Origin of the sequence: Pseudomonas parafulva (assembly GCF_002021815.1) — a bacterium.
GTDB lineage: Bacteria > Pseudomonadota > Gammaproteobacteria > Pseudomonadales > Pseudomonadaceae > Aquipseudomonas > Aquipseudomonas parafulva_B.
This window is the reverse complement of sequence record NZ_CP019952.1, coordinates 3,826,850-3,882,876: the sequence shown is the minus strand read 5'-3', so window position 1 is coordinate 3,882,876 and position 56,027 is coordinate 3,826,850. Positions and strand designations below refer to the sequence as shown.

Sequence of the window (56,027 nt, the reverse complement as noted above, 5' to 3'; positions counted from 1 at the left end):
CTCGGTACCAAACTGCAGAACGCCGCCTTTTTTCGGGTCTTTCTTGATGATCTGCACACGCTGGCCAGCCACTTCCAGACGCCAGTCTTCGGCCTTGGCTTCGGGGTAGAAGCGACGTAGCGATTCCAGGCGCTGCTCCATCGACTGCATCACCTCACTGACCAGGTACTTGGTCAGGTCCATGTTGTCACGGGCCACCGCCAGCATCGGGCCCAGGTTGCCCAGGCGTACCGACAGGGGCAGGTCCAGCAGCGAACCGTGCTTGAGGAACTTGGTGGTGAAGCCGGCGTACGGCCCGAACAGCAAGGATTTCTTGCCGTCGACCACGCGCGTATCAAGGTGCGGCACGGACATGGGCGGCGCGCCGACGGCGGCCTGGCTGTAGACCTTGGCCTGATGCTGGCTGACGATTTCCGGATTGTCGCAACGCAGCCACTGGCCACTGACCGGGAAGCCACCGAAGCCCTTGCTTTCGGGGATGCCGGAGGCCTGCAACAGCGGCAGGGCAGCGCCACCGGCGCCGAGGAACACGAAACGGGCGTCCACTTCGCGGCTGCCGCCGCTGTTGACGTCCTTGATGCTGACCGTCCAGCCGGCGCCGTTGCGACGCAGGCCCACGACCTTCTTGCAATACTTGACCTGCGCGTCGGGCGCCTCGCCCAGTAGCTTGAGCAGCTTGTTGGTCAGGGCCCCGAAATTGACGTCGGTACCCTTGAGCACGCGAGTGGCGGCAATGTGCTGATCAGCCGGGCGGCCCGGCATCATCAGCGGCATCCACTCGTTCATCACGGCCTTGTCTTCGGTGTACTCCATCTCGGCAAAGGCGTGATGCTGCTTGAGCAGTTCATAGCGCTTCTTGAGGAAGGCAATACCCTTGTCACCCTCGACGTAGCTCAGGTGCGGTACCGGGTTGATGAACGCCCGCGCCGGGCCGAAGTTGCCTTTCTTGCTCAGGTAGGCCCAGAACTGGCGAGACACCTCGAACTGGGTATTGATGTGCACGGCCTTCTTGATGTCGATGCTGCCATCAGCGGCCTGGGGCGTGTAGTTCAGCTCGCACAAGCCGGCGTGGCCGGTGCCTGCGTTGTTCCAGGGGTTGGAACTCTCTGCGGCCCCGGAGTCCATCGCCTCGACCACTTCGAGTTTCAGGGTCGGGTCGAGCTCCTTGAGCAGTACGGCCAGGGTGGCACTCATGATGCCTGCGCCTACCAGTACTACATCAACCGATTCGTTCTGCGCCATTTAACGCGTCTCCACAATCTACAGCTACCTAATTGACAGCACAGGATCACCGGGTTCTCCAGGATCGCCATGTCCGACTTTTCGCAGTTCATGCAACGTCCGCGGACACCGCCAACCAGTCTTTGGGTTTGCCTATTGAACCCTGTTTGCCCCAGGTGCGGCAATTCGACTTATGGTCAACGACCGTCGGATACGCTATGCAAGCCGCTCAGACACGCATCCAGGTTGGGGCCATTTGCTGCCTGTTCAGGGCTGAAGGGGACACACCTGCCGCTTTTGCACATGCCAGATTGTTCATTTGCTCGCCACACTCTTGTGAAGTAGTGAAAACCGTTTTTTCACGCTCTTTTGGAGACGTGAACCTCAAAAGGGGACTGCGCGATGGCAACCCGCAGGTTCTATGCAGTGTGACGGCCATGGAAGCAGGCACGACAGCCGATGCAAGACCTGAGTGGAAGGCTCTCTGTGGGCGAGGCGGGTAGATTTGCCGTGTTCAGACGGCGGATGCGGGGCCCGATCAGGAGACGTCCTTATAATCGGGGGGAGATTATAGCGAGGTCGCAGCCAGAAATGTCGCCATTTCGCGGTTTTATTGCAGGGTTTTTCAGGCAGCCAGGTTGCGTTGATGCCAGCGGCGACTTGTCGGCTTGCAAACCCGGGCACCGTCCGGCAGTGCATGACCCAGCCAGGCAAGCTGCACCTCGTGCATCTGCACCCAGCCATCGCCCTCAGGTACTTGCGAGCAGTGCTTGAAGGCCAGGCACGTGCCATTCATGTCGAGCAGGGCGTAGGCGGTGTGGCGAGGAGCAGGCAACAGCAGGTGCAAAAGCGAGACCATGGCAGATGTCCTGTGCAGGTGAGCGTGCAGCCACATTAAGCGTTGCCGGTTAAGCGTTTGTGACAACCTCGGACGTACCGGGTGCAAGCGGTGCACGCCGCTTGTAGCCAGGCCCTTGCCGCTAGGTATACTGTGCGCCATCGCCGCATTTTCTGGAGAATCGCGCATGTTGCAACGACTGTTGTTCGGTTTGATCACCGTAGCCAGCCTCAGCCTGGTCGGTTGTGCCCACAGCCCGCAACAACTCAATCCGCAGCCCAAGCTCACGGCGCAACTCACCCCGGTGGGGCAGGGGCAGCCGGTGGTGGTGCGAGTGGTAGACGGCAGGCCTTCACCGTCGCTGGGCACTCGCGGTGGCATGTACCCGGAAACCAGTACCATCAGTGTCAGCGGCAACCAGGTGGTGCCCAAGCTGCAGGCCCAGGCCGAGGCTGCCGTGCGCTTGCTGGGCTTTACGCCCACCACTGCAGGCAACGCGCCCCAATTGACCGTTACCCTGGCCGAGCTCAAGTACCAGTCGCCCAAGGACAAACTGTACGTGACCGAAGCCACCATCGGCGCCACCTTCCGTGCTGACGTCGCCAACAATGGTCGCCGCTACACCGGTCGCTATGGCGCTTCGCTGGACCAGCGCTTTGGCATGGCGCCGAACCAGGACACCAACACCCAGTTGGTCAGCGATGTGCTGAGCGACGCGCTGACCCGATTGTTCAAGGACCCGAGCATCGGTCAGGTGCTGGCGCAGTAACGCTCAAGGGTTCACCCGAACCGCTGCCCGGTGACGGCCAGCGGTTTTTTTATGCCGCGTACCGGCATCAGGCCGTGGCTATACGCAGGTCCAGCAGGCTGATCCCGGTCTGGACATCCACCTCGGGCCAGTGCTCATGGGCATGCCCGCCCAGGGCGCAGTAGACCAGCCATTGACGGTCTTGCACATTAATGGCCAGGCCATCGACGAGCGCCTGTTGCTCATCACTCTGGGCAACGAGGTAGAGGCGGTCCTGGTTTTCGGCATGCAGCATGACAAGCTCCGGTTCGAGAAAGGACGACAGGGTGGCCTGTTCTGATGACGAACCGATGACAGATGAAATTAAATGACACGCGGTCGCTGCCGTGCAGGCAGCGCCAGGTGGGTTGGGTAGAATGCTGGCTTTTGTTCTGGTCTACGCCGAGGTGACGCGATGTCCATGCACATGCTCTGGGGGCTGATTGCCGCCCATCCCACCAAGCTCATCAATGTGCTGGCCTTGCTGCTGACGTGTCCGGGCGGGCTGCTGTTGCACAGTGCCAGGCGTAGCGCGGCCGATGCACAGCCAGGGCCGGGAGAGCTGCAAAGGCCGTATGCGCGATTCGCAGGGTGGGTGCCCAGGCAGCGCTACGGCCTGGGCTTCGCCTGCCTGGCCAGTGCGCTGGTGCTGTCGTGGGTCAGCACCTGGGCCTGAGCACAATCGGGGCTCATGCTGATCGGGACGCTCGCGTTCAACAGCACCCCCTCACTGCTCAAGCAAGCGGTGCCTGCTGCCTGACCTGATACTGATTGCGCACCGGCGTCGCGTACTGCAACACCAAGTAAGGCCGTTGCTCTTCGGGGCAGGCATCCAGCCGGCGCTGCCATTCTTCCTTGGCCTTGGCCAGTTCGTCGGCAGGGAACACCTGCTCGGCGCTTGGCACCTGCAGCGTGTCATCCTGCTCGGCCCACATGGCGTAGGCCAGGTAATGCACCGGGAACAGTCGATAACCGCCGAGTATCTGCCGGTCGATTTCCGCGGCCAGCTGCTTGGTGTCCTCGTAATACTGGGTCACTGGCGGTGCAAAGTTGATGTGCACGCGACCTTTGTAGCCGGTGATGCCCTTGGCGATGCTGTGGTCGTCCTCGCCAGGTGCCTTCTGGTAGGTACCCGTGGTGGCGCGGATGTACAACTCACGGGCCTTGGCCTGGTCGCAGGGGTCGTATTCGTAGCTGATCGATACCGGCGTCAGGTTCAGGCTCTGGATGACCGCGCCGAACGCCTCGTCCTTTCGACTCATGTGGAACATCTTGAGGATGGCCGAATCGGTCCGGTCGTCGCCATCCTTGGCGCGGCCTTCGGCCTGGGCGATCCAGATGGAGGTCGCGTCGTTGACGATGGAGTGATTGATATAGGCCGACAGCAGCTGGTAGGCGGCCAGCTTCTCGCGGCGGCCGGCGATCGAGCGGTGCACGATGAAGCTCTTGTTGAGCCGCATGAGGTCGCTGACAAACGGTTTTTGCAGCAGGTTGTCGCCAATGGCGATGCGCGGGGTGGGCAGGCCGGCGTGGTACACCGCGTAGTTGACGAATGCCGGGTCCATGACGATGTCACGGTGGTTGGCCAGGAACAGATAAGCCGTGCCGGCCTTGAGCTGTTCCACGCCCGAATAGGTCACGCCATCGGTGGCGCGGTCGATGGTGCGATCAACGTAGTGCTCGACCTTGTCCTGCAGGGTCGATACACAGGTCACACCAGCGAACTCCTTGCGCAGGCGCCGGGCGATCAGCGGTTTAAGCAGCCAGCCAAGGGCACCGGCCGCACGCGGGAAGCGAAAATGAGTCAGGATATCGAGGAATGCCGGGTCGCTGAGCAGGCGTGCCAGAACTCCAGGGACCTCAGCGTCGTCGTATGGTCGGATGGCATCGAATTCGCCCATCATGCTCTCTTGTTGGAAACGGCTAGGGTAATAATGAAGTACGGGCAGGCTCCGAAAAACGGCTCGGACGCACGTGGCCCTGTAAACAGAGCGGCAATTATACGCATAACTCGTCGTGGAGGCCCTGATGCTGGAAACAGAGTTCTACGATTGCCCTTATTGTGGCGAGCGGGTGGAAACCTCCGTCGATCTGTCTGGCGGCGACCAGGTGTACACCGAAGACTGTCAGGTGTGCTGTCAGCCGATCGTGTTCGTGCTGCAGGTGCATGACGACGAATGGATGCTCGATGTCAGACGTGAGGACGATGCGTGATGAGGCGTATCTACGAACCCGAAAGCCTGCTCGAAGCAGAAATGCTGGCCGGTATGCTCGCCAGCGAAGGGGTGCAGGCGCACCTGGTGGGCCGCGACCTGGTCGGGGCGACCGGCGAATTGCCCCTGCACGGGCTGCTGGGCTTGTCGGTGGCCGATGAACAGGCCGAATACGCACGGCAGTTGATCGATGCGTACAATGGCGCCCAGCCGCTGATTGGCGACGAGCCGGAGAGCTTCCCCGGTACCTTGATCTGCTAGGTTTAGAATTACCTCATGTGTGGACGTTACGCCCTGTTCCGCTGGCCCCAAGCATTGGCCAGCCTGCCTGGCTTTCCCGCCGGGCAGCCCGCCCAGTGGAATATTTCGCCCGGCAATACCGTCCTCATCCAGCGCCAGCTGGACGGGCAGCTGCAAGTGGCCAAGGCGCGCTGGGGCCTGACGCCGCCGTGGCTCACCGACCTTTCCCGCACCCCCGCCCATGCCCGCGCCGAAACGCTGGCCGAGCAGCCGATGTTCCGCGAAGCCTTTGGCCAACGACGCTGCCTGATACCGGCCAATGGTTTCTATGAGTGGCGAGGCAGCGTGCGCAAACGGCCCTTTTGGCTGACACCGGGCGAGGGGGCGTCGCTGTATTTCGCCGCTGTGTGGGAGGCTTATGCCGTACAGGAACAAGTCTGGCTCAGCTGCGCCGTGGTCACCCAGGCGGCGATGAATCAACGTAGGCCCCTGATTCTGGACGAAGCAGGGCAGGCTGCCTGGCTGGACCCGCAGACGCCGCTGATCCGTTTGCAGGAATTGCTGGCAAGCCCCTCGGTGCCCTTGCGCGAGCGGGCCCTGGCACCTTTCGTCAACGACCCGAAACTGGACGCGCCCGAGTGCCTCACCCCGGCCTGAGTGCCAGTGCATGCTCGGTTGCTCGCCGCGCACAGCGGGAGGGTGTGCAAAATCTTCCCTGCGGCTATGGCGGCCCACCCATGAGTCATCCTAGGATACGGCGCATGTAAAAAGGAGTGTTTCCATGCGTAAGTCTTTTGTCATCAGCCTAATGAGCGCTGGCATCCTGCTCGCTGGCTGCCAAGGGGTGAACACCACCAGCGGCGGTGCGGTGGGCGTTGAGCGCAAGCAGTACATGTTCAGCATGCTCTCGCCCGACGAGGTCAACACCATGTACGCCCAGTCGTACCAGCAGACCCTGGGCGAAGCGTCCAGCAAGGGCTTACTCGACAAATCCAGTGCAGATGCCAGGCGCGTACAGGCCATCGCCAACCGTTTGATCGCCCAGGCGCCCCAGTTCCGGCCGGACGCTGCGCAGTGGAAATGGGAAGTCAACGTGATCAAGAGCGATGAGCTCAATGCCAACTGCGGGCCAGGCGGCAAGATCATCGTCTACACCGGCCTGATCGATCAGCTCAAGCTCAACGACGCCGAGATCGCGGCCGTCGTCGGTCACGAAATCGCTCACGCCTTGCGCGAGCACAGCCGTGAAGCGATGTCCAAAGCCTACGGCGTGGAAATGGCGCGCCAGGGTGCAGGCGCCATCTTCGGCCTGGGTCAGGACAGCATGGCGCTGGCCGACACCGTGGTGAACTACGCCATGACCTTGCCCAACAGCCGGGCCAACGAGAACGAAGCAGACCTGATCGGTCTTGAGCTCTCGGCGCGTGCAGGCTACGACCCGAACGCGGCCATCACGCTGTGGAACAAGATGAGCAAGGCTTCGGAAGGGGCACCACCGGAGTTCATGAGCACGCACCCGGCCTCGGCCAGCCGTATTGCCGCCTTGCAGGCAGCCATCCCCAAAGTCATGCCGCTGTATCAGGCAGCGGCCAAGCCCTAAGGCCCGCTGCAGGCGGGCAAGCAAGTGCCATGAAGGCTCCGCTCTGCCCGCCCGTGCCTCAACCCACCCAGCCGCTGGCCTTCATGGCCGTGTAGACCGCAACGATCGCGAGCACGAAGAACGCGGCGGCCGCCAGGCGGCGAATCAGCGTCAGCGGCAGTTTGTCCGCGGCGAAATTACCCGCCAGCACCACGGGCACGTTGGCGATCAGCATGCCCAGCGTGGTCCCGACGATGACCATGATCAGGTGAGGGTACTGCGCAGCCAGCATGACCGTGGCGACCTGAGTCTTGTCTCCGATCTCGGCCAGGAAGAAGGCGATCAGCGTGGTCAGGAACGGTCCGAAGCGGCGCGCAGGGTTTTCGTCGTCGTCCATCTTGTCCGGCACCAGCGTCCACAGGGCCGTGGCGGTGAAGCTGGCGGCCAGGATCCAATGCAGCGCAGCGTCGCTGAAGAAACTGCCGAACCAGGCGCCCACGGCACCTGCTGCGGCATGGTTGGCCAGCGTGGCGGCGACGATACCGGCAATGATGGGCCAGGGCTTGCGAAAGCGGGCAGCGAGGATGAGCGCGAGCAGCTGCGTCTTGTCGCCGATTTCGGCCAGGGCAACGATTGCGGTGGGTACCAGCAGAGATTCCAGCATCAGGATTCCTACGGGGGCGGGTCGACACGGCTATGACACGTACGACCTCCCCGCCCCGGGTAAGGTGTGCGTGTCATAGGTCTTGTCAAACCCCGGGCCTGTCTGCGCAGGCCTGGCCATGCACGTTTGCATGGTGGGTCGCACGCGCCATGGTCTGTGGACCAAGTATGTTGACGCGTACCGGGCGAGCGTGGCGCTCGCGGGAGACTACTCCCCTAGGACGGTGCGGATTCTGCCTAGGCGAAACGGTTTCGGCAAGCGCTGTTTTTATCAGCGTGTTGCCTGGTAGATCCTGAACCCGTCGGCTTCCTCCAGAACCTGGCAGTTGCCCAACGCCGCTTCGATGATCGGTTTGTAGTGCAGGAAAGTATTGGCTACCAAGCGTATTTGGCCGCCTTTTCGCAGGTGAATGGCCGATTTTTGCAGAAGATTCTCCGATGCCTGGTAATCGGTATGGACCCCGGTGTGAAATGGCGGGTTGCTCAGTATCACCTCCAGGTCCAAAGGGGCCGCATCGATACCGTCACCTTGCACGACCTCGGCCTCCAGGCCGTTGGCCGCCAGGGTGAGGCGGCTGGCGGCCACGGCGAAGGCATCCACATCCAGCATCGTCACGTGGCTGCCAGGGTAGCGCCGTTTCACTGCCGCCCCCAGCACACCAGCGCCGCAGCCGAAGTCCAGCACGTGGCCCTCTGGCAGCGCCTCCAGGTGGCGCAGCAGCACCGCCGTGCCTCGGTCAAGGCGGCCGTGGCTGAAGACTCCAGGCAAGCTCACCACCTGCAAGGGGCCGTCTGGCAGTGACAGCTCGAACTGCTTGGCCAGTGTGTGCAGCGCGGCTGCCTGCGGCGCCTGTTCAACGCTGACCTGCCACAGTTGGCAGTGCCGGGCGCTGTCGAGTTTGCGCGGCTTGCCAAAAGCCTGAAGGTGCCGCGCGACGCTTTCGATCCCTCCGCGTTTTTCACCCACCACGTACAACGTGCCGCCTTGCAGGCGTGCGGCCAGGGTAGTGAGCAGGTAAGCCGCCAGCTCGCGCGACTTGGGAAGAAACAGCACGGCAGTGGGCACGTCCACCGCCGGGGGCTCCACCGCGCAGTGGCAGCGGCCGACAAAGCGGCTTTCGAGCAGGGCGTGATCGCCTGCGTGCCAGGTCCAGGCATGGGCCTGGGGCAGTTGGGCCAACAGGCCATCGGGCGGGGCCCCGGCAATCAGGAGCGGGCCCTGGAACAGCTCTGCCTGGCGGAGCAACACTTCACTGCGCGGGTCCATGGACGACGCCTCCGAAAAATCGCGCAGTGTAGCAGAGCCGCGACTGTGCCTCAGCCGACCACGCGGCGTGCCTGCCCGGCAAAATACGCCTGGGCGTTTTCCGCCAGTTGGCCCACGATCCGCTGGCGCGCCTCGACAGCCCCCCAAGCGCTGTGAGGGGTAATGATCAGGCGCTCGATGCCAGGTTCGAGCAGGGGGTTGCCGTCTGCCGGAGGCTCGACGCTCAACACGTCGGTTGCAGCCCCGCCCAAATGACCACTGCGCAATGCATCGGCCAGCGCCTGCTCGTCGATCAACCCGCCACGTGCGGTATTGACCACCAGTGCACCGGGCTTGAGCAGGGCCAGTTCGCGCTCGCCGATCATGTGCCGAGTGTGCTCATTCAGGGGGCAATGCAGGGTGAGGGCGTCGACCTGTGGCAGCAGTTCATCCAGTGGCAGGCGGTCGGCACGGCTCGGCCGGCCTGGAATCTGCCCGCTCAGCACGCGCATGCCGAAGGCTTCGGCCAAGCGTGCCACCGCACCGCCCAGTTCACCATGGCCGAGCAGGCCGAGGGTCTTGCCCTCCAGCTCGACGATCGGATAGTCCAGCAGGCAGAACTGGCTGGCCTTGGCCCATCGTCCCTCGGCCACCGCCTTGTTGTAATCACACAGGCGCGTGGCCAGTGCCAGCAGCAGGCCCAAGGTGTGCTGGGCAACCGAAGGTGTGCCGTAGCCCTGACAGTTGCAGACCGTGATGCCTTGCGCCCGGGCGGCGGCCAGGTCGACGTTGTTGGTGCCGGTAGCAGCCACCAGAATCAGCTTGAGCTGTGGGTTGGCTTGGAGGCAGGCGGCGTCGAGCACCACCTTGTTGCTGATCACCGCAACAGCGCCTTGAAGACGTTCGGCCACCTGCTCGGGCGTCGTGGCGGCGAACAGCGCCAGTGAATCGAACGACCGGTGCAGCGGCGTCAGGTCCAGGTCGCCCAGGTCCAGGGAGTCGTGGTCGAGAAAAACGGCATGGCGCGAGCTGGGCATAGGTGGGCTCCGGTTCAACAAAAGGGGATGAAGGTCTGGTTGACGCCTGTGGATCAGTGTCCAGCCCCTGCTTGCCGCCCGTCAACGCCTGAAGCCGCAGGCTGCACCGGCTAAATCATTCCTTCGGCTGATTTGACCGGCGCAGTCGCGCACTACAGTGACGCCACGCCTTGCAAGCCCGCGCCTCAATAAAAGGGATATTTATGCTGCAGACCCGTCTCCTCAAGCCCGCCGACGACGCCTACGCCTACCCCCTGCTGATCAAGCGCCTGCTGATGTCGGCCAGCCGCTACGAAAAGACCCGTGAGATCGTCTACCGGGACCAGGTGCGACTGACCTATGCACAGTTGAGCCAGCGCATCGCGCAGTTGGCCAACGTGCTGAGCGAAGCCGGCGTGAAGGCCGGCGACACCGTGGCAGTGATGGACTGGGACAGCCACCGCTATCTTGAGTGCATGTTCGCCATCCCGATGATCGGTGCAGTGGTGCATACCATCAACGTGCGCCTCTCGCCCGACCAGATTCTCTACACCATGAATCACGCCGAAGACCGCCTGGTGCTGGTCAACAGTGACTTCATCGAGCTGTACCAGTCCATTGCCGGCCAGTTGACCACGGTCGAGCGCACTGTGCTGTTGACCGACGGGGTGGATACCCATGCGGCCTTGCCCAACCTGGTCGGCGAGTATGAGCAGCTGCTGGCTGGGGCGAGCACGCAGTACGATTTCCCCGACTTCGACGAACATTCGGTCGCCACCACCTTCTACACCACAGGCACCACGGGCAACCCCAAGGGGGTGTATTTCACCCATCGGCAACTGGTCCTGCATACCCTGGCCGAAGCCTCGGTCATGGGCAGCATCGACAGCGTGCGGCTGCTGGGCAGCAATGACGTGTACATGCCCATCACCCCCATGTTCCACGTGCACGCCTGGGGTATTCCGTACGTTGCGACCATGTTGGGCATCAAGCAGGTGTACCCGGGCCGCTACGAGCCCGAGATGCTGCTCAAGCTGTGGCGCGAAGAGCAGGTCACCTTCTCCCACTGCGTACCGACCATCCTGCAGATGCTGCTCAACTGCCCCCACGGCACAGGTGTGGATTTCGCCGGCTGGAAAATCATCATCGGCGGCAGTGCGCTGAACCGTTCGCTCTACGATGCGGCCTTTGCCCGCGGCATTCAGCTGACAGCGGCCTACGGCATGTCCGAGACGTGCCCATTAATCAGTGCCGCGCACCTCAACGACGAATTGCAGGCCGGCACCGAAGACGAGCGCATCAGTTATCGCATCAAGGCCGGTGTACCCGTGCCGCTGGTCGAAACGGCCATCATCGATGCAGAAGGGCGTTTCCTGCCCGCCGACGGTGAGACCCAGGGTGAACTGGTGCTACGTGCGCCGTGGCTGACGCAGGGCTATTTCAAGGAGCCGGAAAAGAGCCAGGCGCTGTGGGAGAACGGCTGGCTGCACACCGGCGACGTCGCCACGCTCGACAGCATGGGTTTTATCGACATCCGCGATCGCATCAAGGATGTGATCAAGACCGGTGGTGAGTGGCTGTCCTCGCTGGACCTGGAAGACATGATCAGCCGGCATCCGGCTGTGCGGGAAGTGGCTGTGGTAGGGGCGGCCGATCCCCAGTGGGGCGAGCGCCCGTTTGCCTTGGTGGTGGTGCGCGAAGGCCAGGTGATCGACGCCAGGGCACTCAAGGAACACCTCAAGCCGTTCGTAGAGCAGGGGCGCATCAACAAGTGGGCCATCCCCAGCCAGATCGCCCTTGTTACTGAAATTCCCAAGACCAGTGTCGGCAAGCTCGACAAGAAACGCATCCGCCAGGACATCATCGAGTGGCAGGCCTGTAACAGTGCCTTCCTGTCCACCCTGTGAAAGCGGGCATGCGGCAATCTGTCCTGGGCCAACCCGCATGCCAGAGCGGAGCAGTGCTTGCCAAATGGCGCAAATGCGACATTCTTCAGCACGGCCGGGGCGCAATCGGAGCACACAGCACCGCCCAGGCGGCACGGAGCGCAAATCACACTTTAGAGGGATCGAGCGCCTGTGCCTTGGTGGCTATAGTCGGGGCCAGGGGCTTTTCGGGAGGGGAGGGTGAGCAGGCGCTGTCTTGCACACCGGTCGTTCGGGCCATTCCTGAAAGCACCACTGCCATAACAAAAAAGAACATGGAGTAGCGTCGATGAAATCTGCAAACCCGTTCTGGCGCAGGGCCAGGTTGCCCATGGCTGTAAGCCTGGCGTCCACCCTTGCCAGTCCCGCTTTCGCGGTCAGTTTCAACATCGGTGAAATCGAAGGCCAGTTCGACTCGTCGCTCTCCATCGGCGCCAGTTGGTCGACAGCCAGTCCCAACCGCAACCTGATCGGGGTCAACAACGGCGGCAAGGGCCTTTCGCAAACGTCCGACGATGGCCACCTCAACTTCAAGAAGGGCGAGACCTTCTCCAAGATCTTCAAGGGCATCCACGACCTGGAGCTCAAGTACGGCGATACCGGCATCTTCGTGCGCGGCAAGTACTGGTACGACTTCGAACTCAAGGACGAGGGCCGTCAATTCAAGGACATCAGCGACTCCAACCGCAAGGAAGGGGCCAAGTCCTCGGGTGCCGAGCTGCTCGACGCCTTCGTCTACCACAACTACTCCATCGGCGATCAGCCAGGCTCGGTGCGCCTGGGCAAGCAAGTGGTCAGCTGGGGCGAGAGCACCTTCATCGGCAGCGGCATCAATGCCGTCAACCCAATTGACGTGTCGGCGTTTCGCCGGCCAGGGGCCGAGATCAAGGAAGGCCTGATTCCGGTCAACATGTTCTATGTTTCCCAGAGCCTGACCGACAACCTGTCGGCCGAGGCCTTTTACCAGCTCGAGTGGGACCAGACCGTCGTCGACAACTGCGGCACGTTCTTCTCGCAACCAGACATCATTGCCGACGGCTGCACCGATAACCTGCGTGTGCTCAACAGCAGCCGTACCGTGCCTGCCGCCGCTCGCCAGTTCCTGGCCACCCGCGGCGTCAACCTCAACGAAGAAGGGGTGATGGTGCGCCGTGGCGGCGACCGTGATGCCCGTGACAGCGGGCAGTTCGGCGTGGCCATGCGCTACATGTTCGAGCCGCTGGACACCGAGTTTGGCGCCTACTTCATGAACTATCACAGCCGTGCGCCGATCTTCAGCGCAACCGGCGCCTCGCCTTCGGTCTTCGCCGCGATCCCGACCCTTCCAGCGCAGTTGCGTGCATTGGCACCGTTGATCGTGGCCGGCAACTCCAAGTACTTCGTCGAGTACCCCGAGGACATCCGCCTGTATGGCCTGAGCTTCTCCACCACACTGCCCACCGGCACCGCCTGGAGCGGTGAAATCAGCTACCGTCCCAACGCACCTGTGCAGCTCAACACCACCGACATCCTGTTCGCCGGTGTGCGCCCGCTGGGCGGCGCCTTGAGCAACGCTTCGCTGCTCGATGGCGTGCCTGGCCAGGACCTGCATGGCTACCGGCGCAAGGAAGTCACCCAGTTCCAGACCACCCTGACCCACTTCTTCGACCAGGTGATGGGTGCCAGCCGCATGACCGTGGTGGGCGAGGTGGGCGTGACCCATGTCGGCGGCCTGGAAAGCGCCTACGACACACGCTACGGCCGCGACCCGGTGTTCGGCCCCGGCCCGTTGCCCGCCACCGGTGGGGCCAATACCTGCCAGGCGCTCAACACCAGCACCATTGGTGGCGCAGGCGCCGGTGCCTCGACAGCCAACCTGAACCGCAAGTGCGAGAACGACGGCTATACCACCAGCACTTCGTGGGGCTACCGCGCCCGGGTCATCTGGGACTACAACGATGTGTTCGCAGGCGTCAACCTCAAGCCGAGCGTGGCTTGGTCCCATGACGTCTCCGGTTATTCGCCAGGCCCTGGCGGCAACTTCGAGGAGGGACGCAAGGCGGTCAGCCTGGGGCTGGATGCCGAGTACCAGAACACCTACACCGCCAGCCTGTCGTACACCAATTTCTTCGACGGCAAGTACAGCACCGTGGATGACCGCGACTTCCTCGCCCTCAGCTTCGGCGTGAACTTCTAAGCATACGGATCCAGGACGACACGACATGAACAACACCAGAAGTCTGCTGCAAGCCGGTGTGCTGGGCCTGTCCCTGCTGGCTACCAGCGTGATGGCAGCAGTACCGGCCGGCGAAGCAGCCAAGTTGGGTGCCACCCTGACCCCCATGGGCGCGGAAAAGGCCGGTAATGCCGATGGCTCCATCGGGCCATGGCAGCCGCTCTCGAAGACGGCCGGCAGCGTCGATGGCAAAGGTTTCCTCGCCGACCCCTACGGTACCGAGAAACCGCTGTTCACCATCACCGCGCAGAACGCCGAGCAGTACAAGGACAAGCTGTCCCCAGGCCAGATGGCCATGCTCAAGCGCTACCCGGACACCTATAAGCTTCCCGTCTACAAGACGCACCGTGGGGCCACGGTACCGGCCGAGGTGTTTGCTGCAATCAAGGAAAACGCCACTCAGGCCACCCTGGTGGAGGGGGGTAACGGCCTGAACAACTTCCGCACGGCGGTGCCGTTCCCTATCCCGCAGAACGGTCTGGAAGTGATCTGGAACCACATCACCCGCTACCGTGGCGGCAGCGTGAGCCGCCAGGTCATCCAGGCGACCCCGCAGCAGAATGGATCATTCAACCCGGTGTCGTTCTCCGATCAGTTCGTGTTCCGTGATCGAATGAAAGACTACGACCCCAACAATCCAGGGAACATCCTGTTCTACTTCAAACAGGAAGTGACTGCGCCAGCTCGCCTTGCAGGCACCGTGCTGCTGGTTCACGAGACCCTCGACCAGGTCAAGGAGCCGCGCAAGGCGTGGATCTACAACGCCGGTCAACGCCGCGTGCGCCAGGCGCCGCAGGTGTCGTATGACGGCCCGGGGACCGCTGCAGACGGCCTGCGAACCTCCGATAACCTCGACATGTTCAACGGCGCCCCGGACCGCTATGACTGGAAGCTCGAAGGCAAGAAGGAACTGTACATCGCCTCCAACGCCTTCAAGCTCGACGACCCGAAGCTCAAGTACGCCGACATCATCAAGGCAGGGCACATCAACCAGGACCTGGCACGTTACGAGTTGCGTCGCGTCTGGCATGTGGTGGCCACGCTCAAGCCCGGCCAGCGACACATCTATGCCAAGCGTGACTTCTACATCGACGAAGACACCTGGCAAGCCGCCGTGATCGACCAGTATGACGGGCGCAACCAGCTCTGGCGTGTGTCTGAAGCCCATGCGCAGCCGTACTACAACGTCGAGGTACCGTGGATCACCCTGGAAGCCATCTATGATCTGCAATCGGGGCGCTACCTGGCCCTGGGCATGAAGAACGAAGAAAAACGTGCCTACGACTTCGGCTTCACTGCCAGCAAGGCCGACTTCCAGCCTGCGGCCCTGCGTCAGTCAGGCATCCGCTGATACCGAAGAAGTAAGTGACAGGGCCACCCTCGGTGGCCCCATCGCGCCAATGCAGGGGGTGCCAGCCCCCGGCAGAAGCGCCGGGCCATTGCGATAAACCGTCTGAATACCCCGCCAAAACCCCCATTCCAGCGCGCGTCGATCGGCGCTGTTGCTTTTTGTCGTAGTCTTTTTCCGGCGCAGTCTCCCGGCCAACTTCAAATGGAAGGCGTTAACCGCTAGTCTCGCAACCACCCCTACGCCGTATTTGTCCACCCAGAACGAGCCGGCCATGACAGATCTGTCCCGTACGCATGGATGCACCAGCCAGGCCGTGGGCCTGATGGACGAGCATTTCTTTCGACCGCCCTTGCCCGATGGCCATGTCCCGCGTCAGCGCCTGTGCCAGCGCCTGCAAGCCGGGCTGGGTGGGCGGTTGCTGCTGATCAGTGCGCCAGCAGGCTTCGGCAAGAGTTCACTGGCCATCGAGTTCTGCGAGACGCTGCCTGCCCACTGGCGCACGCTGTGGTTGGGCTTGAGCCAGCGAGATGCCGATCCCGGGCGCTTTCTGGAGCGACTGCTCGACGGGTTGCAGCAGCACTGCTCAGCCATGGGAGAGCAGGCGATGGGGTTGTTGAAGATGCGCCAGCGCCACCAGCCGTTTGCTTTCGAGCCGTGGCTTGGCACGGTGCTCGACGCGTTGGCGCTGCACTTGCGCAGCGAGTCGCCCTTGCTGGTGGTGCTGGACGACTACCACCTTGCCCAAGGTCCCGTCCTGGACCACTGCCTGCAATTCTTCCTCAATCACTTGCCCGCAGGCCTCGTGCTGCTGGTAACCAGCCGTCAGCGCCCGGACTGGCACCTGGCACGCCTTCGCCTGTCCCGGCAATTGGCCGAGCTGAGCGAGCAGGACCTGCGCCTGACCGCCGAAGAGTCGCTGGCGGTGCTGGGGCGCAGGCCCACTGGGCTGCGTGGCCAGGCGCTGGACAACCTCATCCAGCGCAGCGATGGCTGGGTGGCCGGGCTGCGTTTCTGGCAGCTGGCCGCTAGCGAGTCCAGCGATGAAAACGTTCTGCCCCAGGCGTTGCACGGTGGCGAAGGCCTGATCCGCGATTACCTGCTCGAAGAGGTGATCGACATACTGCCGGCGCCTGTGCAGCGCTTTCTCGACGAGACGGCATGCCTGGAACGCTTCTGCGCGCCCCTGTGCGATGCGGTACGGCTGCAACAGGACAGCGGCGGCATCCTGAATTTTCTACAATCGCACCAGGTGTTTCTGGTGCCACTGGATGAGCACGGCCGGTGGTTTCGCTACCACCATCTGTTCTCCGACCTGCTTCGCAGCCGCCAGGCACGCGAGGCTTTGACCGAGCGGCACCTGCGCGCCTCTTGCTGGTTCCAGTCCCAGGGCTTGCTGGACGAGGCGGTGGAGCAGGCGTTGCGCGGGGGCGACCTGAACGCGGCGGCCAATCTCGTGCAAAGCCTGTCCGAAGAGCAACTGCTGGCCGAGCAGAACGTCGCGATGCTGCTACGTTGGAAAATGGACCTGCCCGACAGCCTGTTGGTCAGCACACCGCGCCTGATCGTGTTGTACAGCTGGGCCCTTGGCCTGGCGTGTCAGCTCGACGCTGCCGAGGAACTGGCAAGCCATCTGGGGCGCTTTCTGCCGGCGCCTTCTGCCACTGCCCAGAAGTCCATGCTCGCCCAGTGGCTGGCACTGAGCGGCGTGATCGCCAGGGGCCGGGGCGATCGTGAACGCACCCTGACCTGCTGCACCGAAGCACTGCAGAGCCTGCCCTGCAAACGATATGGCCAGCGCCTGGTGTGCCTGTCGACGTTGTCGAACCTGGCAATCGCCGAGGGCGACTTCTGGCGTGCGCGGGGCTGGAACCGGGAAGCGCTGGAGCTGGCGCAGCGCGTCGGCAACCCCCTGTTCGAGGCCCTGGCCCACTACGACAGGGCCCGGGTATTGCACGCCCGAGGCGAGGTCGTGCGTGCACTGGGCGAAGTGCGTGAAGGGCTACAGCGTTTGCACGGGTTGTCTGCACAGCGGTTGTATGCAATCCGGGCGCGGCTGACCTTGTACGAAGGCTATCTGCTGGTCGCGCGCCTGTGTCCGGAGCAGGGCCTGGCTCGGCTGCGTGGTGGCCTGGGCGAGGCACGTGCCTGCCGTGACATCAGTGTGCTTATCGGTCATTGCGTGATTGCCATGCTCGACGGACGGGAAGGGCGCTTCGCCGAAGCGTTCACTGAACTCGCCGAAGCCGAGCGCCTGATGCACATCTGGGACGTGCCACCTGTGTACTACCTGGCGATGATCACCTTGGTCAAATGCGAGCTCTGGCTCGCGCAAGGGCGCATGGACCTTGCCGAATCCTGGCTGTCGCGCCTGGGGCAGACTTACGGCGGCGCGCAGGCGGCCCTGGCGCCCGAATTCCACCCGTTGTTGCCCTGCCATGTCGCGTTGCAGCAAGCCGCACTTGACCGCATTCAGGGGCGTGAGGCGCAGGCGGCACGCAACCTTGAACAGCTTGCCGAGCGCGGCCAGGGCTGTGGGGGCATGATGCTGACAGTGAGCGCTATGTGCCCGTTGATCGCCTTGCACCTTGACCAGGGGCATCAGGCACAGGCAGCACGGTTGCTGCCGGCGCTGCTGCAGGCGGCCAGTGGCGGTGTTCTGCAGCCGTTCCAGGAACTGTTGCAACGCTACCCGCAGTGGCTGCGCGAGCAGGTCCAGGGCAGCGACAACAGTTCGGTTCGGGCCCAGCTGCTCGAGCGGTTGCCCGGCTTGCCATGCACTACCGCCAGTGCTGATGCACTCAGTAGCCGCGAACGGGCTGTGCTTGAGCTGATCGCCCAGGGCTGGTCGAACCAGCAGATCAGCGAGCGGCTGTTCATCTCGCTACACACGGTCAAGACGCACGCCAGCCACATCAACAGCAAGCTAGGGGTCGAGCGCCGCACCCAGGCCGTAGCCAAGGCCAAGGCACTTGGCTTGCTGGAGTGACACTGGCAGGGGGTGCGGCGGGTGGCTAAAATGCTGGCCTGATGCCACCTTTGAAGTGGCGCGTACGCTACGCTTATCTTTTCCGACCGCCTGCCGATACAGCGTTCGGTGGTTCGCCTCGTGCCATCTTTCCATTTCTTCCAGGGCAGGTCGTGTTGATGCTGCAGTTCGGGCAAAAGAGTTTTCTGATCGTTGACGACTTCACCGACTTTCGCACGTCGACCCGCTCCATGCTGCGCGAGCTGGGTGTTCGCGACGTGGACACCGCCGACAGTGGCGAGCAGGCGCTACGCATGTGCGCCCAGAAGCGTTATGACTGCATCCTGCAAGACTTTCACTTGGGCGATGGCAAGAAAAACGGCCAGCAGGTGCTCGAAGACCTGATCATCGACAAGCACATCAGCCACGAATGCGTGTTCATCATGGTCACTGCCGAAAGCAGCCAGGCCATTGTACTGAGCGCCATCGAGCACGAGCCCGACGCCTACCTGACCAAGCCCTTTAACCGGGTAGGCCTTGCCCAGCGCGTGGAAAAGCTCTACCAGCGCAAGGCGCTGTTGAAACCGATTCTCCAGGCACTGGACCGCAACCGCCCAGGCGAAGTGCTGGCAGCCTGTGCCGAGCTGTGCAAGCGCGACCCGCGCCTGGCGCCGCTGTGCCTGCGCTACCGGGCCGATGCGCTGCGCAACCTCAACCGCTTCGAAGAGCTCGAGAAGTTTCTCAAGGCCATTCTCGCCAGCCGCCCGCAGCCCTGGGTCTATGCGGCATTGGGCAGCCTGATGCACAAGCGCGGCCAGCATGCCCAGGCCCAGGCCGTCTACGAGCAGGCGCTCAAGGCCTTCCCGATCATGCCCAGTCTCTACGATGGCATGGCCGATGTGCTGGAGGCGCAAGGCGAAACCAAGCGCGCCCAAGGGCTATTGGAGGAGGCCGTGCGGCTTTCGCCGTTATCGGTTCGGCGCCAATCGAAGCTGGGCAAGCTGGCGTTGGCCAACGAAGACTTCGACAGCGCGTCCAAGGCGTTCCGGCACGCCGTGAATCAGGGGCAGAGCTCACGCTACAAGGATGCCGAGAACAACCTGGGCCTGGTGCAGGCCTTGATGAGCCGTAATGCAGGCTTCGGTCTGGACGCTCGCACCCGGGTCGAGATCAACACCACGCTCAGCGAGGTGGCCAAGGAAAACCCGGAAGACCAAGGCCTTCAGGTGCGTGCCCGCATGATGAAAGCCGCCAGCCTGCAGCAGGCCGGCGATCCGGAGACCGCGGCCAAGCTGACCGACCAGGCCGTCCAGCGCCTGGAAAAGATGAACCAGTTCTTCTCGGTCGATGCGGCCCTGACCGTTGCCCGGCAATTGCAGGCGTCGGGGCAGGATGCCGCGGCCATCGGCGTGCTCAGAAGTTGTGTGGAGAGTTATGGCGACGACCCCAAGGTCATGGAAAGAGTAGGCCAGCTGACGGATGACCCCAGTGTGCTGAACGCCATCACCGAAGCCGTTACGCTCAATCGTCAGGGCGTGCGCAGTTACCAGGGAGGTCAGCTCGGCGAGGCGTTGCAGCTGTTCCGTAAAGCGTTGGGCCTGCAGCCCAGGAACATCAGTATCGCCCTCAATACCGCCCAGGCGCTGCTGCGCATTGGCGGAGAGAATCCTCAGCCTGCGATCATGCAGGAATGCCGCGACGCCTTGACCAGCGTGGCCGGTATCCCCGCCAGCGATAACCGCTATGACCGCTACCGCAAACTGCATACCCGGGTGTTCGGCGCATGAATCTTGATAATCAGGGGCTGGATTTTTCCACGGTGATCGCCTCCACCGTGCACGACCTGAAGAATTCGCTCTCGGCACTGATCCAATCCCACGGCCAGTGGGTCCAGCGCTTGCCCGAAGAGCTGCGCGGTGGCGCGGAACAGGGGGTGATGGAGCATGAGTTCCGGCACCTCAATGGCATGCTGGTGCAGTTGCTGGGCTTGTACAAGCTCGGTGTGAATCAACTGCCGGTATGCCCGGACTACCACGAACTCGACGACTTCATCGAGGCGCAGTTGGCAGCCCACGAAGAAGTCTTGCAGCACAATGCCATCGAGGCGAAGTGGCGCATCGATACCGATAATCCCCTGGGCTTTTTCGATCGCGAGCTGGTGGCATCGGTGGTGACCAACGTCATCACCAATGCCACGCGGTTCGCCGAAAAGGCCCTGTTGATCACCATCGAAGAGGCCGACAACCAACTGGTCATCTGCATCAACGATGACGGGCCCGGCTACCCGGCGCGCATGATCGAACGGCAACAGGAATACATCCAGGGCATCGACTCCACCAGTGGCAGCACGGGCCTTGGCTTGTATTTCGCTGCGCGCATTGCGGCCTTGCATGAAAGCGGCGGCGTGCAGGGCCGCATTGATATCTCCAACGGGGGCGCGCTCGGGGGCGGCCTGTTCCGGTTGTATTTGCCCTGAAGGGTGAACAGAGCGGTGCACAAATGCGCAGGCGGGCGCGGAATTTTCACCCGGCAAGACACTCCAAGCCTGACATAGAGCCGTTCCAGACCTACGGCATACATGACCAACACGAGGAGCTTGCCCATGTTCACCATGCGTCGCCTGATTATCGTCGCAACCACTGCTGCCCTGATGACCGGCTGTGCGGGGCAAAACCCCTATGAGAACCAGGGGCAAGAGGCCGGCGGCATGAGCAAGACCGCCAAGTACGGTGGCCTGGGTGCCCTGGCCGGTGCCGTGGCCGGCGCCGCGATCGATCACAATCACCGTGGCAAGGGTGCACTGATCGGCGCTGCGGCCATTGGCGCCGCGGCGGCCGGCTACGGCTACTACGCCGACAAGCAGGAAGCCGAACTGCGCGCGAAAATGGCCAACACCGGGGTCGAGGTTCAGCGCCAGGGCGACCAGATCAAACTGATCATGCCCGGCAACATCACCTTCGCCACCGATTCGGCCAACATCTCGCCAAGCTTCTACGCACCGCTGAACAACCTGGCCGGCTCGTTCAAGCAGTTCAACCAGAACAACATCGAAGTGGTGGGTTTCACTGACAGCACCGGTAGCCGTCAGCACAACATGGACCTGTCCCAGCGTCGTGCCCAGGCCGTCAGCAGCTACCTGACTTCCCAGGGTGTGGATGCCTCGCGGGTCACCGTGCGCGGCATGGGCCCGGATCAACCGATCGCCAGCAACGCCGATGCCAATGGCCGCGCGCAGAACCGCCGCGTGGAAGTGAACCTCAAGCCGATCCCTGGCCAGCAGTACGACCAGCAGCAGGGCCAGGTTCAGCAGTATCCCTGACCCAAAGGTGGGGGCCACTTGATGGCCCCCGCATTCAGCGCACCTCGCTTGCCTGAATGGCGGTCAGGGCAATGGTGTGCACAATGTCGTCGACCTGCGCCCCGCGCGGTAGATCGTTCACCGGTTTGCGCAGCCCCTGCAGCATGGGCCCGAGGCTCACGCCGTCGGTACTGCGCTGCACGGCCTTGTGTGTGGTATTGCCGGTGTTCAGGTCCGGGAACACGAACACCGTGGCGCGACCGGCCACCTTACTGCCCGGCGCCAGGTCGCGTGCAACGGCCGGGTTGACAGCCGCATCGTATTGCAGCGGCCCATCGATCAACAGCTGTTCGGCGCCCTCCCTGGCCATGCGTGTGGCCTCTCGCACTTTTTCCACCTCCTCGTCGCTTGCCGAATCGCTTGAATAACTGATCATCGCGACCCGTGGCGTGATGCCGAAGGTATGCGCCGATGCAGCACTCTGGCGCGCGATCTCGGCGAGTTCGGCGGCATTGGGGTGAGGGTTCATCACGCAGTCGCCGTAGACCAGCACCTGGTCCGGAAACAGCATGAAGAAGACCGAAGAAACCAGGCTGGCGCCCGGTGCGGTCTTGATCAGCTGTAATGCAGGACGGATGGTATTGGCCGTCGAATGCACCAGACCCGAGACCAGGCCATCGACTTCGTCCAGGGCCAGCATCATGGTGCCGATGACCACCGGGTCTTCAAGCTGTTGTTCGGCCATCGGTGCGTTGAGGTTCTTGCTCTTGCGCAGCGCCACCATGGGCTCGACATAGCGCTCGCGGATCAGGTCCGGGTCCAACACCTCCAGCCCTTCGGGCAGGGTGATGCCCTGGGCTCGGGCCACGGCATCGACCGCTTCAGGCTTTGCGAGCAGCACGCAGCGGGCAATGCCGCGTGCCTGGCAGATGGCCGCCGCCTGCACCAGCAGCGGCTCGGCCCCTTCGGGCAGGACGATACGTTTGTTGGCCTGCTGCGCGCGCTGGATCAGTTGATAGCGAAATACCGCAGGTGACAGGCGCATCTCGCGCGGAGCGCCGCAGCGCTGGCTCAACCAGGCGCCGTCAAGGTGGCTGGCCACGAAGTCGGTGATGAACTCGGCGCGCTCGCGGTCATCGACCGGAATTTCCCTGTTCAGGGCATTGAGCTGGTTGGCGGTGTCATATGACCCTGTGCTGACCGACAGGATCGGCAACCCTGCCTGCAGCGCTCCGCGGCATAGCCCCAGGATGCGCGCATCGGGCTTGCTGTCGCTGGTCAGCAGCAGGCCTGCCAACGGCACGCCGTTGATCGCTGCCAGGCTCACGGCGAGGATGATGTCGTCGCGATCGCCGGGCGTCACCACCAACGTTCCAGATGTCAGCAGCGGCACGGTATTGGCCACCGTGCGGGCGCAGATGATGATCTTGGTCATGCGGCGCTGCTCAAAGTCACCGGCATTGAGGACCTGGGCCCCGAGCAGCTCTGCCACATCCCGCGTGCGCGGGGCATTGAGCTCCGGCTGATAGGGAATGCAGCCGATCAGGCGGAAATCATTGCCGCGCAGCAGCGGCGAGTGCTCACGCAGACGCGTTGAGAATTGCTCCATGCTCTGGTCGGTGCGCACCTTGTTCAGGATCACACCCAGCACCTTGGGGTCGCGCGGGCCTCCGAACAGCTGGGCCTGCAGCTCGACCCTGCCGGACAGTTCACTGAGCACTTCCTGTTCGGCGGCCGATACCAGGATCACTTCGGCATCCAGGCTCTTGGCAAGGTGCAGGTTCACGCGGGCTGCGTAGCTGGCGTGACGGGTAGGGACCATGCCCTCGACCACTACCACGTCGTTGCCGACACAAGCCTGCTGGTACAGGCGAACGATCGACTCGAGCAGCTCGTCCAGCTGACCATCGCCCAGCATCCGTTCGACCTGGGCCAGGCTCAGCGGCGTCGGCGGCATGATGCCGTGGGTACGAGCGATCAGCTCGGTAGAGCGCTCCGGGCCGGTGTCGCCCGGGTGGGGCTGGGCAACAGGCTTGAAGAAGCCCACTTTCAGGCCGGCGCGCTCCAGCGTGCGCACAAGGCCCAGGCTGATGGACGTAAGGCCGACGCCAAAGTCGGTTGGTGCGATGAAAAAAGTCTGCATGCGTGCTTCTCGAAATAAGCGGTGCAAGGGATCAGCGATCAAGGGTAGCGCTATCGGCACCCTGTGCGCACCAACCGCACGGGAACGCCTGGCCAATGCGCTGCGCTCGCTGTTCGGGGTCGAGCACCCATGGGCGCAGCTGCCAGGGCGGCACGTGGCGCAGGTGCTGGGTGTGGCCACAGCTCAACTGGGCGACCCAGTGGCCTTCGGCATCCTGGGAAAAAGCGATGATCCGACTGATGGGCATGGGCGGATCCAGGCGAGGTTCGCAATCGGGCGATGGCTTGGTTACACTTGTGCGTTCTACATTCTTTTGCAAAAGGTCTTGCCCCATGCTGATCGCCGCCAACAAGGCTGTCTCCATCGACTATACCCTGACTAACGACGCCGGGGAGACCATCGACAGCTCCGCCGGTGGCGCGCCGCTGGTTTACCTGCAAGGTGCCGGCAACATCATCCCAGGCCTGGAAAAAGCCCTGGAAGGCAAACAGGCCGGCGACGAGCTGACCGTTTCCATCGAGCCTGAAGAGGCCTACGGCGAATACCTGGCCGAGCTGGTCAGCACCCTGAACCGCAGCCTGTTCGAAGGCGTCGACGAGCTGGAAGTGGGCATGCAGTTCCACGCCTCGGCCCCCGATGGCCAGATGCAGATCGTCACCATCCGTGACGTGGACGGCGACGACGTGACCGTCGATGGCAACCACCCACTGGCCGGCCAGCGCCTGAACTTCCAGGTCAAGGTCGTTGACGTACGTGACGCCAGCGAAGAAGAAATCGCTCACCGTCACATCCACGGTGAAGGTGGCCATCACCACTGATCTTTCTGCGCTAAGCTCAGAAAGTCGCCAGGCGTTCGGGCAAGCCGCCCTGCCTTCCCAAGGAAGGCGACGGCTTGAACGAACGCCTTTTTAGTGGGCGCAATTTGCCCAGGTGCCGTCGGCGACCTGAAAAGGGGATTACAGCATGAGTGCATTTCACGACCTGAAGTTGAACGCGCTTGACGGTGGCGATCTGTCCTTGAAACCGTACAAGGGGCAGGTAGTGCTGGTGGTCAACGTGGCCTCCAAGTGCGGCCTGACACCTCAGTACGCGGCGCTTGAGCAGCTCTACCAGACGTACAAGGACAAAGGCTTCACGGTCCTTGGCCTACCCTGCAATCAATTCGCAGGGCAGGAGCCGGGGAGCGAAGCGCAGATCCAGGAATTCTGCAGCATGAACTACGGCGTGAGCTTTCCGCTCGGCGCCAAGCTCGATGTGAACGGGCCCCGGCGCCATTCGATGTATCGTCTTCTGGCGGGCGAGGGCGCGGAGTTTCCGGGGGACATTACCTGGAATTTCGAGAAATTCCTGGTGGGCAAGGACGGGCGTGTATTGGCGCGCTTCTCCCCGCGCACGGCGCCGGATGATCCTGCGGTGGTCCAGGCCATCGAGAAAGCCCTGGGCTGATCACGTACCGGGTATTCGCCTTGGCCGCAGCGACGGCTTCACAGCGGCGGCATGGGCTGCATCGACTTCGCTTGGCGCGCATGAGCGCTCAGTGAAGCGCTGAGCAAGTGCGCTTCGAACTGGTCGACGATTTCCGACCACCCCTGATGGCTGGCATGCTGCCGAGCGTTGAGCCTCACCCGCCGCAGGGTCTCGCTGTCTTGCAACAGCCAGCAAGCGGCATCGATGAAGGCTGCCGCATCCCTTGGCATGGCCAGCGCCCCATTGTGGCCATGGCCGATGTGCTGCGCAGCCGTTGCCTGGTCATAAGCGACCACCGCCAACCCTGACGCCATGGCTTCGAGCACCACACGGCCAAACGTCTCGATCAGGCTGGGGAACAGAAACAGGTCACTGCTGGCATAGTGCTCGGCCAGTTGTTCGCCTCGCTGGACGCCGCATAGCACAGCCCCAGGAACCTGCTGCTGTAGCTTCCCCCGCAGTGGCCCGTCCCCCACCAGAATCAGGCGTACCCTTCGCTGTGGCAAAGCCCGTTGCAAAGCCTCGAAACAGCTTTGCAAAAGCCCCAGGTTTTTCTCCGGTGCCAACCGTCCCACATGCAGGACGGCGATATCATCGTGGCCCAGACCCCAGTGTTCGCGCAGCGCCTGGCTGCGACGGGCCGGGTTGAACAGCTCCGCGTCCACACCGTGCGGCATGTGCACCAGCCGCTCGAAGCCGCGGCGCTCCAGCCAACGCCGGTGGCTCAAGCTGGGCACGAGCGTCAAGACGGCCCGGCCATGAAACCAGCGCAGGTAAAGGCTTAGCAGGCGTCCCACTACGCCCATGCCGTGTTGCCCTGAAAGATGCGCAACGTGGGTATGCAATCCGCTAACAACGGCGATTCCTAATCGCCGAGCAGTGCGTAATGCGCTCAGCCCCAGGGGGCCTTCAGTGGCGATGTAAATGACGTCAGGCCGTTGCCGGCGCCAGTGCCTTGCCAGCGTGCGCAGGGAGACCTTGTCCCGTTGCAAACCCAGATAGCCGGGCAGTGGCCAGTCGCGCCACAGTCGCACGCCAGGGTTGTGCCCCGAAGCCTGCTCTCCTGGCTGTCGGGGGCGCACGATCCTGACGTGATGGCCACGCTGGCGCAGCCCTTCGCTCAGGTTCAACAGTGTGCAGGCCACGCCGTTGACGTGCGGGGCGAAGGTATCGCTGACGAGGCAGATGTGCAGAGCAGGTGTATTCATGAACTGACTATCCACCTGCTGCATTGCCGGGGCATGACGGCGAAGTGACGTCGGCATGATGCAGAGGGGGCATGACGCCTGTAACGCGCACGAATATTCATCAAGGCTGCACTCAAGAGGCGCAGTTGCCCGCCGATGCAGTTGCATTCGCCCCCACGCTCCAGGAGAGCGGTGATGTTCAACAACAAGCTCAAGCAAGAAATCCGGCAGTTGCGTGAAGAACTGATGATCATCGACCAGATCAAGAGCAGCCTGGACAGCGAGATGCTGGTGCTGCAACTCGACCCTGCCGGTCGGATCGAACTGGTCAATGGCAATTTCGAAACCGAGATGCTGTATCGGGCTGACCAATTGCTTGGGCGCAACATCGACGACATCGTGCCTGCCCACGTCAAGTCACTGGATTTTCACCAGCGCATGAAAAATGCCATCAGCCGGGGCGAGCATTTCAATGGCGCGTTTCGCCTGCTGCGCGGGGACGGCCAGGAAGCTTGGCTACGTTCGATCCTGCAACCTGTGAAGGGTAGCGACGGGCGCATCAAGTATTTCACCCTGCATTCGAGCGACCTGACCCGTACCATCGTCACCTCCCGCGAGCACGAGAGCCTGATCAAGGCGCTGATGCGCTCGACGGCGGTTATCGAGTTCGATCTCGATGGCATGATCCTGACCGCCAACGAACGCTTCTTGTCGGCAGTGGGGTACCGGCTGGATCAGATCCGTGGCAAGCACCACCGCATGTTCTGCGAACCGGCCGAGGTCAATTCACCCGGCTACCAAGCGTTCTGGGACAAGCTTCGCCGCGGTGAGTACATTGCCGAACGCTTCCGTCGGATCGATGCCCATGGCCGGGTGATCTGGCTGGAAGCTTCCTACAACCCGATCTTCAACGCCCACGATGAGCTGTACAAAGTGGTCAAGTTCGCCACGGTCATCACCGATCAGGTGAACCAGGAGCAAGCGGTGGCCCAGGCGGCGGACGTCGCCTACAACACCTCCCGGGAAACGGACACCAGCGCCCGTCGGGCCACAGAGGTGGTCGGGCAGAGCGTCAGCGTCATGCGTGGGCTCGAAGCCTCGATGCTTCAGGCTGCCGAAGGCATCCAGGCGCTGGACACCCAGTCGCGGGTCATCGGTTCGATCATCAAGACCATCAGCGATATCGCCGGGCAGACCAACTTGCTGGCGCTCAACGCCGCCATCGAAGCCGCCCGTGCTGGCGAGCAGGGGCGGGGCTTTGCGGTGGTGGCCGATGAGGTGCGTCAGCTGGCCTCGCGCACCAGCACGGCTACCGAGGAAATAGCCCGTGTGGTACAGCAAAACGAGCAGTTGGCCCAGGCTGCAGTGTCGATCATCGACACCAGCAAGCGCCAGGCCGAAGAAGGCCGCGCGCTGGCGGACCAGACCGGAAACGTGATTGAGGAAATCCAGGAAGGGGCCAGGCGGGTGGTGGATGTGGTGGGGCAGTTTTCCAGCCGCCTGGGGCAGTGATGCTGGGCAGTTGTGCAGGCCGGTTGTGTTCCATGGTGAGGCGACGCGGCGGCGCTCCCGTTGGACGCGCCTAAGATCGGCCGCTGCCTGACGGGCACGCGGCCGGTTCGGTCAGTCACTCGCTCATCGCCAACCCATCGCCCATACCTGGGCGTCGCGCAGCACCCGCCAATCCAGCCACTCGCTGCGCCCGCTGTGCACCGCCTGCAGTTCCACACGCAGCAGCACGCCCGCTTCGTCGTGCTCCAGGTCGATGACCAGGAAGTGCTTTTCACGGTTCACCGGCTGCGTCGCGGTCCATTTCGACAGCTTGAGTTTGGCGGGACTGAAGCGGTTCATGGTCTGCTCCTGTAGATGAGGTAGGGTAACGCCTGGGACAGGCTCAGGCTCGATGCGCAGGTGTGTTCACGGCCCGTGCATTGCCATTCTCGCGCACCCAGAACAAGGTAGCCCCAGCCACCGCCGCCGGCATCATCACCACGTTCACCCCCGGGATCAGCAACGCCAGGTAGGTCACCCCGCCAAAGCCCAGGGACTGCCAGCGTTTTTCCCGCAGCCAGGCGAGCATGTCCTGCCAGCTCATCTTGTTGTTGTCGGCCGGGTAGTCGATGTATTGGATGGCCATCATCCACACGCCGAAAATCAGCCAAAGCGGCGCGGCGACCACGTTGACCACCGGGATCAACGACAGGATGAACAAGCCGGTGGCGCGCGGCAGGAAGTAGCCGAGCTTGCGCATTTCGCGGCCCAGTGTGCGGGGGATCATCGCCAGCAGCTCGGCCCAGCTGAAGGCCGGGAAGTGATCGTCGCCGCGCACCACCACTTCCACCTTTTCAGCCAGAAAGCCATTGAACGGCGCGGCGATGATGTTGGCCACCAGGGTAAAGGTGAAGAACACCATCAGCACCAGCAACACCACGAACAGGGGCCAGAGGATATAGGTCAGAAAGCTGAGCCAGCTTGGCAGTGTGGGCACCAGCGCGTCCAGCCACTGGCTGAACTGGTGGCCGGCAAAATAGATGAGGCCACCGAACAGCAGCAGGTTGATGGTCAGCGGCAGCAGCACGAACAAGCGCAGGCCAGGGCTCAGGATCAGCTTCAGGCCTTCGCGCAGGTACTGCGGCCCGGAAAGAACGGGGGCTTGCATGTATCACTCCGCAGAAAAGGTGGTTGGCAGACATTACCGAGTTTCAGGGGGATGCGGAAGCTGCACCATCTGGGTGAAACCGGTGGTAACAAAAGCCAATGATCGGACCCTGCCAACGCAACGACGCGCATAGACGATGGCTATGAGGTGGATTGTCTAAGGATATTTCCTTACTCTTTGCCACCTCGCTACAGTGCGCTCATATTTCAGCGTCACCGGCCTGCCCGTGGTGCAGGCCCTACTTCATTTGCACAGCTGGCCTTTTCAGCCCGCTCGACAGGAGTTCGACATGTCCGAAGCACGTCATTCGCGCGTCATCATTCTGGGCTCCGGCCCTGCCGGTTACAGCGCAGCGGTCTATGCGGCCCGTGCCAACCTCAAGCCGCTGCTGATCACTGGCATGCAGGCCGGTGGCCAATTGACCACCACCACCGAAGTCGACAACTGGCCAGGCGACCCGCACGGCCTGACCGGCCCGGCACTGATGCAACGCATGCAAGAGCACGCCGAGCGTTTCGAGACTGAAATCGTCTTCGATCACATCAATGCCGTGGACCTGGCCAACAAGCCGTTCACCCTGACCGGCGACAGCGGCACCTACACCTGCGACGCCCTGATTGTGGCCACTGGCGCCAGTGCTCGCTACCTGGGCCTGCCGTCGGAAGAAGCGTTCATGGGCAAGGGCGTATCGGCCTGCGCCACCTGCGATGGTTTCTTCTACCGCAACAAGCCGGTCGCAGTGGTTGGCGGCGGCAACACGGCCGTTGAAGAGGCGCTGTACCTGGCGAACATTGCCAGCAAGGTAACCCTGGTGCACCGCCGCGATACGTTCCGCGCCGAGAAGATCCTGGTCGACAAGCTGCATGCCCGCGTCGCCGAAGGCAAGATCGAACTCAAGCTCAACGCTACCCTGGATGAAGTCCTGGGCGACAACATGGGTGTGACCGGCGCGCGCTTGAAGAACAACGATGGCAGCACTGACGAGATCAAGGTAGATGGCGTGTTCATCGCCATCGGCCACACCCCGAACACCTCGCTGTTCGAAGGCCAGCTGACCCTCAAGGACGGCTACCTGGTGGTCAGCGGCGGCCGTGAAGGCAACGCCACCGCCACCAACGTCGCGGGTGTGTTCGCCGCAGGTGACGTGGCTGACCATGTCTACCGTCAGGCCATCACCTCGGCCGGTGCTGGTTGCATGGCCGCCCTGGACGTCGAGCGCTACCTGGACGGCCTGGCCAACGCCTCGTTCTGATCCCTCGACCGGGGCCGCCTGGCGGCCCCGTGTTACAGGCTCAGGCGCATCGACAGGTCGACCGCTCGCACATCCTTGGTCATCGAACCTATCGAGATGTAGTCCACACCGGTTTCGGCGATGGCCCGCAGGGTCGTTTCGCTGACGCCGCCACTGGCCTCCAGCTTGGCCTTGCCAGCGGTGATCCCGACGGCTTCTTTCATCTCGTCGAGCGTCAGCTCATCGAGCATGATGATGTCGGCACCCGCGCTTAGCGCCTGATGCAATTCCTCCAGGCTTTCCACCTCGATTTCCACCGGCTTGCCGGGGGCGATGCGGTGTGCGGCTTGTACCGCCTCGGCGACGCCACCACAGGCGGCGATATGGTTTTCCTTGATCAGGAAAGCGTCATACAGGCCTATGCGGTGGTTGTAGCAGCCGCCACAGGTCACTGCGTACTTTTGCGCCAGGCGCAGGCCCGGCAAGGTCTTGCGAGTGTCCAGCAACTGTACGTGGGTACCTTCGACCAGATCCGCCAACGTGCGTGCACGCGTGGCGACCCCGGACAGCATCTGCAGGAAGTTGAGTGCACTGCGCTCGCCGCTGAGCAGCGCGCGCGCCGGGCCTTCCAGGTGGAACAGCGGTTGGTTGGGCTGGGCGCGATCGCCGTCGACCACCTGCCAGTGCACGGCTACGCGTGGATCGAGTTGACGAAACACCGCATCGACCCAGGCCGTACCGGCCACCACACACGCTTCGCGGGTAATGATCGTTGCCTTGGCCAGCCGCTCGGCCGGGATGAGCTGGGCGGTGATGTCGCCGCTGCCGATGTCCTCCAGCAACGCACGGCGCACGTTGGCTTCGATTTCGGCGGTGAGGTCGGCAAGGCGTAGGTTAGGCATGGTTGGCTCCACAAGCGAGATGCCCGCGATTATAGGGCAGGGCGCAGGCGTGTACAGCCGGTGCTCGGCTGCCATGACGCAACGGGTTGAGCAATCACTGCCTGTACAGGGTCAAGACATTTGCCAAGGAAACGCGTCTGGCAGTAAAAGGAATTATTCCTGATAATGCTGTCTGATATTTGGCGTCATGCTATTGGCGAAACTGGCCGCGTCTAGGCCCGACACCCTGCAAGGAGTACAGGATGCACAAAGAGGGCAAGGTAGTGCCCTTGGCGGCGGCTGAACATGGACGGCGCACGCCCCCCACGAGTCTGCCCATCGCGCTGCTGCAGGTGCGCGATCAGGCCGCCCTGCAACTGCGCCAGGGTTTGCAGGCGCTGTTCGACAATGCCGACGATACCCTGTTCGAAATGGCCGACAAGGCCGCGGACCGGTTCGCTCAGCACCTGTATTTCGAAGCCATGCGCGACTTGCGACTCAAGCGCAAGAGCATCGAGCGGCTGTTTCTCGATACCGTCCATGAAGCCTTCGCGCGCTTGGCCGAGCCTGAGCCTGAGCATACCCCGGCAACCGTCGCTCCCGTATTGTCGCTCACCCCCGGTCAGTCCGAGCGTGCAGCAGCGGTGGAGGCGATGGTGACCAGGGTAAAGGCCCGTGATGGCGTCGCGCTACAGCAGCTGGGCCTGCGCTTGCAGACGCTGCTCGAACGTCATGTGCCTGAGCAGTGCAACCCCCTGAACCCGATTGCCTTGTGTCGCTGCTTTCTCGAGGCCGGGCAAAGCCTGGGTGTAGGGCCGCGCGTCAAGCTGGTGCTGCTCAAGCTGTTCGAGCGGTATGTATTGTGCGACGCGCAAGTCATCTATGGCGAAGCCAACAGGCTGCTGATTGCGGCAGGCGTGCTGGGTCAGCTGCCACCGACGCCTTGCCGACGAGCCGGGGACAGTTACTTGCTGGCGGAGCCGGACGAGCGCTCCTACCATGAGCCTGAAGCGAGCGAAGATACCGCAGGCGATGCGTTGTTCGCCTCCCTGCAACCGCTTCTGCGATCCGCACGTGGTTTGTTCGCGCCTCGCCTGGAGGCACCGGCCGGCGCCCAGCCGGTCAGCAGAGCCGATCTGCTGCGGTTACTCTCACATCTGCAGCACTATGTGCCAGAGCCCGATGCGGCTGACGATTTCGCCCTTGGCCAGCAAGTGGAGCAATTGCTGCTGACCATCAGCGTGCGTAGCGGTACCCGCCGCTTTATTGGCGGGGACGACGAAGACATGATCAACCTGATCGATCACGTGTTCAGGTTTATTGCTCGCGACGACAATCTACCCCCCTGCCTGCGAGCCGTGCTGGCGCGCCTGCAGATCCCGCTGCTCAAGGTGGCGCTGCTGGACAGGGGGCTGCTCAGCCGCGCCAGTCATCCCGCCCGGCGGCTGCTCAACGAAATGGCGGCGGCGGGGCTCGGCTGCGACCCGCGCGAGCAAGAGCAGGGTGATGCGTTGCAACTGCGCGCTGAACGTGTGGTTCAGCGCCTGCTCATCGACTTTGCCGAAGACACGAGTCTGTTCGGTGAGCTACTCGAGGACTTGCTCGGGCAGACCCAGCATGAACGGCGGCGTACCGAGTTGTTCGAGCAGCGCACCCGGGACGCCGAAGAGGGGCGGGCCAATGCATCGCTTGCCAGGCGACAGGTGCAACACGTGCTCAGCCAGCGCCTGCGGGGACGGGTCTGGCCCCAGGCAGTGGTACGGATGCTGATCAACAACTGGAGCCAGGTGATGATGCTGGCTTGGCTCAGACACGGCGAAGCGTCTCTGGGCTGGCGCAGTGCGCTGCAGACCCTCGATACCTTGCTGGCCAGTGTGACGCCATCGCTTCAGCCGCAGGCCCTGGTGCATCAGGTACCACCATTGCTCAAGTCGTTGCGCGATGGGCTGGCCAGTGTCGGAACCGACTCGCTGGTGACCCGTGAATTTTTCCGCAAACTCGAACAACTGCACATACGTGCTTATGCAGGTGGCGCTGAGGCCGACGAGGACGACATCCTGGTCACCCAGGACATCCTGTTGGCGTTGGCCGAAGAGGCAGACGGACCTGGGCAGCAACCGGCCGGTGACAAGGGCAAGGTCAAGGTCTCGCAGAAGGTGCAACGCTTGCGCATGGGTACCTGGATTGAAGTGTCCGATGACAGTGGCATTCAGCGCTGCAAGTTGGTGGCACGCCTGGACAGTTGCGACAAGCTCGTCTTTGCAAATCGCAGCGGCATGAAAGTGCGGGAGTGGAGTGGCGCAGGCCTTACCCAGGCCCTGGAAGCCGGCACCGTTCGCGTATTGGATGACGGTCCTTTGTTCGAGCGCGCCCTGGAAGCGGTCATAGAGGATTTGCACAGGAGCGGGCTGGCTGCTTTGTGATGATTACCGTGTCAACGCTAGCGGCAGCAGGGCATACTGACGCTCTGTGCAGCACTTTTCAGGACAGGCCCCTCATGCAATTGGACCGTGCCACTGGCTGGTTCCACGGAGACGGAATCACCCACTGCCCCTCACCGAATTTCAACGCCCGCCCGCAAGGTGAGCAGATTTCTCTGCTGGTGCTTCACAACATCAGCTTGCCGCCGGCCAACTTCGGCGGCGGTTACGTCCAGGCGTTCTTTCAGAACCGGCTCGACCCGAACGCACACCCGTATTTCGCCAGCATCGAGCACCTGAAGGTATCTGCACACCTGTTCATCGAGCGTGGGGGGGCGGTGACCCAGTTCGTCTCGTTGCATGATCGGGCCTGGCATGCCGGCGTCTCCTGTTTCGACGGCCGTGAGGGCTGTAACGATTTCTCGATCGGCATCGAGCTGGAGGGCACTGACGAGATACCGTATACCGATGCGCAGTACCTGACCCTCGACCGCTTGACGCGGCACATCCGCAAGGCCTGGCCGGCCATCGCACCCGAGCGTATCCAAGGGCACAGCGATATCGCCCCCCAACGCAAGACCGACCCCGGCCCTGCCTTCGACTGGGTGCGGTATCGCCAGGCGTTACAGCGCGAGGAGGGCTGAGGCATGAGTTTTCTGGTGTTGATCCTGGTGCTGTGGTTCGAGAAATTTTCCGGCTTGCGCCATCTGGTCCAGCGTGACGGTTTCTTCCTTGGCGAACTGGCGCGCCTTGAGCGCAAAGGTGGGCTGCCTGTAGGGTGGGTACTGGCCGCTGTGGTGCTGGCTCCGGTGCTGGTGCTGACACTGCTGTTACATGTGCTTGAGCCCGTTGCCTACGGCCTGCTGGCCTTGCCAGTACATCTTCTGGTGCTGGTTTATAGCCTGGGACGTGGCGATGCCAAGGCTTCCCTCGGGCCTGTGCGTGACGCCTGGCACAGGGGCGATGAACAGGCCGCGCTGCACGTGGCTGCACGTGACCTTGGCATAGTGGCCGATGGGCCACGCAACCTGCGCGAACGCCTGCAAAGCAGGTTGCTGTGGGAGGCCTACCAGGGCTTTTTCGCCGTCATCTTCTGGTACTTCCTGCTGGGGCCGGCCGTTGCCCTGGCTTACCGCCTTCTGGCGTTGTGCCAAGCGCACAGTCAGCGACCCGCACTCCAGCACCGCGCCGAGCAGCTTCGCCACCTCATGGACTGGGTGCCGGTCAGGGTGGTGGCATTGAGCTTTGCCCTGGTCGGCAACTTCGTGGCCGTTGCCCGCGAAATATTGCACGAGTTGTTGAACTGGCATGTCACTGCCGCGCACCTGGTAGCCCGCGTCGGGCGTATGGCTGATGACGGCAGTGATGCCGGCACTGCCAGTGAGAATGATTGCGGGATGCGACGCCTGGATGGCCTATGGGACCTGGTGCTGCGTTGTGGTGTGCTGTGGTATGCCGCTTTCGCGTTGTGGACCGTGTTGGCCTGACCGCGCGGGGCGGGCCGGCGCGAATCAATGCAGGGCTTGCCAACCGAACAGCTCGCAGGCATTGCGCGTGCTCGCTTCGGCCAATTGCTCGACGGGCACGCCCATCGACTCGGCCAGCGATTGTGCGATGTCTGGCAGGTGCTCGGGGCTGTTGCGCACCCCCGGATGCATGACCGGCGCCATGTCCGGTGCGTCGGTCTCCAGCACCACGCTGTCGAGCGGTAAGCGGGCAATCGTACGGCGCAGCCGCAAGGCCTGGGGCCAGGTCGCCGCGCCGCCCAACCCAAGCCGAAAGCCTAGCTTGATGTACTCACGTGCCTCTTCGTAACTGCCGGCGAATGCATGGATGATACCCGCCCGCATGGGCTTGTAGCGCTTGAGGGTGGCAATCACCTGGGCATGGCTGCGGCGCACGTGCAGCAGGGCCGGTAGCTGGAAGTCGCACGCCATTTGCAACTGCGCTTCGAACACGTCCTGCTGACGAGCCTTGTCCAGTTCAGGGAGGTAGTAATCCAGTCCGAACTCGCCCAGCGCACACAGGCGGCTATCGCCACGCAAGCGCTCCAGCCAGGCGCGCAACTGCTCGATGTGGCTCGGTTGATGATCTTCAAGGTAGACCGGGTGCAGGCCAAGCGCCGCGGCCAGGCGCGAGTCGCTGCAGGCCAGGTCCCATACCCGCTGAAAGTTGGCCTGATGAACCCCCAGCACCACCATTCGCTCGACGCCTTGCGCGCTTGCACGGGCCATCAGGCTCGGGCGGTCGGCGTCGAAGTCCGGGAAGTCCAGGTGCGTGTGGGTGTCGATCAGACGCAGGTTCATGACGGGTCGATTCGTTGCTTGAAGGTGCGCGAGACCGCATGCACGCCTGGTTCGTAGCGTTTTTCTTCAATCGCGGCAAGGGCCAGTTCCAGTGCCTTGGCGGCCATGTCCCCGTGACGTTGGGCCATGGCATTGACCGGCAGCGGCAAGAAGTCGAGCAACTGGTTGTCGCCGAATGTACCCAGCTGCAACCTGCGCGACTCGGTGGGCTGGGCGTGCAGCGCGTCGAACACTCCCTGCAGGAGCACGTACGAAGTGGTGATCAAGGCATCGGGCAGGCCACCCAGCTCATCGATCAATTGCTGCATGAGGCGCTGCCCGCACTCTCGGCTGAACGCTTCGCCCTGGTAGCGGCGCACCTCACCGGCAAAGCCCTGTAGCGCATCGTCGAAGCCACCGGCGCGGGCCTGGCTAACCGACAGTTCAGGGCGTGCGCCGATCAAGGCAATGCTGCCTGGCGAGGTGCTCAACAGGCTGGCGGCCAGACGACGACTGGCATCATGGTCATCGCTGATCACCGAGCAGAAATACCGGGGGTCCAGGCCTCGGTCGATGGCAATGACCGGCAGGCCCTTGTCTTGCAACTCGCGGTAGCTCTGATCGTGCGGCGGCAGGCAGCTGGCCACGAACAAGGCATCGCACCGGCGCGCCCGGAACAGCTGCTGCAACTGGCGCTCGCTGTCGGGCTGGTCGTCACTGCTGGCGATCAGCAACTGGTAGCCCCGGGCCCGAGCCCCTTGCTCAAGGCGCTTGGCAATACGCGCGTAGCTGGGGTTCTCAAGGTCCGGGAGGATGAAGCCCAGCGTGCGGGTATGCCGGCTGCGCAGGCCAGCGGCCTGAGGGTTGGGCGTAAATCCATGGGCCTGCACCACCGCCTGCACGCGCTCCACGGTGCTGTTGCTGATGCGTTGCTGTTCGGCCTTGCCATTGATGACGTAGCTGGCGGTAGTGACGGACACACCGGCCAGGCGGGCGATATCGCTGAGTTTCACCGAGTTTTCCTTGTTATGACCAAAGCTGGCTGTAGGCGATGACCAGGCAGTTTGACCCTGATACCGCAGCGAGCGCAGGCGAGCATTGTCGCAATTGTCCGACAGGATGGGGCTTTTTCATCGGCAGATTATCGAGTAACGTGGCCGCCTGGTCAGATTAAACGTTTCAGCCTCCTGATTTTCTGCCTCTGCTGCCCACTGTGCAAGGCGGTTGAACTGGCCATTTCCGTGAATTTCACAACAATACTCCAGTACCCATCCGGGAACTGCAAAGGGAGAAGGTCATGCTTGAGCTCGCCAAGGAGCAGATAGCCATGGGCCAGACGGCCCCAGACAAGGCACATGCATTGCGCCTGCTGGCGGATCGCCTGGTCGCCGACGGACTGGTCGCCGAGGGCTACCTGCAAGGGTTGCAGGATCGCGAGGCGCAAGGTTCCACGTTCCTTGGCCAGGGCATCGCCATCCCCCACGGTACGCCGCAGACCCGCGACCTGGTGTACACCACGGGCGTGCGCCTGTTGCAGTTTCCCGAGGGTGTGGACTGGGGTGATGGGCAGATCGTGTACCTGGCCATTGGCATCGCCGCGCGCTCTGACGAGCACTTGCGCCTTCTGCAATTGCTGACCCGTGCCCTGGGCGAAACCGATCTGGCAGAAGCCCTGCGCCGTGCAGGCTCGGCCGAGGCCTTGCTCAAACTGCTGCAGGGTGCACCGCAGGCGCTGGCGCTCGATGCGCAATTGATCGCCCTGAACCTTCCGGCCGAAGACTTCGATGAGCTGGCCTGGCGCGGTGCGCGCCTGTTGCAGCGCGCCAACTGCGTGGACAGCGGCTTTGCCGCCGTGCTGCAGCAGGCAGAGCCGCTGCCGCTGGGAGAGGGTTTGTGGTGGCTGCACAGCGAACGCCAAGTTCGCCAGCCAGGCCTGGCCTTCGTCACCCCGGCACAACCTGTGCGTTATCGCGATCAACCGCTGACTGGCCTGTTCTGCCTGGCCAGCCTGGGGGCTGCCCACCAGGCATTGCTCGAACGGTTGTGCGAAGTGTTGATCGAAGGGCGCGGGCAGATGCTCTACCAGGCCACCAGCAGCCGCGCCGTGCTCGAAGTGCTCGGCGGCGAGGCGCCTGCCGACTGGCCGAGCGCACGCATCCTGCTGGCCAATGCCCACGGCCTGCATGCCCGCCCAGCCAAGGTGCTGGCGCAACTGGCCAAACGTTTCGAGGGCGACATTCGCGTGCGCGTGGTCGAGAGCGGTCAGCCTGGCGTCTCGGTGAAAAGCCTGAGCAAGCTGTTGAGCCTGGGCGCGCGCCGTGGCCAGGAACTGGAACTGGTGGCCGAGCCCGCTATCGCCGCCGATGCCCTGCCTGCGTTACTGGCAGCCATCGAGCAAGGGCTGGGCGAGGAGGTGGAGGCACTGCCGCTTGTCCCAGAGACCCCCGCGCAGCCAACCGTCGAAAAGGCGAAGGCGCCGGCGGCCGGCAGCCGCGTACAGGGTGTGGGCGCTGCCCCGGGTATCGCGTGCGGCCCTGCCCACGTCGTGACCGAGCGCACGTACGACTACCCGCTGCGCGGCGAGTCGTACGATCAGGAACGTCACAAGCTGACCCAGGCCGTGGCTACCGTCAGTGCCGATCTTCAGGTGCTGGTGCAGCGCAGCGACGCGGCCATCGGCGAGATTTTCGTCACCCATCAGGAAATGCTGGCCGACCCGGCTCTGACCGACGACGTCGAGCAGCGCCTGGCTCAGGGGGAGAGTGCCGCTGCCGCATGGGTGGCGGTGATCGAGTCAGCCGCCAGCCAGCAGGAAGCGCTGCATGACGCTTTGCTGGCCGAGCGGGCTGCCGACCTGCGCGACGTGGGCCGCCGCGTATTGGCCCAGCTGTGCGGGGTCCAGACGCAGAGCGAGCCTGACCAACCTTACGTACTGGTGATGAGCGAGGTCGGCCCCTCCGATGTCGCCAGGCTCGACCCGGCGCGGGTTGCCGGGATCGTCACGGCCCAGGGTGGCGCCACCGCGCACAGCGCCATTGTCGCCCGGGCGCTGGGTATCCCTGCCGTGGTCGGAGCCGGCGCCAGCGTGCTGCTAGTGGAAAACGGCACGCCGCTGCTGCTCGACGGCCAGCGCGGAGTGGTCAACGTCGCGCCGCCAGCCGATGAGCTGCAGCGTGCCTTGGCTGAGCGCGACCTGCGCGAGCAGCGCTTGCAAGCCGCGTGGGCCAACCGTTTCGACCCGGCCGTGACCCGTGATGGCCATGCCATCGAAGTGTTCGCCAACATCGGTGAAAGCAGCGGTATCGCCAAAGTGGTGGAGCAGGGGGCCGAAGGCGTCGGCCTGTTGCGCACCGAGCTGATCTTCATGGCCCATTCCCAGGCGCCAGATGTGGCCACCCAAGAGGCCGAGTACCGGCGCGTGCTCGATGGCCTGGACGGGCGCCCGCTGGTGGTGCGTACCCTGGACGTGGGCGGTGACAAGCCGCTGCCCTACTGGCCGATCGCCGCGGAAGAAAACCCCTTCCTCGGCGTGCGCGGCGTGCGCCTGACCCTGCAGCGCCCGCAGGTGATGGAAGACCAGCTGCGTGCTCTGCTGCGCGCCGCCGATCAACGCCCTTTGCGCATCATGTTCCCTATGGTCGGGCAGATGCACGAGTGGCGCGAGGCACGTGCGATGGTCGAGCGCCTGCGTATGGAGATTCCCGTGGCAGACCTGCAGGTGGGCATCATGGTCGAGGTGCCCTCGGCAGCCTTGTTAGCGCCACAACTGGCGCGCGAGGTGGACTTCTTCAGCATCGGCACCAATGACCTGACCCAATACACCCTGGCCATCGACCGTGGCCACCCCAGCCTGTCCGTCCAGGCCGATGGGCTGCATCCTGCGGTCCTCAGCCTGATCGACATGACAGTGCGCGCCGCCCACGCCCATGGCAAGTGGGTGGGGGTTTGCGGCGAACTGGCGGCTGACCCGCAGGCCGTCGCGGTGCTGCTGGGGCTTGAAGTGGACGAGCTGAGCGTGGCGTCGCGCAGCGTCGCCGAAGTCAAGGCTCTGGTGCGCCAGGCCGATTCCCGTACAGCCCGCGCTTTGGCGCGCGAGGCCTTGCAACAAGACAGTGCCGCCGCGGTTCGCGCGCTGGTGGAGCGTTATTGAATGGCCAAGATCCTTACCCTGACCCTCAACCCTGCCGTGGACATCACCATCGGGCTCGACAGCCTGCGCCCCGGTCACGTCAACCGCAGCCAGGCCCAGCACAGCCACGCAGCTGGCAAGGGCTTGAACGTCGCCCAGGTGCTGGCCGACCTGGGCCATACCGTGACCGTCAGTGGTTTTCTTGGGCAGGACAACCTGCAGGCGTTCGAAGCGCTGATCGACTGGCGCGGCTTCTGCGATTGCTTCGTGCGCGTGCCTGGGGAAACCCGCAGCAACCTCAAGCTGGTCGAGGCCGATGGCCGCGTCACCGACATCAATGGCCTGGGTCCGGAAGTGGACGCGGCCGCCCGCGATGCCTTGCTGCGCCTGTTGCGCCAGGAAGCACCGGGGCATGACGCCGTGGTCGTTGCCGGGAGCCTGCCACGCGGGATTAGCCCTCAATGGTTTGGTGATTTGCTCGATGAGCTCAAGGCCATGGGCTTGAAAGTGGCGCTGGACACCAGCGGCCAGGCGCTGCGCGTCGGTCTGCAAAGCCTGCCCTGGCTGGTCAAGCCCAATACCGAAGAGTTGGGCGAAGCCCTGGGCACGCCCGTGGACGATGCCGATCAACAGCGACTGGCCGCCCGACAGCTACTGGATGAGGGCGTCGAGCACGTGGTGGTTTCGGCCGGCGAGCACGGGGTACGCTGGTTCGCCCATGATTTCACCCTGGCGGCGGTACCGCCCAAGGTGAAGGTGGCCAGCACGGTCGGTGCTGGGGACTCCCTCGTGGCCGGCATGGTCCACGGGCTGTTGCAGGGTGAAGCCGCATCGCGCACCTTGGCCCGTGCCACCGCCATCGCCGCACAGGCCGTCACCCAGGTGGGTTTCGGCATCAACGACCATGACCAGTTGGCCCGCCTGCAAGCCGCTGTGAGCCTGACAGAACAACAAGAGGGTTGCCAATGAACATTGTCATTCTCACTGCCTGCCCCAATGGCCAGGTATCGAGCGTGCTCAGCGCACGTCTGCTGGCGGCTGCGGCCCAGCGCCGTGGCTGGACCACCCAGGTCGAGGTGCAGGATGCCGAGCATCCCGAACGACAGCTCGACGCAGCGCAGATCGCCGACGCCGACTGGGTGCTGGTGGTCAGCACCGGCCCGGTGGACCTTACCCGCTTTGTAGGCAAGCGTGTGTACCAGAGCACGCCGTCCCAGGCTTTGGCTGACCGCGAAGGTTTTCTCGACGAAGCAGCTGCCAATGCGCAGCCGCTGATGGCCGTAGCCCCCGATGTCGACACCCGCGAGGAAGTGCGCATCGTTGCAGTCACTGCGTGCCCGACTGGCGTCGCCCATACCTTCATGGCGGCCGAAGCCCTGCAACAGGCCGCGCAACAGATGGGCTACCAGCTCACCGTTGAAACCCAGGGCTCGGTCGGGGCACGCAACCCGCTTTCGGCCCAAGCCATCGCAGCTGCCGACGTGGTGCTGCTGGCCGCTGACATCGAGGTGCCCGCAGCGCGCTTTGCGGGCAAGCGCATCTACCGCTGCGGCACTGGCATTGCGCTCAAGCAGGCCCGCGCCACCCTGGACAAGGCGCTGGCCGAAGCCAAGGTGGAGGAGGGTGGGACTGCTTCGGCCAGCGCTGCCGCCAGCAAGGGCGAAAAAACCGGCGTCTACAAGCACCTGCTGACCGGTGTCTCGTTCATGCTGCCCATGGTCGTGGCCGGGGGCCTGCTGATTGCCTTGTCGTTCGTGTTCGGTATCGAAGCCTACAAGCAAGCGGGGACGCTACCGGCTGCGCTGATGCAGATCGGCGGTGAAGCGGCCTTCAAGCTGATGGTGCCACTGCTGGCCGGCTATATCGCCTGGTCCATCGCCGATCGGCCAGGGTTGGCCCCAGGCATGATCGGCGGGCTGCTGGCCAGCACCCTGGGTGCCGGCTTCATCGGCGGCATCGTGGCGGGCTTTCTGGCCGGCTACAGCGCCAAAGCCATTGCCCGCTGGGCGAAGCTGCCCACCAGTCTGGAGGCGCTCAAGCCGATCCTGATCATTCCCTTGCTGGCCAGCCTGTTCACCGGTCTGGTGATGATCTATGTGGTGGGGCAGCCGGTGGCGGCCATGCTCGAAGGCCTTACGCGGTTTCTCGACAGCATGGGCACCACCAACGCGATCCTGCTGGGGCTGCTGCTTGGTGGCATGATGTGCGTCGACCTCGGCGGACCGATCAACAAGGCCGCTTATGCGTTCTCGGTAGGGTTGCTGGCGTCTTCGAGCTATGCCCCGATGGCTGCCACCATGGCCGCCGGCATGGTACCGCCGATTGGCCTGGGCTTGGCCACGTTCCTGGCCAGGCGCAAGTTTGCCCAGAGCGAGCGGGAGGCGGGGAAGGCGGCCTTGGCACTGGGGCTGTGCTTCATTTCCGAAGGGGCCATCCCATTCGCCGCCAAGGATCCGCTGCGAGTGATTCCGGCGAGCCTGGCAGGGGGCGCGCTGACCGGGGCCTTGTCCATGTACTTTGGTTGCAAACTCATGGCGCCCCATGGCGGACTGTTCGTCCTGTTGATCCCGAACGCCATCAACCATGCCGCGTTGTACCTGTTGGCGATTGTCGCAGGTAGCTTGTTGACGGCGGTGGTGTATGCGCTGATCAAGAAGAACGAAAACGTCGAGCTGATGGTGGCGCCGGCCAAGGGATAGAGGTGCTTAACGGCAAGCCTTTTCGGCTACGGATGCCGCTCTTAAGGGGCGGCGTCAGCCTGGCACAGTGCCGTTTACCGGCACGGTCGGCGAACCCGCTCAACACCCATGCTTGCGCCGCAATGGCACCAGCAGGTCACTCAGACCGTTATGGTCGACTTCATGCATCAAGGCCAGCAACTCCCCTAGCTCCCCTGTTGGAAAGCCCTTGCGCGCAAACCACGCCAGGTAATCGCCCGGCAGGTCGGCAATGATCCGACCTTGGTATTTGCCAAACGGCATACTGCGAGTCACTAACAGTTCAAGACTTTGCTGGTTGAACATTTTTCAGATCTGAACGTGAAAATGCCGACCATACGGCAATCTGCACGAGTACCCAAGCGTAATCATGCAGAATGCTGCTTTCCAAATAATATTTGATTTGGCTAAGTCATTGAAATATATGCATTTTATAAGATTGCTCAATTTGGCACGATCACTGCTCCTATCCAGATGACTATCACCTGCCAAGGAGTTTTGCCATGAGTGACGTTAACAAAGACGTTATCAACGTATTGAACGACCTGATCGAGTACAGCAAAGACGGCGAAAAGGGTTTCCGTGAATCGGCCGATGATGTCAAGAATCCTGAACTGAAAGCGTTCTTCGTTCAACGTGCTGGCGAGTGCGCGAATGCTGCTGCCGAACTGCAAAGCGAAGTACGTAGGCTTGGCGGGGATCCAGAGACATCTACCAGCATTACAGCTGATATCCATCGGGGATGGGTGAACTTCAAGTCCATGCTGACAGGTAAGAGCGAAGAGGCAGTGCTCAACGAAGTCGAGCGCGGTGAGGATCATGCGCTGAAGGCCTACAAAGAGGCCCGTGAGAAACTGGTGAAGCTGGGTCGTAGTGCAACAGACTCCACCTACACCCTGGTCGAGAAACAGCTGCAAGGCGTACAGCGCAACCATGACCAAGTAAAGGCGCTGCGTGATTCGGCCCGCGCCCGCTCTTAAGTGACCGGGCCTTCTACCCGGTTGCGGCCCTTGGCCTTGGCCCGGTAGAGCGCTTCATCCGCACCACCCAGCATGGCTGCTAGGCCCTGCTGGGTGTTTGCGTTGAAGCTGCCAATGCCGATGCTCACCGTGACCGGCTGGGTATCGTTACCGAAAGGAGCGAGTCGCTCGACGCTACGGCATATCCGTTCTGCCAGCAGCCGTGCACCTTGCGCGTCGGTTTCTGGCAGTACCACCTGAAATTCCTCCCCGCCATACCGAGCAGCCAGATCGGCCGGCCGACGGATGCAGGCCTCGATGGCCTTGGCCACCTCGCGCAGTGCGTGATCACCGCCCGCATGGCCGTGGCGCTGATTGAACGCCTTGAAATGGTCCACATCGACCATCAGCACCGTCAGTGGCTGGCGGGTACGCTGGGCACGTGCCCATTCATGGCGCAGCATTTGATCCAGGTGCCGGCGATTGGCCAGGCCGGTCAGGCTGTCGGTCGCGGCCAAGGACGCCAGGCGCTGTTCAGCCTGGTAACGGCGATGCAGCTCCCGGCCGAGCAGCCAGGTCAACCAGATGATCCCTGCACACAGCAGCCCGGTGGCGACGCTGACCAGCAGCGCCGTGCGGCGCCAGGACGCGAACACCTCGTCGGTGGCATGCACCACCAGCACGATCAGCGGCAGGTCGCCCACCCGTGCAAAGGTATACATGTGCTCGCTGTTATCCCCGGCTGAGGCCGCGACGAAGCTGCCACTTTGTTGCCCGAGTATTCGCTGGAAATTGGGCTTGCCGGCGTACTGGCTGCCCACAGATGGGTCGGACGGGCCCATGGGTTGGCGGGCCAGTAGCTGGCCTTCGACGTTGAACAGGTTCACGCTGCTGTTGGCACCGATATCCAGGCGTTTGAACAGATCGGTGACATAGCCAAGGCGCAGTGCGCCAGCCGCAATCCCGGCGAAATTGCCGTTCGGGTCGGTGATGCGCCGGCTGAAGCTGATGCACCAGTCCAGGTCGCCCAACCGGGCCTTGAACGGCGGCCCCACCAGCAGGGCGGTGTTTGGGTTGTGCAAGTGGGTCTGGAACACGCCCGTGTCCCGGAAGTTGGCCTTGCGCGGTACGCTGCTGGTCGAATCACCTACCACGTCACCATTGCTGTTCAGCCACAGTACGTCCCCGCGCTTGCGGTCGGCGAAGGTATCATCGAACAGCAGCCGTTGGCGCAGGGGGCCGGGTACCGAGGGCAGCTCCTTGCGGCCTACCGCCCAGATCAACCCTTGAAGGGCCTGATCATAAAGCTCGACATTGCGCAGGATGTCACTTTCGATCAATTGCACGATGTTGTTGGCCGAGCGTACGGCCGATTGCTCCACGCTCTCACGCTCGCGCATCAGCAAGTAGCTGACGATGGCCACGATGGCGAGCACGGCCAGGCAACTGCCCAGCACGAGAGCCAGTTCAGGGTGCGACCGGGAAGAGGCAAGGCGTAACGGTGAGGTAGGCATGGTCGCGACTGCTGGGGGCCATTTGCGGCGGCGACATTCTAGGCAAGAGGTGATTGTCGGACAAGTTCGCCCGACGGAATCACAGCGCGGCAGAGATCGCCCTGCCGCACGGATTAGCCAGTGTCTGTACCAGGCTGTCAGAACACGTTCAGAGGGTAGTCGACGATGACGCGCACTTCGTCGTTGTTGCTGTTGCCATCGATCGAGGCGTAGCCTTGGCCGCCGCGGTGCGTGGCGTAACGGACCAGCACCGAGAGGTCTTTGAGGTCGCCTTCCTGGAACACGTACTTGACGTCCAGGTCGCGTTCCCAGTGCTGGGCCTGCTTGCCATCAGCCCGGTAGTAGTCGTAATGGATGTTGTCCTGGGCAGCCTTGGTCAGGTCGGCCTTGCCCCGCGAGTACGACAGCGATGCGCTCAGGCCAGGCAGGTCGAGGCCGGCGAAGTCATACCCGTACTGAAGTTTCCAGGACCGCTCGTTCGGCGCGTTGAAGTCCGAATACATGCGCGAGTTGTCCAGGTAGACGCTGTCTCCGAGGTTGATGTAGTCGAACGGCGTATCGCCGTTAACCCGCTGATAGGCGGCGGTCACGGTATGAGCGCCTGCATTGAGGGTCAGGTGCAGGCTGTAGGTGTTGTTGTCGATGCTGCCCAGCAAGGCCCGGCCTGTGTCTTGCGTATGGTAGAAGTGAGCGCCAGGGTTGAGGCTGACCTGCTCGTTGACCACATAGGTGTAGTCGAAGTCGGCGTAGTACTGGTTCCAGATGTCCTTGAGTTCAGCCGCATACACGCTGGTCGTGATGTTGGGTGTACCGCTCCAGGCCGCGCCCGCCCAGCTCAGGTGCTTGCTCTTGCCGCGCTCATCCAGTGAGCCGTAGTAGGTGTCGATACGGCGATGGCCGCTTTGGTTGTAGGGCTTGGTGAAACTGACCTTGCCACCCTCAAGCAGCAGCCCTTCGACGCTGGTGTTGGTCAGGCTGATACCCCGGAACGTCTGCGGCAGCATGCGGGTTTCGCCACCGGCGATCACGGGGTTGGTCAGAAACAGATCACCGGCCTTGAACTCGGTGTCCAGCGCCTTGAGCTTGAGCGCCGCGCCTGCGGTGGAAAACGAATGCGGGGCTGCCCCCAGTTCACCGTCGCTTTTCACACGGGTCGGCAGGATGCTGGTGCCTGCATGACCACCACCACCGTCGAGCTTCACCCCTAGCATGGCGTGCGCGTCCAGACCGAAACCGACAGTGCCTGGTGTGTAACCGGATTCGAAGCGCGCCACTGCCCCTTGACCCCATTCCCGCGTATCGCGTGCACCGTGATTGTGGGTATCGCGGTTGAAATAAGCATTGCGCAAGTGCAGGTTCAACGACGATCCCTCGACAAAACCCTCGGCGTTGTCATCGGTGGCCTGAGCCGTGACGGGAATACTTGCACTGAGCGCAATGAAAAGCGGGGTGAAGCGAAACGCGAAAGACACCGGTATAGACTCCTTGATCGGTAGGCGGGGCAGTGCTTGTTATAAGGGATGGCCATGCTTGGCGCATGACACAACTGCCAGGAAAAAACACAGCGCATACGAAAAAAAGCCGCTGATAGGGCAGCGGCTTTTAGAGGCTAACATATTGAAACAGATGAATCCCATGGCGCCTGTTGAACGCGCCGAGGCGTAGGCTCAGCTGTCGGCGTCGGTATCGACAACCGCTTTGGACGCTGTCTGCGGCGAGCCTTTGACGGTGTCGGCATGCTGTGTGGCCACTGTTTCACGGGCCTCCTGATGGGCCGCTGCGAACTCGGCGTTGCGGGCCACGAATGCAGGCGACTCTTCGGCCATGGCCAGGGGGGACAACAACAGGGACGACAGGACGAACACGCTGGCAATACCCATACTGTTGGACATTTCTAACTACCTTCTTGCGGTGCAAGTACTAATGAGGACAGGGGTAAAGTTAGTCGTGTGGAGGCAGTTTAAACAGAGCGAAGTTGGATAAGCACTGTTGCGTAAAAGGTAAGTATCGGGGCTGGAATGGCGGGGATTTTCTTTGAAATGCCCGGTTTAGAGCCTTGTAGGGAACTAGTGAGAGCCGAGGTTCAGAGTGGGCGTTAGGGGGCTCACATTCAGACGGTTACTGGACGCGGACGGAGCGCACGCTTGCCTCGGCCAGAACGGCCACGAAGGTGGCAGCTGCAGGTGCTCAGCTTCGCAGCTCACATTGCCGGGGCCGCAAAGCGGCCCCGCCCCTAGAACCCGATAAACGCGTAATAAACCGGTGGCTGGTCAGTCACCTGTACCCCGTGCGCCTGTAACTGTGCCTGCAATGCCGCATCCTCAACATGCAGAGCCCAAGATCCCCAGATGTCCTGGGGCAGCTCTGCAAGCGCTGTGGCAAACGCATGCATGTCAGGCAAGTAGGCAGTAAAGCCGTTGCCTTTAAGCGCGCTAGTCGTCATGCCCAGTGCATGGCAGACCGCCACCTTGGCCGCGATGTCCTCCCTGTCTGCCTGCCGAGAGGCCTGCACCAACGCCTGCAACTGGGCATCGACCAACTGCGTGCCGTGGATCAGGTCAGGCCCCTGTTGCCAGGCCTCAGGCGGGCAATCCTTGCTCTCGGGCCGCAAGGGGATGTGTGGGTTGATTTCAACCGGATAGATCCTGCACACCAGCGGGCGCTGGTCGTAAATGGCGCACAGGTCGTTGTCGGCCAGATAGCGGCAGCGGCCAGGGTTGAAGGCCGCGAAGGTTACCGACACCCGGATCTGGCCGTCGGCACTGGGTACGGCGTGAGAGCGCAACAGCACATGTTCGCGTTGCTCAGGAGGCATGCCAGGGCCGTCGACGACGAATGCCTCTATCAGCACGATTACCTGCCCACCGTCGCGGGCCCAGCGCTGCGACTCGACCAGGGTCAGGGGCACATGGTGGCCGCTGCAGCACTTGCCACAGCCGGTGCAGGCGAAACGCAGGCTATCGCTCACTTGGTTTGCGGGCTCCATTCACTTACATACGCCCGCTGCTGCTTGCGGTCATACAGGCACAACTCGGTACCGGTACGCTGCTTCATGTGCTTTTGCGGGTACACGCCTTCGATCAGCAGTGCGCTCATGCCGGACTGGTCGTCGAACTCGGCGGGCTTGCCGCGAGCATGGGCGTTCTTGAACTGGCTGGCAGCCAGGCAGGCCTTGAGCATCTGCTGACGGTGCTCGTTCCAGGCCTGGCTGCTGGAGGCCTGGACGAGGCCGCTGAACAGGGCGCAACTGATCAGGATGAGGCTGATACGTTTCATGCGTGGCTTCCTGCTGGTTGCGAGAGGGTCTGGAAGTATGCCCCAGTCAGTCCGAGGGGCAAACCCGAAGCCGTGCTGGCAGGTCAGCGCTCAGCGAAGACCACGGCCCGCGCCGCCACCACCAGGCAGTCGGTCAACTCGGGGGACGAGAACTTGGTCAAGATGGCGTTGGCCCCGGCCTGGGTCGCCTTTTCGCTGCTCATGGCGCTGTCCAGCGAGGTGTGCAGCAGCACGTACACGTGCTGAAAATCCGGGCTCTCGCGCAGGCTGCGGGTGAAGGCATAGCCGTCCATCTCGCTCATCTCGATGTCCGAGACGATGACATTGATCTCCTGCGCCGTGCCTTGCAGCTCCAGCAGAATGCCGATGGCGTCCTTGGCACTGCGGGCGGTACGGCACTCGATCCCCAGGTTGCGCAGGGTATGCACCGACTGTTGCAGGGCGACGTTGCTGTCGTCGACCACCAGGATGTTGGCGGCGGCCAGCAGGCTGGCGTCCTCGACGCTCAGGCCACTGGCGGGCGATTCGACGGGTGCCGGGGCGATGCCGTGAATGACCTTCTCGATGTCGAGCACCTGCACCAAGGTGTTGTCCACACGGGTAACGCCGGTTATGAACGACTGTTTGCCCGCACCGTAAGGCGGCGGTTTGATGTCGGTGCTCAGGCAGTGCACGATGCGGCTGACCGCCTGCACGTGCAGGCCCTGGCGCGAGCGGCTGATCTCGGTGACGATCAAGCACCCTGCGTTGGGGTCGGCCAGCGGTCGCTCGCCAATGGCGCGGGACAAGTCGATCACTGACAGCGGGTGCCCGCGCAGGGTCGCTACGCCTTTGACATGGGGGTGGGACTCGGGAAGCTTGGTCAGCGCTGGGCACGGAATGATTTCGCTGACCTTGAGCAGGTTGATTGCCATCAGCTTGCCGCTGCGCAGGGTGAACAACAGCAGGGACAACGCGTCCGCGCGGGCATTTTGCTTGGCCATGGTGACCTTCGGTGGGGAACAGGGGATAACAGGTTATCGGCCTGTTCCGTCAAGGCTTTAGGGGCGCCTGCGCTAACGTTCGCGCAAGGCTTCCTTGGCACGGTTCAGGGGTTTGATGAGGTAGTCGAGTATGGTCTTCTCCCCGGTGCGAATATCCACCGTGGCGATCATCCCCGGCACGATCGCAAACTGCTTGCCGGCCTTGTTCTGCAGGCTGTCCTGTTCGGTGCGAATGAACACCCGGTAATAATAGATTTCAGGTTTGACCTCGTCCTGCAGGGTGTCCGGCGAAATCCCCACCACCTTGCCGTCCAAGCCGCCATACACCGAGTAGTCGTAGGCGCTGATTTTCACTTTCGCGGCCTGGTCGGGGTGAATGAAGGCAATGTCCCGTGGCGCGATGCGGGTTTCGATCAGCAGGCGTTCATCCATCGGTACGATCTTCATCACCTGGCCGCCGGGCTGCACCACACCGCCCAGGGTATTGACCTCGATGTCCTTGACGATGCCCCGCACAGGCGAGCGCAGGGTCAGGCGCGTCAATGAGTCGCTGCGGCCACGAATCACCTCCGACAGGCTGTCGGCCTCGGCACTGGCCTTGGCCAGCTCTTCCCTGGCTCGCACCAGGTACTCCGAGCGCGCCTCGGTGGCCTTGAGCTCCAGTTCCGAGCGTTGACGGTTCAGGCGGATGACCTCGACGCGGCTGGAGGCGCCCATCTTCGCCAGGTTTTCGGTGATCTTGAGCTCGCTGCGCACCAGCCGCAGCGAGTCCTCGATACCGGCCAATGTCTGCTCAAGGCCACGGCGGCGGGTGGTGTACAGCGCCGTCTCCGCCTCGATCAGCTCGGGCGACTCGCGCAGGCTGGCCGGGAATTTCAGCGGCTTGCCCGTGACCTCTGCCTGCAGCCGCGCCTGGCTGGCCTTGGCCGCGCGGTACTTGGCTTCGCTTTCGCCCACGCTCGATGATGTCTTGGTCGGGTCAAGCTGGGCCAGGACCTGGCCGCGCTCGACAAGGTCACCTTCGGCCACGCTCATCTGCGCGACGATGCCTCCTTCGAACGACTGGATGACCTGTTCGCGAGAGCTGGGGATGACCTTGCCCGTGCCGGTGGACACCTCGGTCACCTCGAACCAGGCAGCCCAAGCCAGGAATGCCGCCAGCATCACCGCGCACAGGGTGATCAGGCGCCCGGCCCGAAACACCGCCTGGTCATCCTGACCATCGAGATAAGAGGCGGGAAGTTCATGGTTGCTCATGCCTGCGCTCCTTGCAGTTTGGCCAACGCGACGTCGCGCGCGTCGTCGATCACGATACGGCCGCCGTCGAGCACCAGGATGCGGTCCACCCGTTGCAGCACGCTCAACCGGTGGGTGGCTATCACCAGGGTGCGGCCCTGGCAGAAGCGGTCCAGGTTATCCAACAACCGGCGCTCGGTAATGTCATCGAGCGAAGCAGTAGGTTCGTCCAGCAGCAGCACCTGCGGCTGGCGCACCAGCAACCGCGACAGCACCAGCGCCTGGCGCTGCCCACCGGACAGGCCCAGGCCGCCTTCGAGGATCAGGTGATCCATGCCTTTGGGCAGGCGACGCACGAAATCCAGCGCACCGGTGGCCGACAGCGCCGCCACCAGCTCCTGATCGCTGGCCTGGCCGGCGCCCAGGGTCAGGTTCTCGCGCAGGGTGCCGTGGAACAGCCTGGCGTATTGGGCCAGCAAGCCTACGTCACGGCGCAGGTCGGCCGGGTCCAGGTGCGCCATGGCGATACCGTCCAGGCTCACCTCGCCCTGCATCAGGTCCATGCTGCCGGCCAGCGCCTGCAGCAACGTCGACTTGCCAGCGCCGTTGCGGCCAAGCACGGCAATGCGCTCACCCGGACGAATGTCCAGCTGCGCGATGTTGAGCACAGGCGGCGCTTCTTCGCTGTAGCGGAAGGTGGCCTGGCGCAAGCGGTATTCACCGCGCAGGGCAGGCATGTGCACCCGTGCCTCGCCTTCAGGATGGTCCACTGGCGATTGCATCAGCTTGTCCAGCCCTTGCAGGGCCACCTTGGCCTGCTGCCATCGGGTCAGGACATGGGTCAGTTGGGCCAGCGGCGCCATCATGCGCGAGGCCAGCATGGAGGCGGCCACCAGGCTGCCGGTGGTCAGGTCACCGGCGATCACCATGGGCGCACCGATCACGATGACCACGGCGAACACGGCCCCTTGCACATTCTGCGTCCAGGCCACCAGCCCGTTGGTGAGGGTGCGCAGGCGCAGGTTGGTGTGGGCGCAGGCGGCGTTGTACTGGTTCCATTGCCGCTCGAAACGCGCTTCGGCTTGCAGGGCCTTGATCTCGTCCAGGCCTTGGATGCTCTCGACCAGCATGGCGTTGCGCAACGAGGACTCGCGCATCGAGGCATTGGCTAACCGTGCCAGGCGCCGCTGCGCGAGCAAGCCCGGCACCACCATCGCCACCAGGGCTACGATCGGCACGAACACCAGCACGCCGCCGATCAGCCAGAACACGAACAGGAACAGCAGGAAGAAGGGCAGGTCGGCCAGTGCCGTCGCGGTGCTGGAGGTGATCAGGTCGCGGATGGACTCCAGCTCGCGCAACTGCGAAATGAACGAGCCGGTGGACTTGGGCCGCACCGAGTTGCGCAGGCGCAGGGCGTGGCCGTAGACCAGGTCGCTGACGCGCAGGTCGGCTCGCTTGCCCAACAGGTCGGTAACCTTGAGCCGCAGCAGGCGCATGCTGAAGTCGAACACCAGCGCCAGCACCACGCCGCCAAACAGCACATACAAGGTCGGCAGCGATTCGGCCGGAATCACGCGGTCGTAGACCTGCATCGAGAACAGCACCCCGGCCAGCGCCAGAACGTTGGCGACCAGCGAGGCGATCATCACTTGCCCATACGGGCGCAGGTCGCGCAGCACGATGCGGGCGAACCAGTGACGGTCGTACGGGGCGGTGTAGTCATCGGTGCGCACATCGCGCAGTGGCCGTGCAGGGCGCAGCAGTGCAACGCGGGTGATCCTGCCTTGCAGCGCATCGCGGGGCAGGCGCGAGGTCAGCCCTTGATCGCCTGCGAAGACCACCGCCAGGTCATCCTCCTGGGTCACCGACTCGACCACGGCCAATTGGCCGTCATCAAGCTCCAGCACCAGCGGCGTGCGCCATTGCCGCAAGCCTTTTGCGTCGAAACGCACAAAGCGCAAGGCCAGGCCGGCCTGGCGTGCCATGTGGCGCAGGATTTCGTCCAGGGGCCGGGCATCCTCATCGGCGGCCAGGCGGATGCGCTGGGGGGACACGTCCAGACGATAGTGATGCGCGACCTGCAGCATCACCTCCAGCCAAGGGCCGAGGTCAGCCCGCGCGCTGGTGGCAGGTGCCGGGGCGTGGGCCTGTTCGGGCAGTGTCACATTGACCGGATCGCTCATGGCTGAATCTCCACACCTTGCAGGTTACGCCCCTCGAGGCCGAAGGCCGCCCGCAGGGCGCCCGTGTTGTAGAGGCAGTCCACGTCCAGGCGCAGCAGGTCGGAACGAGTGCCGGCCAGTTCGAAGCGCGACTGGTAGATTTCCTGCTCGGCATTGAGCAAGTCGAGCAGGGGGCGCGTGCCCAGGTCCAGGTACTGGCGGCCGTAAAGCATCCGCGCTTCCTGAATGCTGTCCTGGCGGGCCTCGAGCGAGTTCAGGCGGCGGCCCAGCCCCGCTGTTTGCGCGGTGGCCTCGGCCAGGCCGCGGCGGGCCTGCAAGCGCGCGGCATCCTCGGCCGAATCGGCGGCCGTCAGGGCATAGCCCGCCGCGCGACTGCGGGCACTGATGGAGCCGCCCTGGTAGATCGGCACCTCCACGTTGAGGTAGATACCGGCCTGGGTACGGTCCAGGCGTGAGTTGTCACGGTTGTAGTCATTGTCCAGGTAGTGGTTGACCTGGGGCTGCAACGACACGGTAGGATAAGCCTCGGCCTTGGCCTGGGCCAGTTCGGCCTGGCCCTGGGCACGTTGGGCAAGCGCCATCAGTACCGCTGGCAGGCGCTCGTCGCCCTGGCTCGGCCGCTTGCAGGCCTGGGCCAGTTCCCGAGGCGTTCGTTCGTCCAGGGAGACCGGCGTGGCGCGTCCGAGCAAGGCCGCCAGGGTCGAGCGCCAGCGCTCGTATTGGGCACTGTATTCTTCCAGCACGGCGCGGGCGCTTTGTACCCGCGACTCGGCCTGGACCACGTCGGAGCGGGTGCTGGCGCCCATGTCACTGCGCTGGCGGGCCATGCTGGCAATGTCGCCTACCCCACGGATCTGGTCACGGGCAATGCCGATCAGCTGCTCATAGCGGCGCGTTTCGATCCAGGCGTAGGCCGTGTCGCGGGCCAGGTCATCGACCACCAGCAGGATATTGGCCTGGGCCCGGGCGGCTGCGGCCTGGGCAGCGCTGACCGCATGATCGACCTTGCCGAAGTCGTACAGCATCTGCTTGAGCGACAGGTTGATGGCCTGGCTGCTGCGGTCACCGCCGTAGCCGGTGTCATAACCGGTACGCAGGCCGCCGGAAATCTGCGGGTAATAACCTGCGCGGGCGACATTGATACCTTCGCCTTGCTTGTACAGGTTGCCGATGGCCTCGGCGATGCTCGGGTGCCATTGCGCGGCTTGCAACACGGCCTCGGACAGCCCCAAGGGCTGCGCGCCGGCGACCGGGGCCATGCCCACGGCGGGCCTTGCCGGTACCGCGTCAGGCGCGTCCCTGAGCAGGGACGGCCCGATCTGGCGTAATGCAGGGTCTATGTCATCGGCGGCCTGGGCCACCGGTTGAAAATTCAAGGCCAGGAGCCCGAAGGCTCCCAGCAACCACGGTGAAAGCGTACTGCTTGGCTTCACAGAGTGTCCTTACTGCTGGTCATCGTCCTTGCCGCCGGGGGTGTACCCGGCGGGTTTGCAGCGGCCTCAGACCACATGGATACCGCTTTGCACCCACAAGTGGTGACTCGGATCCTCCTGGGCCGTGTATTGGTTATAGTCGATACCGTCGGCAGTTTGGTTCCCCACCTTGCTCCAGGTGTCGGTCATGTGAACCGAGTCACTTTCGTCCCCCTTGATGATCAGCGTGTCGCTGGCGCTGTCGGTGACCGCCACCACATCGGCCAGGGTCAATGTCAGGGTCACTGCGCTGGTGTCGTTGAGGTCGATGGTTTCGATCTCGTGCACCCGCCCGACCAGGTTGCCCAGGTCGATGCTGGCATCGCCGCCATTCCAGAGCAGGGTGTCGCTTCCGCTTGCTCCGTTGATGCTGGCAAAGGCCTGGTCGCTGATGACCAGCGTATCGTTGCCCGCGCCCCCGTCGAGCGCGACCGCGCTACCGGTGCTGGCCACCAGCGTGTCATCGCCATCGGTGCCGGCGATCACCTCGCTGGCAGCGACTGCGGCGACACTGGCCAGCGCCGCGCCCTCTTCACCGGTGTCCGCCATGATCGCAGCGGTGGCGGCAAAGCCGGTGACTGGGTCAAGGTTGATGGTGAGCGTGGCGGTGTCGGTGGTGCCGTTGGGGTGGGTCAGCTCGTAGGTGAACACTTCCCGTTGCCCGATCACCGACGAACTGAGACCGGCGTCGAGGGTATAGGCGTAGCTGCCGTCGGCCTGTACCACCAAGGTACCGTAATTGCCCTGGACAATGGCCCCGTTATAGCCCGGAATGGTGAAGGTGTTCGCCGCCGTCAGCACGCTCAGCACCGTCAGGGGCGAGCCCAGGTTGTCGGCGCCCGCGCCGTCGGTCAGCAGGTTGCCGGTGACCGGCGTGTAGCTGCCCACCACGAACTCGTTGAGGTGAGTGGCCGTGGCATTGACCGTGGTGGTCAGCGAGCTGAGCAGCCCAATGCCGCCTGCGGTGACCCGCACGTGGTAGGTGCCGGCGCCCTGGTTCTGGAAGGTGTAGCCCGCACCGCCGCCCAGCAGGGTCACCAATGAGCCACCACCTACGGTCTGCACCGTCACGTACTGCCCGGTGGCCGGGTTGAGCTTGAGCAGCTCGAGCGTGGTGCCGTTGAGCAGGGTCAGCAGGTTGGTGGAGTTGAGCACGACCTGTACATCAGCAGTGGTGTTGGCTGCCACGGTGGTGGTGTAGGTGGCCGAGCGGGTACCGAGCACCGGCAAGGACAGCGGTGAGAACGTGGTGGTGCTGCTGGTTTGCAGGTTCACCAGGCTGATGTTGGTGTTGTCGACGTCGTTCACCGCATCCACCACGGTGGCTGGCGCTGCATAGTTGGTGTTGCTCCACACCTCGGTGGCTTGAGGGCTGTCGATGCGCACGTACAGGTTGGCGGTGTCGGACTTGCCGTTCGGATGCACCAGTTGATAGCTGAATACATCCACCTTGCCGACGCTGCTCGGGCTGCCGTTGGGGGTGTAGGTGTAGCTGCCATCGCCCCTGATCACCAGCGTCCCGTACTGGCCCTGCACCGTGGTGGCGCTGCCAGCGGTCACGTAGCTCCCGCCTTTGAGCACCTGCAGGACCGCGTCGCTGTCCGGCCCCCGCGCATCGGTAGTGCCATCGATACCCACGTCGGTGACCACGTTGCCAGACGTTGCAGCGCCTGTACCGGTGAACTGGGTCAGGCTGGTGGTATCGACCTGCAACGTGGTGTTGAC

General features: G+C 63.3%; 50 protein-coding genes and 1 riboswitch (2 of these 51 running past the window's edge). Of the genes, 24 read left to right on the top strand and 26 right to left on the bottom strand.

Annotation, left to right across the window (positions count from 1 at the left end; genetic code table 11):
- Positions 1–1,242, bottom strand: partial view of a malate dehydrogenase (quinone) gene (mqo, locus tag B2J77_RS17400; protein WP_058639459.1) — the 5' portion only. 267 nt of this gene lie to the left of the window's left edge; only the first 1,242 of its 1,509 coding nucleotides appear in the window; it begins with the start codon at positions 1,240–1,242; its stop codon lies off the left edge, out of view.
- A 604-nt stretch (positions 1,243–1,846) separates the two neighbouring features.
- Complete coding sequence (locus tag B2J77_RS17395) at positions 1,847–2,080, bottom strand: hypothetical protein (RefSeq protein WP_078479102.1); 234 nt, start codon at positions 2,078–2,080, stop codon at positions 1,847–1,849.
- A 166-nt stretch (positions 2,081–2,246) separates the two neighbouring features.
- Between B2J77_RS17395 and B2J77_RS17390 the strand changes: the two genes are divergently transcribed.
- Positions 2,247–2,828, top strand: a complete 582-nt coding sequence (locus tag B2J77_RS17390; RefSeq protein WP_023534676.1) for a YajG family lipoprotein — start codon at positions 2,247–2,249, stop codon at positions 2,826–2,828.
- Between the two features lie 67 nt (positions 2,829–2,895).
- On the opposite strand, the gene B2J77_RS17385 is transcribed toward B2J77_RS17390, so the two are convergent.
- Positions 2,896–3,102 carry a hypothetical protein gene (locus B2J77_RS17385; protein ID WP_058639457.1) on the bottom strand — a complete coding sequence of 69 codons (207 nt, stop codon included), beginning with the start codon at positions 3,100–3,102 and terminating at the stop codon, positions 2,896–2,898.
- 159 nt (positions 3,103–3,261) lie between these two features.
- Here B2J77_RS17385 and B2J77_RS17380 point away from each other — a divergent pair, with 159 nt between their 5' ends.
- Positions 3,262–3,522, top strand: coding sequence for a hypothetical protein (locus B2J77_RS17380; RefSeq protein WP_058639456.1), 261 nt, complete (start codon positions 3,262–3,264; stop codon positions 3,520–3,522).
- A 58-nt stretch (positions 3,523–3,580) separates the two neighbouring features.
- Here B2J77_RS17380 and B2J77_RS17375 read toward each other — a convergent pair whose 3' ends face one another.
- Positions 3,581–4,747 (bottom strand): 1-acyl-sn-glycerol-3-phosphate acyltransferase, encoded by a 1,167-nt coding sequence (locus tag B2J77_RS17375; RefSeq protein WP_058639455.1) that lies wholly within the window; start codon positions 4,745–4,747, stop codon positions 3,581–3,583.
- Between the two features lie 127 nt (positions 4,748–4,874).
- On the opposite strand from B2J77_RS17375, the gene B2J77_RS17370 reads away from it, so the two are divergent.
- The 4 genes from B2J77_RS17370 to B2J77_RS17355 all read left to right on the top strand — a co-directional run bounded on the left by B2J77_RS17370 (position 4,875) and on the right by B2J77_RS17355 (position 6,899).
- Positions 4,875–5,060, top strand: coding sequence for a CPXCG motif-containing cysteine-rich protein (locus tag B2J77_RS17370; RefSeq protein WP_058605735.1), 186 nt, complete (start codon positions 4,875–4,877; stop codon positions 5,058–5,060).
- A complete protein-coding gene (locus B2J77_RS17365; RefSeq protein WP_058605736.1) occupies positions 5,060–5,320 on the top strand; it encodes a putative signal transducing protein in 261 nt (86 codons plus the stop codon). The genes B2J77_RS17370 and B2J77_RS17365 overlap by 1 nt, the downstream gene beginning before the upstream one ends.
- Before the next feature lie 15 nt (positions 5,321–5,335).
- The gene (locus tag B2J77_RS17360) at positions 5,336–5,956 is read left to right on the top strand and encodes an SOS response-associated peptidase (RefSeq protein ID WP_078479101.1); all 621 of its coding nucleotides are present in this window, start codon (positions 5,336–5,338) and stop codon (positions 5,954–5,956) included.
- A 124-nt stretch (positions 5,957–6,080) separates the two neighbouring features.
- Positions 6,081–6,899 (top strand): M48 family metallopeptidase, encoded by an 819-nt coding sequence (locus B2J77_RS17355; RefSeq protein ID WP_058605868.1) that lies wholly within the window; start codon positions 6,081–6,083, stop codon positions 6,897–6,899.
- A 58-nt stretch (positions 6,900–6,957) separates the two neighbouring features.
- Here the strand turns inward: B2J77_RS17355 and B2J77_RS17350 are convergent, their stop codons facing one another.
- From B2J77_RS17350 to B2J77_RS17340, 3 genes are all read right to left on the bottom strand, one after another.
- Positions 6,958–7,542 (bottom strand): TMEM165/GDT1 family protein, encoded by a 585-nt coding sequence (locus B2J77_RS17350; protein WP_023534668.1) that lies wholly within the window; start codon positions 7,540–7,542, stop codon positions 6,958–6,960.
- Positions 7,543–7,630: 88 nt separating this feature from the next.
- Positions 7,631–7,770: riboswitch (yybP-ykoY riboswitch) on the bottom strand.
- 42 nt (positions 7,771–7,812) lie between these two features.
- A complete protein-coding gene (locus tag B2J77_RS17345; protein ID WP_078479100.1) occupies positions 7,813–8,808 on the bottom strand; it encodes a class I SAM-dependent methyltransferase in 996 nt (331 codons plus the stop codon).
- 50 nt (positions 8,809–8,858) lie between these two features.
- Positions 8,859–9,824, bottom strand: a complete 966-nt coding sequence (locus B2J77_RS17340; protein ID WP_078479099.1) for a 2-hydroxyacid dehydrogenase — start codon at positions 9,822–9,824, stop codon at positions 8,859–8,861.
- Positions 9,825–10,027: 203 nt separating this feature from the next.
- Here B2J77_RS17340 and B2J77_RS17335 point away from each other — a divergent pair, with 203 nt between their 5' ends.
- From B2J77_RS17335 to B2J77_RS17305, 7 genes are all read left to right on the top strand, one after another.
- The gene (locus tag B2J77_RS17335; protein WP_058639451.1) at positions 10,028–11,710 is read left to right on the top strand and encodes a fatty acid--CoA ligase; all 1,683 of its coding nucleotides are present in this window, start codon (positions 10,028–10,030) and stop codon (positions 11,708–11,710) included.
- A gap of 307 nt (positions 11,711–12,017) precedes the next feature.
- On the top strand, positions 12,018–13,904 hold the full coding sequence (locus B2J77_RS17330; protein ID WP_078479098.1) for a DUF1302 domain-containing protein: 1,887 nt from the start codon (positions 12,018–12,020) through the stop codon (positions 13,902–13,904).
- Positions 13,905–13,929: 25 nt separating this feature from the next.
- Positions 13,930–15,294 (top strand): DUF1329 domain-containing protein, encoded by a 1,365-nt coding sequence (locus B2J77_RS17325; RefSeq protein WP_058605862.1) that lies wholly within the window; start codon positions 13,930–13,932, stop codon positions 15,292–15,294.
- A gap of 271 nt (positions 15,295–15,565) precedes the next feature.
- Positions 15,566–18,280, top strand: coding sequence for a LuxR C-terminal-related transcriptional regulator (locus B2J77_RS17320; protein ID WP_078479097.1), 2,715 nt, complete (start codon positions 15,566–15,568; stop codon positions 18,278–18,280).
- A gap of 158 nt (positions 18,281–18,438) precedes the next feature.
- Positions 18,439–20,046, top strand: a complete 1,608-nt coding sequence (locus tag B2J77_RS17315) for a tetratricopeptide repeat-containing response regulator (protein WP_058605873.1) — start codon at positions 18,439–18,441, stop codon at positions 20,044–20,046.
- A complete protein-coding gene (locus B2J77_RS17310) occupies positions 20,043–20,735 on the top strand; it encodes a sensor histidine kinase (protein ID WP_058639448.1) in 693 nt (230 codons plus the stop codon). Before B2J77_RS17315 ends, B2J77_RS17310 begins: the two co-directional genes overlap by 4 nt.
- A 126-nt stretch (positions 20,736–20,861) precedes the next feature.
- Entirely contained in the window at positions 20,862–21,578 is a 717-nt protein-coding gene (locus tag B2J77_RS17305; RefSeq protein WP_023534691.1) for an OmpA family protein, read from the top strand.
- 34 nt (positions 21,579–21,612) lie between these two features.
- On the opposite strand, the gene pta is transcribed toward B2J77_RS17305, so the two are convergent.
- A complete protein-coding gene (gene pta, locus B2J77_RS17300; protein WP_078479096.1) occupies positions 21,613–23,700 on the bottom strand; it encodes a phosphate acetyltransferase in 2,088 nt (695 codons plus the stop codon).
- A 31-nt stretch (positions 23,701–23,731) separates the two neighbouring features.
- Complete coding sequence (locus B2J77_RS17295) at positions 23,732–24,034, bottom strand: DUF3565 domain-containing protein (protein WP_058639476.1); 303 nt, start codon at positions 24,032–24,034, stop codon at positions 23,732–23,734.
- Between B2J77_RS17295 and B2J77_RS17290 the strand changes: the two genes are divergently transcribed.
- Both B2J77_RS17290 and B2J77_RS17285 read left to right on the top strand, forming a co-directional pair.
- A complete protein-coding gene (locus tag B2J77_RS17290) occupies positions 24,033–24,518 on the top strand; it encodes an FKBP-type peptidyl-prolyl cis-trans isomerase (protein WP_058605858.1) in 486 nt (161 codons plus the stop codon). The two genes, B2J77_RS17295 and B2J77_RS17290, sit on opposite strands and share 2 nt — an antisense overlap.
- Positions 24,519–24,663: 145 nt before the next feature.
- The gene (locus B2J77_RS17285) at positions 24,664–25,146 is read left to right on the top strand and encodes a glutathione peroxidase (protein ID WP_078479095.1); all 483 of its coding nucleotides are present in this window, start codon (positions 24,664–24,666) and stop codon (positions 25,144–25,146) included.
- Between the two features lie 38 nt (positions 25,147–25,184).
- Here the strand turns inward: B2J77_RS17285 and B2J77_RS17280 are convergent, their stop codons facing one another.
- Positions 25,185–26,375, bottom strand: coding sequence for a glycosyltransferase family 4 protein (locus B2J77_RS17280; RefSeq protein WP_078479451.1), 1,191 nt, complete (start codon positions 26,373–26,375; stop codon positions 25,185–25,187).
- A gap of 174 nt (positions 26,376–26,549) precedes the next feature.
- On the opposite strand from B2J77_RS17280, the gene B2J77_RS17275 reads away from it, so the two are divergent.
- Complete coding sequence (locus B2J77_RS17275) at positions 26,550–27,866, top strand: methyl-accepting chemotaxis protein (protein ID WP_058605856.1); 1,317 nt, start codon at positions 26,550–26,552, stop codon at positions 27,864–27,866.
- A 123-nt stretch (positions 27,867–27,989) separates the two neighbouring features.
- Here the strand turns inward: B2J77_RS17275 and B2J77_RS17270 are convergent, their stop codons facing one another.
- Entirely contained in the window at positions 27,990–28,205 is a 216-nt protein-coding gene (locus B2J77_RS17270; protein WP_058639444.1) for a TIGR02450 family Trp-rich protein, read from the bottom strand.
- Between the two features lie 43 nt (positions 28,206–28,248).
- The gene (gene cysZ / locus B2J77_RS17265) at positions 28,249–29,013 is read right to left on the bottom strand and encodes a sulfate transporter CysZ (protein WP_058605855.1); all 765 of its coding nucleotides are present in this window, start codon (positions 29,011–29,013) and stop codon (positions 28,249–28,251) included.
- 289 nt (positions 29,014–29,302) lie between these two features.
- Between cysZ and trxB the strand changes: the two genes are divergently transcribed.
- Positions 29,303–30,265 (top strand): thioredoxin-disulfide reductase, encoded by a 963-nt coding sequence (gene trxB, locus B2J77_RS17260; protein WP_058639474.1) that lies wholly within the window; start codon positions 29,303–29,305, stop codon positions 30,263–30,265.
- Positions 30,266–30,297: 32 nt separating this feature from the next.
- Here the strand turns inward: trxB and nadC are convergent, their stop codons facing one another.
- Entirely contained in the window at positions 30,298–31,146 is an 849-nt protein-coding gene (nadC, locus tag B2J77_RS17255) for a carboxylating nicotinate-nucleotide diphosphorylase (RefSeq protein WP_023534717.1), read from the bottom strand.
- A gap of 242 nt (positions 31,147–31,388) precedes the next feature.
- Between nadC and B2J77_RS17250 the strand changes: the two genes are divergently transcribed.
- The 3 genes from B2J77_RS17250 to ampE all read left to right on the top strand — a co-directional run bounded on the left by B2J77_RS17250 (position 31,389) and on the right by ampE (position 35,032).
- The gene (locus B2J77_RS17250) at positions 31,389–33,548 is read left to right on the top strand and encodes a DUF1631 domain-containing protein (protein WP_078479094.1); all 2,160 of its coding nucleotides are present in this window, start codon (positions 31,389–31,391) and stop codon (positions 33,546–33,548) included.
- Positions 33,549–33,622: 74 nt separating this feature from the next.
- Positions 33,623–34,189: a 1,6-anhydro-N-acetylmuramyl-L-alanine amidase AmpD gene (gene ampD, locus B2J77_RS17245; protein WP_058639441.1), complete on the top strand. Its 567-nt coding sequence runs from the start codon at positions 33,623–33,625 to the stop codon at positions 34,187–34,189.
- Positions 34,190–34,192: 3 nt separating this feature from the next.
- Complete coding sequence (gene ampE, locus B2J77_RS17240) at positions 34,193–35,032, top strand: regulatory signaling modulator protein AmpE (protein ID WP_078479093.1); 840 nt, start codon at positions 34,193–34,195, stop codon at positions 35,030–35,032.
- Between the two features lie 24 nt (positions 35,033–35,056).
- On the opposite strand, the gene B2J77_RS17235 is transcribed toward ampE, so the two are convergent.
- Positions 35,057–35,845, bottom strand: a complete 789-nt coding sequence (locus B2J77_RS17235) for a TatD family hydrolase (RefSeq protein WP_058639473.1) — start codon at positions 35,843–35,845, stop codon at positions 35,057–35,059.
- A 2-nt stretch (positions 35,846–35,847) separates the two neighbouring features.
- A complete protein-coding gene (cra, locus tag B2J77_RS17230) occupies positions 35,848–36,843 on the bottom strand; it encodes a catabolite repressor/activator (protein WP_058605850.1) in 996 nt (331 codons plus the stop codon).
- Positions 36,844–37,127: 284 nt separating this feature from the next.
- Here cra and ptsP point away from each other — a divergent pair, with 284 nt between their 5' ends.
- Genes ptsP through B2J77_RS17215 form a run of 3 tightly spaced genes read left to right on the top strand, consistent with a single transcriptional unit; the run spans position 37,128 to position 42,658 of the window.
- On the top strand, positions 37,128–39,980 hold the full coding sequence (ptsP, locus tag B2J77_RS17225; protein ID WP_078479092.1) for a phosphoenolpyruvate--protein phosphotransferase: 2,853 nt from the start codon (positions 37,128–37,130) through the stop codon (positions 39,978–39,980).
- Complete coding sequence (pfkB, locus tag B2J77_RS17220) at positions 39,981–40,928, top strand: 1-phosphofructokinase (protein WP_058639438.1); 948 nt, start codon at positions 39,981–39,983, stop codon at positions 40,926–40,928.
- Positions 40,925–42,658, top strand: a complete 1,734-nt coding sequence (locus B2J77_RS17215) for a PTS fructose-like transporter subunit IIB (protein WP_078479091.1) — start codon at positions 40,925–40,927, stop codon at positions 42,656–42,658. Before pfkB ends, B2J77_RS17215 begins: the two co-directional genes overlap by 4 nt.
- Before the next feature lie 99 nt (positions 42,659–42,757).
- Here the strand turns inward: B2J77_RS17215 and B2J77_RS17210 are convergent, their stop codons facing one another.
- Complete coding sequence (locus tag B2J77_RS17210; protein ID WP_058639436.1) at positions 42,758–42,982, bottom strand: DUF3820 family protein; 225 nt, start codon at positions 42,980–42,982, stop codon at positions 42,758–42,760.
- A gap of 197 nt (positions 42,983–43,179) precedes the next feature.
- On the opposite strand from B2J77_RS17210, the gene B2J77_RS17205 reads away from it, so the two are divergent.
- Entirely contained in the window at positions 43,180–43,656 is a 477-nt protein-coding gene (locus B2J77_RS17205) for a ferritin-like domain-containing protein (protein ID WP_058639435.1), read from the top strand.
- Here B2J77_RS17205 and B2J77_RS17200 read toward each other — a convergent pair.
- From B2J77_RS17200 to B2J77_RS17155, 10 genes are all read right to left on the bottom strand, one after another.
- On the bottom strand, positions 43,653–45,149 hold the full coding sequence (locus tag B2J77_RS17200) for a diguanylate cyclase domain-containing protein (RefSeq protein ID WP_058639434.1): 1,497 nt from the start codon (positions 45,147–45,149) through the stop codon (positions 43,653–43,655). The two genes, B2J77_RS17205 and B2J77_RS17200, sit on opposite strands and share 4 nt — an antisense overlap.
- Before the next feature lie 137 nt (positions 45,150–45,286).
- Positions 45,287–46,621 carry an OprD family porin gene (locus B2J77_RS17195; protein WP_078479090.1) on the bottom strand — a complete coding sequence of 445 codons (1,335 nt, stop codon included), beginning with the start codon at positions 46,619–46,621 and terminating at the stop codon, positions 45,287–45,289.
- 195 nt (positions 46,622–46,816) lie between these two features.
- A complete protein-coding gene (locus tag B2J77_RS17190; RefSeq protein WP_078479089.1) occupies positions 46,817–47,041 on the bottom strand; it encodes a hypothetical protein in 225 nt (74 codons plus the stop codon).
- A gap of 341 nt (positions 47,042–47,382) precedes the next feature.
- On the bottom strand, positions 47,383–48,117 hold the full coding sequence (locus B2J77_RS17185; protein ID WP_078479088.1) for a YkgJ family cysteine cluster protein: 735 nt from the start codon (positions 48,115–48,117) through the stop codon (positions 47,383–47,385).
- On the bottom strand, positions 48,114–48,425 hold the full coding sequence (locus B2J77_RS17180) for a hypothetical protein (protein ID WP_058639430.1): 312 nt from the start codon (positions 48,423–48,425) through the stop codon (positions 48,114–48,116). Before B2J77_RS17180 ends, B2J77_RS17185 begins: the two co-directional genes overlap by 4 nt.
- A gap of 83 nt (positions 48,426–48,508) precedes the next feature.
- Positions 48,509–49,408, bottom strand: coding sequence for a chemotaxis protein (locus B2J77_RS17175; RefSeq protein WP_058639429.1), 900 nt, complete (start codon positions 49,406–49,408; stop codon positions 48,509–48,511).
- A gap of 72 nt (positions 49,409–49,480) precedes the next feature.
- The gene (locus B2J77_RS17170) at positions 49,481–50,665 is read right to left on the bottom strand and encodes an HlyD family type I secretion periplasmic adaptor subunit (RefSeq protein WP_023534727.1); all 1,185 of its coding nucleotides are present in this window, start codon (positions 50,663–50,665) and stop codon (positions 49,481–49,483) included.
- Positions 50,662–52,830: a type I secretion system permease/ATPase gene (locus tag B2J77_RS17165; RefSeq protein WP_078479087.1), complete on the bottom strand. Its 2,169-nt coding sequence runs from the start codon at positions 52,828–52,830 to the stop codon at positions 50,662–50,664. The genes B2J77_RS17170 and B2J77_RS17165 overlap by 4 nt, the downstream gene beginning before the upstream one ends.
- Positions 52,827–54,263 (bottom strand): TolC family outer membrane protein, encoded by a 1,437-nt coding sequence (locus tag B2J77_RS17160; RefSeq protein WP_078479086.1) that lies wholly within the window; start codon positions 54,261–54,263, stop codon positions 52,827–52,829. The genes B2J77_RS17165 and B2J77_RS17160 overlap by 4 nt, the downstream gene beginning before the upstream one ends.
- A 66-nt stretch (positions 54,264–54,329) precedes the next feature.
- On the bottom strand, positions 54,330–56,027 hold the 3' portion of the coding sequence (locus B2J77_RS17155) for a BapA/Bap/LapF family large adhesin (protein WP_078479085.1). It continues 18,039 nt past the right edge of the window; 1,698 of the gene's 19,737 nt are visible here — the last part of the coding sequence; its start codon lies beyond the right edge, outside the window; the stop codon is at positions 54,330–54,332.

What these genes read in the sequence shown, in the direction of transcription:
- B2J77_RS17395 (WP_078479102.1), bottom strand. Translation starts at nt 2,080, where the DNA reads ATGGTCTCGCTTTTGCACCTGCTGTTGCCTGCTCCTCGCCACACCGCC.
- B2J77_RS17390 (WP_023534676.1), top strand. Translation starts at nt 2,247, where the DNA reads ATGTTGCAACGACTGTTGTTCGGTTTGATCACCGTAGCCAGCCTCAGC.
- B2J77_RS17385 (WP_058639457.1), bottom strand. Translation starts at nt 3,102, where the DNA reads ATGCTGCATGCCGAAAACCAGGACCGCCTCTACCTCGTTGCCCAGAGT.
- B2J77_RS17380 (WP_058639456.1), top strand. Translation starts at nt 3,262, where the DNA reads ATGTCCATGCACATGCTCTGGGGGCTGATTGCCGCCCATCCCACCAAG.
- B2J77_RS17375 (WP_058639455.1), bottom strand. Translation starts at nt 4,747, where the DNA reads ATGGGCGAATTCGATGCCATCCGACCATACGACGACGCTGAGGTCCCT.
- B2J77_RS17370 (WP_058605735.1), top strand. Translation starts at nt 4,875, where the DNA reads ATGCTGGAAACAGAGTTCTACGATTGCCCTTATTGTGGCGAGCGGGTG.
- B2J77_RS17365 (WP_058605736.1), top strand. Translation starts at nt 5,060, where the DNA reads ATGAGGCGTATCTACGAACCCGAAAGCCTGCTCGAAGCAGAAATGCTG.
- B2J77_RS17360 (WP_078479101.1), top strand. Translation starts at nt 5,336, where the DNA reads ATGTGTGGACGTTACGCCCTGTTCCGCTGGCCCCAAGCATTGGCCAGC.
- B2J77_RS17355 (WP_058605868.1), top strand. Translation starts at nt 6,081, where the DNA reads ATGCGTAAGTCTTTTGTCATCAGCCTAATGAGCGCTGGCATCCTGCTC.
- B2J77_RS17350 (WP_023534668.1), bottom strand. Translation starts at nt 7,542, where the DNA reads ATGCTGGAATCTCTGCTGGTACCCACCGCAATCGTTGCCCTGGCCGAA.
- B2J77_RS17345 (WP_078479100.1), bottom strand. Translation starts at nt 8,808, where the DNA reads ATGGACCCGCGCAGTGAAGTGTTGCTCCGCCAGGCAGAGCTGTTCCAG.
- B2J77_RS17340 (WP_078479099.1), bottom strand. Translation starts at nt 9,824, where the DNA reads ATGCCCAGCTCGCGCCATGCCGTTTTTCTCGACCACGACTCCCTGGAC.
- B2J77_RS17335 (WP_058639451.1), top strand. Translation starts at nt 10,028, where the DNA reads ATGCTGCAGACCCGTCTCCTCAAGCCCGCCGACGACGCCTACGCCTAC.
- B2J77_RS17330 (WP_078479098.1), top strand. Translation starts at nt 12,018, where the DNA reads ATGAAATCTGCAAACCCGTTCTGGCGCAGGGCCAGGTTGCCCATGGCT.
- B2J77_RS17325 (WP_058605862.1), top strand. Translation starts at nt 13,930, where the DNA reads ATGAACAACACCAGAAGTCTGCTGCAAGCCGGTGTGCTGGGCCTGTCC.
- B2J77_RS17320 (WP_078479097.1), top strand. Translation starts at nt 15,566, where the DNA reads ATGACAGATCTGTCCCGTACGCATGGATGCACCAGCCAGGCCGTGGGC.
- B2J77_RS17315 (WP_058605873.1), top strand. Translation starts at nt 18,439, where the DNA reads ATGCTGCAGTTCGGGCAAAAGAGTTTTCTGATCGTTGACGACTTCACC.
- B2J77_RS17310 (WP_058639448.1), top strand. Translation starts at nt 20,043, where the DNA reads ATGAATCTTGATAATCAGGGGCTGGATTTTTCCACGGTGATCGCCTCC.
- B2J77_RS17305 (WP_023534691.1), top strand. Translation starts at nt 20,862, where the DNA reads ATGTTCACCATGCGTCGCCTGATTATCGTCGCAACCACTGCTGCCCTG.
- pta (WP_078479096.1), bottom strand. Translation starts at nt 23,700, where the DNA reads ATGCAGACTTTTTTCATCGCACCAACCGACTTTGGCGTCGGCCTTACG.
- B2J77_RS17290 (WP_058605858.1), top strand. Translation starts at nt 24,033, where the DNA reads ATGCTGATCGCCGCCAACAAGGCTGTCTCCATCGACTATACCCTGACT.
- B2J77_RS17295 (WP_058639476.1), bottom strand. Translation starts at nt 24,034, where the DNA reads ATGGGGCAAGACCTTTTGCAAAAGAATGTAGAACGCACAAGTGTAACC.
- B2J77_RS17285 (WP_078479095.1), top strand. Translation starts at nt 24,664, where the DNA reads ATGAGTGCATTTCACGACCTGAAGTTGAACGCGCTTGACGGTGGCGAT.
- B2J77_RS17280 (WP_078479451.1), bottom strand. Translation starts at nt 26,375, where the DNA reads ATGAATACACCTGCTCTGCACATCTGCCTCGTCAGCGATACCTTCGCC.
- B2J77_RS17275 (WP_058605856.1), top strand. Translation starts at nt 26,550, where the DNA reads ATGTTCAACAACAAGCTCAAGCAAGAAATCCGGCAGTTGCGTGAAGAA.
- B2J77_RS17270 (WP_058639444.1), bottom strand. Translation starts at nt 28,205, where the DNA reads ATGAACCGCTTCAGTCCCGCCAAACTCAAGCTGTCGAAATGGACCGCG.
- cysZ (WP_058605855.1), bottom strand. Translation starts at nt 29,013, where the DNA reads ATGCAAGCCCCCGTTCTTTCCGGGCCGCAGTACCTGCGCGAAGGCCTG.
- trxB (WP_058639474.1), top strand. Translation starts at nt 29,303, where the DNA reads ATGTCCGAAGCACGTCATTCGCGCGTCATCATTCTGGGCTCCGGCCCT.
- nadC (WP_023534717.1), bottom strand. Translation starts at nt 31,146, where the DNA reads ATGCCTAACCTACGCCTTGCCGACCTCACCGCCGAAATCGAAGCCAAC.
- B2J77_RS17250 (WP_078479094.1), top strand. Translation starts at nt 31,389, where the DNA reads ATGCACAAAGAGGGCAAGGTAGTGCCCTTGGCGGCGGCTGAACATGGA.
- ampD (WP_058639441.1), top strand. Translation starts at nt 33,623, where the DNA reads ATGCAATTGGACCGTGCCACTGGCTGGTTCCACGGAGACGGAATCACC.
- ampE (WP_078479093.1), top strand. Translation starts at nt 34,193, where the DNA reads ATGAGTTTTCTGGTGTTGATCCTGGTGCTGTGGTTCGAGAAATTTTCC.
- ptsP (WP_078479092.1), top strand. Translation starts at nt 37,128, where the DNA reads ATGCTTGAGCTCGCCAAGGAGCAGATAGCCATGGGCCAGACGGCCCCA.
- pfkB (WP_058639438.1), top strand. Translation starts at nt 39,981, where the DNA reads ATGGCCAAGATCCTTACCCTGACCCTCAACCCTGCCGTGGACATCACC.
- B2J77_RS17215 (WP_078479091.1), top strand. Translation starts at nt 40,925, where the DNA reads ATGAACATTGTCATTCTCACTGCCTGCCCCAATGGCCAGGTATCGAGC.
- B2J77_RS17210 (WP_058639436.1), bottom strand. Translation starts at nt 42,982, where the DNA reads ATGTTCAACCAGCAAAGTCTTGAACTGTTAGTGACTCGCAGTATGCCG.
- B2J77_RS17205 (WP_058639435.1), top strand. Translation starts at nt 43,180, where the DNA reads ATGAGTGACGTTAACAAAGACGTTATCAACGTATTGAACGACCTGATC.
- B2J77_RS17200 (WP_058639434.1), bottom strand. Translation starts at nt 45,149, where the DNA reads ATGCCTACCTCACCGTTACGCCTTGCCTCTTCCCGGTCGCACCCTGAA.
- B2J77_RS17190 (WP_078479089.1), bottom strand. Translation starts at nt 47,041, where the DNA reads ATGTCCAACAGTATGGGTATTGCCAGCGTGTTCGTCCTGTCGTCCCTG.
- B2J77_RS17180 (WP_058639430.1), bottom strand. Translation starts at nt 48,425, where the DNA reads ATGAAACGTATCAGCCTCATCCTGATCAGTTGCGCCCTGTTCAGCGGC.
- B2J77_RS17175 (WP_058639429.1), bottom strand. Translation starts at nt 49,408, where the DNA reads ATGGCCAAGCAAAATGCCCGCGCGGACGCGTTGTCCCTGCTGTTGTTC.
- B2J77_RS17170 (WP_023534727.1), bottom strand. Translation starts at nt 50,665, where the DNA reads ATGAGCAACCATGAACTTCCCGCCTCTTATCTCGATGGTCAGGATGAC.
- B2J77_RS17165 (WP_078479087.1), bottom strand. Translation starts at nt 52,830, where the DNA reads ATGAGCGATCCGGTCAATGTGACACTGCCCGAACAGGCCCACGCCCCG.